The sequence below is a fragment of the Desulfotomaculum sp. genome (assembly GCF_982386235.1).
Genome location: NZ_CEVWQM010000013.1, coordinates 1 through 57,671 on the forward strand (window position 1 = coordinate 1; position 57,671 = coordinate 57,671).

A 57,671-nucleotide genomic window follows, 5' to 3' on the forward strand; every position below is an offset into this window, starting at 1 on the left:
ATATTTTTACTTGCCCTTCTTCACGCCATGCAGTTCAATGCCCAGGAGTTCTTTAATGTCCATGACAACAGGTGTTACCTGTTCCGAGAGTGTCTCCAGTTTCACCAATAATTCTTGAATCTTGGCTACTTTAGCTTCTGCTACTTGAATGGTAGCCTTTGCGTTCCAGCGTAGAAAAAAGGAATTTTGCATCATTTTTATCTGGTGCTTTAGGGACATGATTTCAGCTTCACAAAGTTGTTTTAATTCTTCAACTTCCTTAAACATAAAGAAACACCTTCCTTTTTTTCCATGATATTGGATAATGTAGAAAAAGGTGATGTAATTGGAAAAAGAAATTCCAAAAGAGTTAACAAAAATTTATAAAACAAAAATCTTTAGTGCAGTTACCTAATATACTTTTAAAAAGCCAAAAGAAAAGGGGTGACTTTTTGGCTAGAAAAAGAAAACGTAACAGTAAAGGAAATAAGATAAATCCTCGGGTTATTAAAAAAAGGGACTTACTTTTACATAAGTCCTCTGCGGTCCCAAACCTTGACTTTAATCATTCCATTTCTTTGCAAGAAGGCCTTGCCCCAGATATCATATTGCCCACGAATAAAAAGCGCATCAAGAAACCCTGCAATCGATTTGTTTCTGAAAGTTGCATCACAAATTCCCTAAGCCATGCAGTAACAACTTTTTGTAAAAAGCAGACCTTTGTAAATACCGATCCAGCCTGGCCTGGTCCAGTTCCCGATATTATTGGAGAAAAACCCAAGAGTCGCAGGATGATAAAAACGGGGGTGCCCTTTGTTGACCAAAGTTGTATTACCAATAATCTTTCCCTGCCAGATAATCAAAGTATGGCTTTTGCCCCAGAAGTACCGGCTAAGCAATATAGCTATATCGAACGGCCAAATTCCCCGGATATTTTAGGTCCCACCTATAAAAAACCAAGGCGCAAAAAATCAGATGCGGTTCCCTTTGTACCCAAAAGCTGTACGATTGATATTGAACAGGCCCCTTTTCTGGTAAAGAATAGTGAAAATTACGGAAATTTTAGGTGTGAATGGAATAAAGCAAATTCTGATACCCTCGCTAAAGTCTGTGAAGAAACAAAAATATGTAAAATAGGTTGGTTGCCCCTAGTCGTGGTTGTTTTGCTTATGTTTATATCTATTTTTATGTTTTTAAAGTAAAAAGAAATTATGCTCAATAACTCCAGTGTTAGGATTGATCCATAATTTTTACATGGGATAGCAACATAGAATTCTGCCGATACTGCATGTAGAAGAAGTTATATTTAAAAATTCGCCAAATTTGAACCAGTATACAAAAAAATGCCTCTCATATACTAGTAGTAAAGGAAGGGGTGATAGCGGGGATGAGTCAATGTCTTTCCATTGGAGCCACCCAGCATATTGACTTATTGAGAGATAAGCTTGGTAAAGAATTTCAATTTAATGAGGATAACAATCTAATCGTAAAGCTTACCGAAAAACCAGCCGGTAATATCACCTTTTTATCCTGTGATTTCAATGGAACCATATGCTGTGGCGGGCCACTGGAAGATCAGGAGTTGTTTAGACATTTTGTAGCAGACATCATTTCTGACCTAATTCTAAACCACTGGGAAAAGGCAATTATTTTGGACATTATCCGGGAAAGTTATTTTTTCTTTAATGAAGATGAGAAAAAAACAATTTTCCAGTATTCCCAGGATTATGCCAATGGATTAAAGGTATTTCCGGGCCGCATGGAACGTTTGGATAGAAAGAATTTTATTATTAAGAGATTGGTAGAGTTTTTGGAACAAAATAACAGCCTGGTCATTGATGGTTTTGTAAGATTTCGCCTGAAAGATTATATTAACGAGATAAAGGAGACGGTTGATCAGGCTGTTGATGATTTTCTGATGGAAAGGGAATATAAAGAATTTATTCAGCTTCTCAAGTATTTCGTAGAAATCCAAGATACCAAGGTGGATGTTGTGAATGTTTTATTAAACAGAAAAGGTACCTACCAACTTCTTGATCAAAAACATGAACCAATTGATAGTGAATTTTTAGAGGGTTTTATTCTTGATGTTATGGACAATGAAATTAATTATGAAGACCTACTTATCAGTGCCCTTATTACCATCGCTCCTAATAAAATAGTATTTCATTGTGGAAGCCATCTAAAACCCCAAACTACGATCGATACGATCAAACATGTTTTCGAGGGCAGGGTAAATGAATGTACCGGCTGTAAATTATGCCAAAACCAGCAGCAATAAAACCGTCAACAGGCGGTTTTTTTGCTTAGATCAACACATTTGATGGTACCATGGATAAATAAAAATTCAATCAATAATTTGGCAGAAAATTTATTATAAAATGTATTGTTATAAAGTGTAGGATACGTTAGGTACTTTAAAGGAGAAATTTGGTTAACAAAATTTGTCGAAATCAAGAGGAGTAATTTGATTCTTATAGAAAGGTATAACTGGAAAACAATTCAACACATTAAAAAAGTAACAATGAAGGATGAACAAAGAAATGAAAAGAACCATACTGACCATCGTGCTAATTTTTGCCTTTATGAACGCTGCCTATGCCAGTATTCAGACTCCGTCCAGTTTAATCGATTATAACCAGCATGATTTAGGAAGCACCATTAACTTTGAGGGCAATCCGGCCGTATTTTTAAAAACACTGTCCAATAAATTTAAGTCAGAACAGCCCAAAGGCTCTAGAACTTTGATCTTTAGCGATTTCCCTGAATACATTGATAAGCCGGGCATCTCATACCAGGATAACATTTATCCCTTTAAAAATAATGGCAGGTTCAGGGTCTTTGATTACCATGTTAATAGTTCTACAAAGCCTCTGTATTTTTCGATTTTATTAACGAATAAAAATGATCACCCTGTGACCGTGCAAATTGAAAAAATGGCGGTTGCCGGGCCTTCTATGAATTATATGGCTGCAGGAAAAGATGCGGTGCAGTCATGGCTTAATTCAAGTGTAGATAAAACCCTGGTAATAGGACCTTGGCAAACTGTATTTTTGGCCGAACCCGTTTGCCTAAAGAAGGATCAATTGGTGAACTTTATCTACGACGCAACGGCCAGTGACACAGTACAGGTCTCCACTGTAACAAGATCGGATGAAAAAGCTTCGCTCAAGGGCCTGCCCATATTAGTCAAAAAAACCGCCCCAGGTGAGAAAGCACCCACTATTTTACGGGGGACTTTTGATACAGCCGATTACTATCACACTTATGTAATTGGCTTGGATGGACGGGCTTATACCGCAGTTGGCGTAGCGGGAAAGGCGGACTACTTACAAGGCTATTCCGCAGTGGATCGTAAGAAAGTAGTGAACTATGGGAACTATGGCGTTTTGTATCACACAAGCTTTAAATTAATTCCGTACTTACAGTCGCCTGGGGCAATTGTGATTAATTCCCGAGGTGGTGGTTTCGGTACCGCTGCTAGTATTAAAATTAATGGGAAGTTGGTTAAGCCAGGATTTATTGGTCCCACAGAGACTACAGCCATTGGCCTGAATACTGTAAAACAAGGAATTCTTGTTTACAAGGAAGATATCAAGAATAGTGATGAGATTACAATAAATTGGATGCCAGCAGGTGGAACGAACTTGCCTGTGAATTTTATCGTGCAACCTTATCAAGCTGTGACAACGATGGAAAATGAGTAATCTGTAAATCTATTGCACCTTACCGAGCGTTTTGATATAGTTATGTCGTTAATTGACGAATGGAGGTCATGTAAGGTGCAGTGGTGGTCAATGATTTTAATTCCTATTATTGGTGCCTTTATTGGTTGGGTTACCAATCTAATTGCCGTTAAGGCTATATTTAAACCCTATGAGCCGATTCATATTATAGGTTCCTTTTCAATTCAAGGGGTTGTTCCCAAAAGAAGGCAGGAGTTGGCCAGAAGCATCGGCGAAGTGGTGGAGAAGGAACTACTGAATGTAACGGACCTGATCAACCAAATGAAATCCCCGGAGGTTCTTGGTCGGATTGTTGACACTGCCAGTGAGTCCATCCGTAATATGGTGGTAGATAAGATACCTGTTTGGGTCCCCGTCACCATTCGAACCGTTATCTTGGAAATGATGGGGGACATGCTGCATAAACAAATGCCCCAGGTAATCGAGCAAATAGTGGATCAGGCCGGAGGAAGTGTGGCAGAAAAGGTTAAAATTGCCCAACTGGTTGAAGATAGAATGAATGCTTATGATATTCGGCATTTGGAGAAAATAATATTAGACGTTGCCTCCCGGGAACTAAAACATATCGAAATCATTGGTGGTGTTTTGGGTTTCGTTATTGGTCTTGTGCAGGTTGCGGTGGTTTATCTGTCTGCTTGACATTTGTGCTCAGTAAATCTATAATTAACCCGTAAATAGTATGTGCTGTGATAAGGAAAAGTAGGACAGTATGTTCGCCCAGAGAGGAAGACCCAGGCTGCAAGTACTTCCCGATACCTCTGTCTGAAAGACCACCTTGGAGCTGTTTGCTGAACCTTAGTAAGCAAACCGGTTTGACACCGTTATCATCCTTTGAGGTGGGAGTCTATGACTCCAACCAGGGTGGAACCGCGGAGATAACCCCGTCCCTGAGTAATCAGAGACGGGGTTTTTTATATTTACTACCGAAAGGAGAAACACCATGATAAAAGTAACACTTAAGGACGGTTCCGTCAGAGAGTATCCCGTAGGAAGTACAGTAATGGGAGTTGCTAAAAGTATCAGCCAAGGGCTGGCCAGGGAGGTCTTGGCCGGTAAGGTTAATGGCAAGGTTGTGGATGTTGACCATCCCCTAAATGAAGACGCCGCCTTAGAACTATTGACCTTTAATGATGAAGAGGGAAGAAATGTCTATCGGCATAGTACTGCCCACGTATTGGCCCAGGCTGTGAAAAGATTATTTCCCAATGCCAAACTGGCCATTGGCCCGGCCATTCAAGATGGCTACTACTATGACTTTGATGTAGAGCAACCCTTTACCCCGGCCCAGGTAGAGCAGATTGAAGAAGAAATGAATCGCATCATTAAAGAAGATATTCCTTTCCAAAGGGCAGAGTTGTCCCGGGAAGAAGCTCTGGAGCATTTCAAGAAACAGGGTGAAATTTATAAGGTAGAGCTAATTACGGACCTGCCAGAGGATGCTGTGATCTCCTGCTATCATCAGGGCGATTTTAATGATCTATGTGCCGGACCACATGTTCCTTCCACCGGTAAATTAAAAAGCCTTAAGTTAATGAGTATTGCCGGAGCCTATTGGCGGGGCAGTGAGAAAAACAAAATGCTGCAGCGTATCTATGGCACCTCCTTCCCTAAAAAGACATTATTGGATGAGCATCTGTTCCGCATAGAGGAAGCGAAGCGGCGTGACCATAGAAAGTTAGGTCAAGAACTGGATCTGTTTAGTATCCAGGAGGAGGGTCCAGGGTTCCCCTTTTTCCATCCGAAGGGCATGGTTTTACGCAATGAGCTGGAAAATTTCTGGCGTCTGGAACATAAAAGACGTGGCTATCAGGAAATTCGTACGCCCATTATCTTAAATCGCGGTCTTTGGGAACAGTCTGGACACTGGGCCCATTACAAGGAAAATATGTATTTTACCAAGATTGACGAAGGGGATTATGCCGTTAAGCCCATGAACTGTCCGGGTAGTATTCTGGTATACAAAGCTAGAATGCACAGTTATCGCGATCTTCCCCTGCGCTGGGGTGAACTGGGTCTGGTACACCGCCATGAGCTGTCCGGTGCTTTGCACGGACTGATGCGGGTGCGTTGCTTTACCCAGGATGATGCGCACATCTTCCTGCTGCCCAGTCAGATTAAGGAGGAAATCATCGGGGTCATCGATCTGTTTGATTACTTCTATAATACCTTTGGTTTAAACTATCATGTGGAGTTATCGACTCGCCCCGAGAAATCCATGGGTTCCGATGAAATGTGGGAAACAGCAACAAACTCCCTGCGGGATGCTCTGGAAGCTAAGAAAATGGATTACAAAGTAAATGAGGGTGACGGGGCATTTTATGGTCCTAAGATTGACTTCCATCTAACCGACAGCCTGGGCAGAACCTGGCAGTGTGGTACCATTCAGTTGGACTTCCAAATGCCGGAAAAATTTGATCTTAACTATGTTGGTGAAGATGGTCAAAAGCACCGCCCGGTCATGATTCATAGGGTTGTTTTCGGCAGCATTGAACGTTTTATCGGCATCCTCACGGAGCACTTTGCAGGAGCCTTCCCGGTTTGGTTGGCCCCGATACAGGTTAAAGTATTGCCAATTACCGACAAGCACCATGAATATGCCAGGGAATTGGTCAAGAAACTAGATGCTCTGGATGTTCGGGTGGAACTGGATGCCAGGAATGAAAAAATTAATTATAAGGTTCGAGAAGCCCAGACCCAAAAAATCCCCTATATGCTGGTCATCGGAGATCGGGAAATGGAGCAGGGAACGGTGGCCCTGCGGCAGCGCGGCAAGGGAGATGTTGGGGCCGTAGCCGTTGATGAATTTATTAAAAAGATTGTGGAGGACATCCATACCAGGGCTATTTTCTAACACGATCAGAAAGAATAAGATTTTAAGGATGATCGTATAAGAAAAGCTAAGGCTCGCTTGTGCCCTTAGGGTGCGCTATAGGCTGGCGCACCCTTAAGGGCATAAACGAACCAAGCTTTTCTAATTATCAAAGGGAAAGCCTTGACTCCATAGGCAGGCTATGGTACAATTTCATCTGTTGAACTCAATATATTTAGCAAGTAGAGGCATCCCGCTTCTCACCTTACAACGATGGTTCGTAGGGTCATCTAACACAAATTTATTTTATAGTTGTGTCTATAAGCGGGTGTTTATCACCCGCTTTTTGTTTTTGTTTTAACTTAAAATCTGGAGGTGAATATATATTTCCAAACAAGAGCAACGCATTAATGAGGAAATCAGAGCACGTGAAGTACGGGTAGTAGACGCTGACAACAACCAACTGGGCATTATGCCTGTAAAAGAAGCCCTGCGTTTGGCAGAGGAAAAACAGTTGGATTTGGTGGAGGTTGCTGCCCAGGCCAAACCGCCGGTTTGCCGTATTATGGATTATGGTAAATTCAAATATGAGCAAAGCAAGCGGGATAAGGAAACAAAGAAAAAGCAGCGGATTATTCAGATTAAAGAGGTTAAGCTGCGGCCCCGCATTGAAGATCATGACTATTCAGTAAAATCTAAGAACGCTGAACGCTTTCTGAAAGATGGCGATAAAGTCAAGGTTACGATTATGTTCCGGGGCAGAGAAATTGTTCATACCGAACTGGGAAGAATTCTGCTGGAACGTTTGGCCAAAGACCTTAAGGATATTTGCATTGTGGAAAGACACGCTAAACTTGAAGGTAAAAATATGATTATGATCTTAGCACCAAAAATTGAGAAGCAGGATTAGAAAGGAGTTGCCCTAAATGCCTAAAATTAAAACCCACCGTGGGGCTGCTAAGAGATTTAAGAAAACTGCCACTGGAAAAATTCGTGGTTGGCACGCTTTTAAAAGCCACATTCTTGGTAAAAAGTCCGCCAAACGTAAGCGTAATCTGCGCAAGTCTTCTATCGTTCATGAATCCGATGCAGTTCAACTTAGAAGACTGCTGCCCTATTAATAGTTGATTTTTTAAGTAAAAGGAGGTAATCATCATGCCACGGGCTAAAAGCAGTGTGGTTTCTCGTAATAGACACAGAAAGGTTTTAAAACTGGCCAAAGGTTATAGAGGTTCCCGCAGTAAGTTGTTCAGGGTAGCCAACCAGGCGGTTATGAAAGCTTTATCTTATGCCTACAGAGACCGTCGTCAGAAAAAACGTGACTTCCGTAAGCTATGGATTGCTCGTATCAACGCGGCAACCCGCATGAATGGTCTGTCCTACAGCCGTTTCATCGCTGGCCTGAAAAAAGCCGATGTAGAAGTGAACCGTAAAATGCTGGCTGACTTGGCAGTAAACGATGCCAAGGCCTTCGGCCAACTGGTTGAGCTTGCTAAGTCCAAGCTAGCCTAAGCTTGCCCCAAAACCCAATTGTGATATAAACTAAGGCATGGTCTTTGGACCATGCCTTTGCTGTATAAAACCAAGACGGTGGAGATCCAATGATTACATCTAGCCAAAATTCACGGGTAAAGTACGTAAAAAAACTATCCCAACGTAATTTCCGTCAAAAAGAAAGAAAGTTTAGCGTGGAAGGCATTCGCTTTGTTGAAGAGGCCCTGGCGAGCAATTGGCAAATGGAGTATTTGCTTTATACGGATCAGGGAGTGCAGGGGGAACGAGGGAAAGGGTTGCTGAAGCAGGCCAGGGACAAGGGAGTAGAAACCCTTGAGGTATCTGAAAGTATCATGGGAGAGTTGACCGATACAGAAACTCCCCAGGGGGTGCTGGCAGTGCTTTGGCAACCGGATTATGCCTTGGGGGATGTGGTTAAGAGGGGGCAGCAGCCACTGGTGGTGATTGTGGACGGGGTGCAGGACCCGGGAAACCTAGGTACCATTATCCGTTCCTCAGATGCTGCGGCAGCCAACGGGGTTGTTTTGTTGAAGGGGACGGTGGATTTATACAACCCTAAAACACTGCGTTCCACCATGGGTTCCTTGTTCCACCTGCCAGTGGTGCAAGCAGAGGATGCAGAGGGGGCTTTGGCTTATCTAACCTCCCTGGGGGTCACTTTACTGGTGGGTGAGCCGGTGGGTGGCATACCAATCTTTCAGGCAAATCTTCAGGGACCGGTGGGCCTTGTGGTGGGCAATGAAGGGTCTGGGCCCAGGGAAGCTATCCTTGACCATAAGCATCAGAAAGTAACCATACCCATGCCGGGTCATGCCGAATCCTTAAATGTAGCCACCGCCACCGCCATCATGCTTTATGAAGCGGTAAGGCAAAGGTATAAAATTCAGTAAACTTTCTTGTTTTGCTTAGAGCCATATGGTATAATCAGTGTCGAAAGGTCCCCAAAAAAGGATGAAAGGTTGTGGTTGCGTGTTGCTAACCGCCGAATTTTTTTGGAGCCTGTTCGAAGCAACCGGTTCGGTTACAGCATATATTAATTATCGCCGGCTGGTTCTACACTAATATACTACTGCTATGACGGGGAAAAGTATGTAGATTTTTCTTTACAGGGAGAAAGGGTCATGACTGGAAGCCCTTTTAAAGAAAAACTCCGGAAAGTTCACCCCTGAGCTGCGGTCTGAACGTATTACATACTAGTAGGTTGCGCCGGTACTTCTACCGTTATCAGAAGCGGATAAATATTATTTTATCCTCTAAGAGGTTCTTTTCTAGAACAATTTGGGTGGTACCACGGAGATGATCCGTCCCTTTTATTAGGGGCGGTTTTTTATTTTATCTATTTTTACAGGAGGAGCATCATGGAGCAAAAATTAAGAAATTTATCCCAGGAGGCATTGACGGCCCTGGGGGCTGCCCATACCCCAGAGGAACTAAATGATATTCGTGTTAAGTACCTTGGTAAAAAAGGGGAAGTAACACAAGTTTTACGGGGTATGGGTGCTTTATCTGCAGAAGAAAGGCCGAAGCTAGGACAGGTGGCCAATGAAGTAAGGGTGGCCATTGAAAAAGCCCTGGAAGAAAGAAATAACCAGGTTAAGGAAGCACAAAAGGAAAAAATGCTGGCTGCTGAAACCATCGACATTACCTTGCCAGGCAATCGGTTTGGCCTGGGCAGGTTGCACCCCCTAACCCAAGTCATGCAGGAAATAGAAAATATTTTTATGGGCCTGGGCTTCAAAATTGCTGAAGGGCCTGAAATAGAACTGGATTATTACAACTTTGAAGCGTTAAATTTACCCAAGGACCATCCGGCCAGGGATATGCAAGACACCTTCTTCATTAATCCGGAGGTTCTCTTAAGAACACATACCTCTCCGGTACAGGCCAGAACAATGGAAAAAATGGTGCCCCAGGTGCCCATTAAAATTATTTGCCCTGGCCGTGTCTATCGGCGGGATGATGATGCCACCCACTCCCCCATGTTTCACCAGGTAGAGGGTTTGGTCGTTGATCAGCATATTACCTTTGCGGATCTTAAAGGTATCTTAGCTACCTTTGCTAAGCAAATGTTTGGACCAGAAACCAAGACCCGGCTGCGTCCCAGTTATTTTCCCTTTACCGAGCCCAGTGCAGAGGTGGATATCTCTTGCTTCAATTGTAAGGGCAGCGGCTGCAGGGTTTGTAAGGGAAGTGGCTGGCTGGAAATTCTTGGCTCAGGCATGGTGCACCCCAGGGTCTTAGAGATGTCCGGCTACAATCCCGAGGAAGTGACAGGTTTTGCCTTTGGCATGGGGGTTGAGCGAATTGCCATGTTGAAGTACGGCATCGACGATCTCCGGTTGTTATTTGATAACGATTTGCGATTTCTGGCACAATTTTAGATTCGGGAGGTTTTAAGATACATGCGAGTTTCATACCAGTGGCTTAAAGATTATGTTGACATCCAGATTTCACCCCGGGAATTGGCAGATAAACTAACCCTATCTGGCCTGGCGGTTGATGTGGTGGAAGAACTGGGTGCTGAAATTGAAAATGTTGTTACCGGGCGAATTGAAAAAATAGAAAGACACCCCAATGCGGATAAGCTGGTGGTTTGCCAGGTGGACGTTGGTCAGGGGGAAGCCTTGCAAATTGTTACCGGTGCCACCAACGTAGGGGACGGCCATATCATTCCAGTTGCCTTGGAAGGGGCCAAATTGGCGAAGGGATTGCAGATTAAACGTTCTAAACTTAGAGGTGTGGAGTCCAGAGGGATGCTCTGTTCCGGCCAAGAACTAGGGATGGAAAGCAAACTCATGTCTTCGGACATGGCCAATGGCATTTTGATTTTGCCGGAGGATGTAACGATCGGTTTGGATGCGAAAGAGGTTTTAGGTTTATATGATTCCGTGCTGGAATTAGACCTCACCCCTAACCGAGGCGATGCCCTGAGCATGATCGGTGTTGCCCGTGATGTGGCAGCCCTATTAAATACTGAACTGAAAATTCCGGTGCCCAAGGTAGAAGAAAACCAAGAAAATATAAATGACCTGGCGAAAATTGAGATCGAAGATCCTGATTTGTGCCGCCGTTACGTTGGCCGTGTGATTAAAGGCATCAAGGTGGGAGCCTCACCCATTTGGCTGCAAAATCGACTGAGAGCAGCCGGCGTGAGACCCATTAGCAATGTGGTGGATGTAACCAACTATGTGATGTTGGAAATGGGTCAACCACTGCATGCCTTTGACTATGATAAACTGGCTAACCACCACATTATTGTTCGGCGAGCTAAAGAGAATGAAAAAATTGTCTCCCTGGACGGTGTTGAGCGTACCTTAAATCCAGAGATGCTGGCCATTACCGACGCAAGTGGTCCGGTGGCAGTGGCTGGGGTAATGGGAGGTCTGGACAGTGAGGTTACAGATGCCACAGTAAACCTGCTCATTGAGTCTGCTTATTTTCACCCCATTAATGTAAGGCGCACTTCCAAAGCCCTGGGACTGCGTTCGGAATCCTCAGTACGGTTTGAAAAGGGCATCGATGTTAACGGTTGCCGCAGGGTTGCAGACAGGGCAGTGCAATTAATTCAACAATTGGCCGGGGGATCAATTGTTGCCGGTACCATTGACCAATTCCCCAATCCCATCGCCGAAAAAACGATCTTGCTAAGACCCAGCCGGGTCAATTGGGTGTTGGGAGTGGAAATTCCCAAACAAGAGATTTTTAGAATCATGGAAAGTTTGCAATTTAGGGTGCAAGAGCAGGGGGATGACTTACTGGTTACGGTTCCTACCTTCAGGCCGGATATTTTTGGTGAGTGGGATTTAATCGAAGAAGTAGCTAGAATGCATGGTTTTAATCAGATTCCTGAGACCTTGCCCTTTGGCGCCTCCACCCAGGGGGTACGTACACCGGAACAGCAAATGAACTGGGACATCCGCAACATTATGATTTCCTGCGGTTTCTATGAAGTTGTTACCTATAGCTTTGTTCATCCCAGGGTCTTTGATTTAATGAATTTACCCCAGGATAGTAAATTTAGAAATGCTATGAAATTGCAGAATCCCCTTAGTGAAGAACAATCTGTGATGAGGACAGTGTTGGTTCCCAGTCTGTTGGAGGCACTGCAGAAAAATCTTAATCGACGGGCTCAAAGTGGAGCCATCTTTGAAATTTCACGGGTGTTTTATCCCCAGGAAGGGCAGCCTCTGCCCGAAGAGGTACCTGTACTGGCGGCAGTGGCCTATGGGAATACGCAAAAAATTTGGAATCAACCCGCTCGCCCCATGGATTTCTTCTTCATGAAGGGTGTAGTGGAACAATTATTGGAAGGCCTGGGAGTTCAAAATATTACCTTTAGCCGCCATCAAGACCCCAGCTTCCATCCCGGACGTTGTGCCAAGATTGAAGCGAATGGTCAAATATTAGGGGTAGTGGGAGAACTCCACCCCAATGTAATCGAAAACTATGAATTACCGGGTAGGGCTGTGGCTATGAAGCTGGATTTACAGGCTCTGGCCCAAACCAACCGACCGGTAAAACAATATCACGGTTTACCTAAATTTCCCATAGTAGAACGTGACTTGGCTGTTTTGGTGCAGCAGGAAGTTTTAGCTGCCGATATGCTAGCCATTATTCAAAAGGCAGCCGGAAGCTTACTGCAAGAAACAGAAATCTTTGATATCTATCAAGGTAGTCAGGTGCCCGAGGGCTATAAGAGTGTAGCCTTCGCCATGAAGTTCCAAGCCCTGGACAGAACCTTAACGGACGAGGAAATCAACGATAAAATGCAGCGGATTATCAAATCACTGGCTGCTCAGACCGGAGCAGAACTAAGAAAATAAGACCCTCATAAAAGGGAGTGTCGCTTGCGACACTCCCTTTTGGGACAATTTGTCCCTGAGACCAAAGGCCCACATCCTACGGTCATTTTTTCTATTTATTATGCAAAATGCAAAAAGCTGAAGGGATTTGCTAGAAAACAGCGAATAAACAATCAGCAAAGGTAATAGGGGGGTCAAAAATGTCTAAGCAGCCAAGCAAGGTGGAGGTAGAAATATTTGGTGAGTACTACACCTTAAAAGGGCATGAATCCCCAGAATATATGCAAACTGTCGCCAAATTAGTGAACAAAAAGATGATGGAGGTAAGTCACAGAAACCCTGTACTTTCTCCCAATAAAGTAGCTGTATTGACGGTTGTTAATCTGGTCGATGAACTTCTAAAGCTTCAGGAACAGTATGACAACCTCTTGCAAATGATGGATCCGGAAAAAGCAAACCTTAGTAACTCATGACCAGATCATGAGTTTTATTTTTGGCCTAAGATTTGGGGAATAGTATAAGTGGACCAAATATGGTAATAGCAAAGAAACGGAGCGTTTTTATGCAAAACATAGAAATCGCCTGGATTTTTACTGAGCTGGCTGACCTGTTGGAAATTCAGGGGGAGGATTTTTATAAAATAAGGGCCTACCGTCGGGTGGCGGAGGCAATGGCAAGTTTGGAGGAACCTATTGAGGAAATACATCGCCGAAGATTATTAACGAAAATTCCCGGCGTGGGTAAGGTCATAGAAGAAAAAATTAAGGAAATACTTAAAACAGGTAAATTAAAGAAACACCAAGAGTTATTACGGGCAATTCCCCGGGGGGTTTTGGAAATAAAACAATTGCCGGGGATCGGTTCTAACCGAGCCAGAATCCTTTATCAGGAACTGGGTATAACTGATTTAGAGGGACTAAAACAGGCAGTTGAAAACCGACAGGTACGTAAACTAAAGGGCTTCAGCGCAAAGCTAGAGTGGGATATTTTAAACGGCATTGAGATGGTTCGCAACCGGCAGGGTAGAATCCGCCTTTCGGTGTCCAGGGAGCTAGCGGCAGAGTTAATTGATTTTCTCAAAAAAATACCTGGCACCCTTGGGGTGGAGATGGCTGGCAGCACCAGACGTTGGCAGGAAACAGTTGGCGATCTGGATCTTGTGGCCGCTGCGGAAGACCCGGCACCATTATTGACAGCCCTTGCCAGCCACCCGAGGATGAAAGAAGTAATTGAACGGCAAAGCAATCGCATTCGTTTGTCCACTTGGTGGGGGCTTTCGGTGGATTTGCAGGTGGTATCGCCAAAGGAATTTATTTTTACATTGCATCGCAGTACTGGGTCCAAGGACCACTATGCCAGGTTACAGGAAATTGCAGACAGTATTGGGCTGCAGCTTAATCATCATGGCCTTCGTACCGAACAGGGGGATTTCCTGGGGATTAACAATGAGGAAGATCTTTATCAGGCCCTGGGTATGAAGTATATTCCGCCAGAACTTAGAAAGGGCTCCGGCGAAGTGGAGGCAGCCCTTAAGGGAAGTCTGCCATCCTTGATCGAGGTTTCCGATATCAAGGGAGATCTTCATATACATACCAATTGGAGCGATTCTGCTCTGGAGATAGCGGATATCATAAAAAGGTGTCGAGAAAAGGGGTATTCCTATGCTGCCATTACAGACCACTCACAGTCTTTAAAAATTGCCAATGGACTTGACCCCACTAGACTGGCACAGCAGCACCAGATTATTCGGGAACAAAATAAAAAACGAGAGGATTTTACCCTGCTCACCGGCGTGGAAATGGATATTTTACCAAATGGTGAATTGGACTACCCAGACGAAATCCTGGAGCAAATGGATGTGGTTATTGGTTCTATTCACACTGGTTTTAGACAGAGCAAAAAGGAAATTACCCGCCGCATCAGCAAAGCCATGGAAAATGAGCAGGTGGATATCATTGCTCATATGACAGGCCGGCTGATAGGCAGAAGGGAGCCCTATGACGTAGATGTGGAGGAACTGTTAGAAACTGCTGCCAAGACCCAAACCATTTTAGAAATCAATTCTGCGCCGGATCGATTGGATATCAACGAGGTTTATGCCAAGCAGGCCAAGGATTTAGGAGTTAAACTAAGCATTAATACAGATGCCCATGATCTTATGCGTCTGGATGACATGGTCTATGGCGTAGCCGTGGCCCGCAGGGCTGGGCTGGAGCCACAGGATGTCATTAATACCTTAAACTTAGAAGATTTGCGAAAGGTGCTGCATTAAATGCAACCGTTGCCAAGAGAATTTTATGCCAGGGATACTACCCTGGTAGCAAAGGAACTATTGGGAACCCTATTGGTTCACCGCAGCCCGGAAGGGGTTACGGTGGGCAGAATTGTGGAAACGGAGGCCTACCTGCAGGGGGACCCGGCCTGCCACGGTTTCCGGGGTATGACACCCCGGAACAGTGCGATATTTGGCCCGCCGGGTCATGCCTATGTTTACTTCACGTACGGTATGCATTATTGTTTTAATGTTGTTGCTGCTGCCGAAGGGGTGGGGGAAGCGGTGCTTATTCGGGCCTTGGAACCCCTGGAGGGGTTGGAACGGATGAGGCAACGCAGGGGCAGAGACAGGCTCCATGAATTATGCGGCGGACCGGCCAGGTTGGTCCAGGCCTTTGGTATTACCAAAGAGCACAATAAAGTGGACCTTACCACAGGCCCTTTATTTATCGCGGACTCCCCGGAGCCACCACCGGATATCTATATCACCACACGCATAGGCATTAAGGAAGGGGCAGACCTGCCGCTGCGCTTTTATATTCGGGGAAGTAAGTTTATTTCGAAGAAATAGCTAAAGGCCAAAAAGAGAGGAGTAGGTGTATTTGAAATTACAAGAGATTTATAATCTTATTCTTAAAATGGGGATTGATCATGACCCACGGGGTATCGAAGTGGTACAAAAGCAATTGGCTAAAGAAAAGAAAAAAATTGATGAATTAAAAGAAGACGAAAGAAAAGAAATTGATCAAGATCGGATCTTTAACCCATATTCCGATACCAGGGTCCTTTTTGGTGAGTTGGACCGGGAAGTCAAGCGAATTTTAGTTGGCATCGACATGGAAGTGGGAGAGGTCATACTGGCTGATAGGCTGGCAGAAAAGGGTAAAAAAATCGACCTGATTATGGCCCACCACCCGGAGGGAAAGGCCATGGCCGGTCTATATGATGTTATGCATTTACAGGAAGACTTGCTGGCCCAATTAGGAGTGCCGGTGAATGTGGCCGAAGGAATTATGGCTGGCCGTATTGGCGAAGTTCGCCGAGGTCTGATGCCCGTTAACCACAATCGAGCCGTAGATGCGGCAAGATTACTGGATATACCCTTAATGTGCTGCCATACACCGGCGGACAACATGGTTACGGAGTATGTGCAAAAGAAAATTGATGAAAATAACTGTGAAACCCTGGGTGACATTGTCAAGGTCTTAAAGGAGATTCCCGAATATGCTGCAGCGGTTAAAACCGGAGCAGGACCCACCATTGTGGTAGGTTCCAGGAAACGCAGTGCCGGTAAAGTATTTGTGGACATGACCGGCGGCACCAGTGGCTCCGAGGATGCCTATAGTAAACTGTCCGTTGCCGGTGTCGGCACCCTGGTGGTTATGCATATCAGCGAAAAGCATCGTAAAGAAGCAGAGAAAAACCACGTTAACGTCATTATTGCAGGTCATATGGCCAGCGATTCCCTGGGCATGAATCTGATATTAGATATGATTGAGCAGCGGGGTGTGGAGATACTAACCTGTTCAGGACTAATCCGTGTTAAGCGTTCATAGGCGATCGTTGCAAATCACGGATGAAAATACAGGAGGCCAGGGCCCTCGCCAAAGATACTGAAAGCGGGTGGCTGACCGCTATTTAATAGGAGGAACATCAATGACCCAAGGACCTGAGCTGCTGGCCCCGGCAGGAAGCTGGGAGGCTCTGGTGGCTGCCGTACAAAATGGTGCAGATGCAGTATATTTAGGTGGTAAATTGTTTAACGCCAGGCACTCTGCAAACAATTTTGATAATCAAGAAATGGCCCGGGCGGTGGAATATGCCCATGTTCGCGGGGTCAAAATCCATGTTACTGTAAATATTCTATTGGCCAACCACGAACTGGAGGAAGCCCTGGGCTTCCTTCATTTCCTGCATAATACGGGCGTGGATGCTGTCATCGTCCAAGATTTGGGCTTGGCCAGGCTGGCAAGGGAAGTCATACCCGAACTTTCCCTGCATTCCAGTACCCAAATGACCGTACATAATTTACCCGGGGTACAACTAATGCAGCAAAGCGGCTTTGACCGCATTGTTTTGGCCCGGGAAATGGAGTTAGAGGAAATTGCTAAGATAAAAAAAGAAACCGGAGCTGACCTGGAGGTTTTTGTCCACGGGGCCCTCTGTGTCTGCTACTCTGGTCAATGCTTAATGTCCAGTATGATTGGCGGTCGCAGCGGCAACCGTGGCAAATGTGCTCAACCCTGCAGGCTGCAATACCAGTTGGTAGATGAGCGGGGCAGGAACTTGGCAGACCCCTCTAAGATTGGAGAGTACCTGCTGAGTCCCCGGGATATCAATACCAGTGAATTGATTCCCCAGCTAATTGCCGCAGGCATTAATTCCTTTAAAATAGAAGGCCGTATGAAGCGCCCGGAATATGTGGCCACTGTGATCCGCACCTACCGCAACCTGATTGATCGTGCCCTTGAGGATGCAGACACTTATCAGATTAAGGAAAAAGAGGCCAGGGATTTGGCCCAGATCTTTAACCGTGACTTCAGTCCCGGCTACTTCTTAGGCAACCCGGGCATCGATTTAATGAGTTACAAACGTCCCAACAACCGCGGTGTACGTCTGGGGAGAGTCAAGGGTTTTAACAAGAAACACAACACAGTAGAAGTACTTTTAGAAGAACCCCTGCGCTTAGGGGATGGTGTGGAAGTATGGGTCACGGAGGGTGGCCGCAGCGGTGTGGAAGTAAATAATATTCTAGTTAACGGCAAACAGATTGAGGCTGCCCAGGCAGGTACCCTGGTGGGATTAGCGATACCGGGGAAGATACATATCGGTGATCGTGTTTTTAAAACCCATGACGCTGAGCTTATGGAAAGTGCCAGGGAGACCTTTACCTCCACGAGAGAAACACGAAAAATTCCCTTGCATTTTTCAATTAGAGCCAGGGTCAATGAACCCATGCACCTAAGTGTACTGGACAATCAAGGCTTTGCCTCGGAGGGCTACAGTGACGAAGCCTGTCAGGAGGCCATCAAACGTCCCTTGACCAGGGAGTTTTTGTTGGAGCAGCTTGACCGTTTAGGAAATACTCCCTTCGCCTTAGGGGAGCTAGAGGTAGATCTGGCGGAAAGCGTTATGCTGCCCATGCGTGAGATCAACGAACTGCGCCGCAGGGTATTAACGGATCTGGAACAAAAAAGAGCAAAGGCCCAGCGTCGTCCCGGTGTGGCAGAGCACCTCTTTCGGGAACGCCTGGGGGGCGCCCTGAAAGTTCTGAAACAAACAGAACCTCCGAAACCCAGTCCGCTGCTGGCTGTCAATGTTACGGATCTCACCTCGCTGGAAGCTGCTGTCAGCTATGGAGCGAATATCGTCTATTTTGGCGGGGAGAGCTATCGCTCCAAGGGTGTTATTACCGAAAGGGATATCAAGGCTGGTTTGGAATTTTGCCACAAAAATGGGGTAGCACTGTTCTTAAATTCTCCCCGTATCCTGCATGATCATGATTTAAAAAGGTTCACTGCCCTGCTGGAGCGAGTTTCGGAATTGCCCCTGGCTGGAATTTTGGTGGGTAATCTTGGTTTGTTAAAGATTATTAAAGAATATACCAACAAACCTGTGATCGGAGATTTTACGCTCAATGGCTTTAATTCAGCAGCGATCCATTACTACCGGGAACAAGGGGTTCAAAGGTTAACACTGTCTCCGGAGTTAACCATGAAACAGGTCCAGGAGATAGCTAAAACAACCCCTTTACCCCTGGAGGTTTTAGTACAGGGGGCTTTGCCCCTGATGAATACCCGTCACTGCCCAGTTGGCAGTGTATTAGGTGGCCTAACCTTGTCCAATAAATGTTCCGGTCCCTGTAATCGTCAGAGATGTGGTTTAAAGGATCGGCTGGGTTTAATATTTCCCCTGGAGGTAGATCCGTACTGCCGGATGCATCTGTTTAATGCCAAGGATTTGTGTGTCATTGAGGATGTATTTACTCTCCTGTCAGCGGGAGTGTCTGTGCTACGCATCGAGGCCAAGAAAGAAGATCACGGCTACGTGGCCAGAACGGTAAACCATTACCACAAGGCCATCGAGCGGTTTAAACATGGTCTGAAAGATGAACGCAAAGACAAGGAAGCGAAGGAAGATTTGGAGCATCTTAGTCAAGCGGGCATTACCAAAGGTCATTATTTTAGAGGAGTCATTTAATTAAGGAGTTTACTGGATGGAACGAACAATTAAGCGGTTGGAATTTAATAAGGTCCTAGAACGATTAGCTGCCCATGCCCAATCCGAACTTGGCAAACAGAAGGTTGAAGAATTAGTTCCCAGTACAAATATTTTGGATATTAAGCGTTGGCAGGCGGAAACCAGTGAAGGCCGAGAACTTTTAAGGCTAGAACCTCTGGCTGAGCTAAGCGGCTGGCATGATATTAGGCAAGCTTTAATCAGGGCTTCCCGCTTTGCTGTACTTTCAGCCGAGGAGTTATTTGCCGTGGGTGAGACTTTGGCAGCTTCACGGCATATTAAGAAGTTCTTTAGTGAGAGAATGGACATCTATCCTCTTTTGTCAGAGTTGGCAGAAGGCTTGACCAACCAAGCTCAACTGGAGAAGGATATTCTAACCTCCATATTACCAGGTGGGGAAATTGCGGATGATGCATCGCCGGAGTTATTGCAGCTTCGTCGTGGTATCCAACGCTCCCAAAACAAGGTCAGGGAACGGATGGAAAACCTTATTCGGGCCAGTGAAAATCAAAAATACCTGCAAGATCCCATTATCACCATCCGAGGTGATCGTTATGTGGTGCCGGTAAAGCAAGAATATCGCAATCAAATACCCGGCATTGTGCATGACCAATCCGCCAGTGGTGCGACCCTTTTTGTGGAGCCAATGGCGGTGGTAGAAGCCAACAACCAGGTGCGTCAGTTGATGGCTGCAGAAAAACAAGAAATACTTAGGATTTTAAGTCAGCTTTCCCAGGCTGTCAGTGCGGTGCATGAGGATATTTCCATTGCCTTAGGTGCCTTAGGGGAACTGGATTTTATCCTGGCTAAGGCCCGTTACAGCCTCAAACTAAATGCTTGGAGCCCCAAGATTGTGGATGGCACGGTTATTGATATCATCAAGGGTCGGCACCCTTTGCTGCCTGGTGATGCGGTACCGGCTACCATCTCTTTAGGGAAGCATTTTAAAACCCTGGTCATTACCGGACCGAATACCGGTGGTAAAACAGTGACGTTAAAGACCGTGGGTTTATTTACCCTCATGACCCAGGCTGGTCTGCATATACCGGCAGAGGCAGGTACTGAGATGGGTATTTTTAACCAGGTCTTTGCTGATATTGGGGATGAACAAAGTATCGAACAGTCCCTAAGTACTTTTTCCTCCCACATGACGAATCTAGTCCGGATTTTAGAGCAAGCCGGAGAGGGCTCGCTGGTGCTGATGGATGAGTTGGGTGCCGGCACGGATCCCACCGAAGGGGCGGCTCTGGCCAGGGCAATTTTGGAGGAACTGCATCGACGGGGTGCCTGTACCGTGGCCACCACTCATTATAGTGAACTGAAGAATTATGCCTATACAACCCCGGGGGTAGAAAATGCCAGCGTGGAATTTGATGTGGAAACCCTACGGCCCACCTACCGTTTATTGATTGGTCGTCCCGGCCGCAGCAATGCTTTTGAAATATCTGCCCGGCTGGGACTGAGGCAGGGGATTATTGAAAGTGCCAGAAATTTTCTCACCACGGAGCAGGTAGAGGTGGCTGAGTTAATCTCCAAGCTGGAAAAAACCCAACAGGTGGCTGAAAAGGAACGGGAAGAAGCCACTGCTTTGAGAAGGGAAAGCGAGCAACTTAAAGAGAGATACCGTGCCTTGGAGCAAGAACTGAGGGCAAAGAAAGAGACCATCCTGGAAAAGGCCCATGAAGAGGCCAGCCGCTTGGTTCGCCAGTCTCGGTTGGAGGCTGAAGAAACGGTGAAGGAGCTGAGGTCACGCTTAGCCGAGGCGGGGGCCAAGAACCGGGAAGAAGCAATCCACCAGGCCCGCAGTAAGCTGCAGCAGGTGACAAACAAAGTGGCGTCCAAGGCTCCGCAGCGTACCGGAAGCGGCGAGATACCCAAGGAGGTTAAACCAGGCGAGGAAGTCTTTCTGCCTAAGTACAACCAAAAGGCCTATGTGGTTGGTGTGTCTGGCAGCAATGTCCAGGTACAGGTGGGTATCATGAAGCTGGTTGTACCTCTTAGAGAATTGCGCAAGGTAAAGGAAGTTACCGTTACCTCCGGTCAAAGCAAAGTAGGCCAGGTATTGATGGATAAGGCCCAACATATTGGAACCAGCCTTGACCTCAGGGGCATGACTGCCGATGAAGCAATGTTGGATATTGAAAAATACCTGGACGACGCCTTCCTAGCCGGTCTAAGTTCCGTTATACTGATCCACGGCAAAGGAACCGGCGCCCTGCGGGCAGCCGTCCAAAGAGAATTAAAAAACCACCCCAGAGTTAAGTCCTTCCGACTTGGCGAAACCGGCGAAGGCGGTAGCGGTGCGACGGTGGTTACACTTAAATAAAAGGGACAAGGGACAAATGACCTGTCCCTTTGTTCTTTTATAAACAATACCTTGAATGTAGCTTACAAAAGAATGAAATTAGCGGGAAAATTATTTCAATACAAAGGCTTCTTACTATAATAGAAATTAAAACAAGATGCGGTTGGTTATCAGTCATCCCTTTTTAGTTTAGACCGGGAACCATATTCACAAAGGCTAACTGATGAAGGATAAAAAGCTGAAGGCGGATGGCTGGCGGCTGATCGCTAAAACAGGGGTGATGTGAGCGTGAATGAATTATTACTGGCCAGGTGGCAATTTGGTATAACAACAATTTACCACTTTCTATTTGTACCTTTGACTCTGGGACTTTCCGTGCTGGTGGCCATTATGCAAACCATGTATGTTCGCACGGGCGATGAAACCTATAAGAAGATGACAAAGTTTTGGGGGAAACTTTTTCTCATCAACTTTGCCATGGGTGTAGTCACAGGCATCGTTCAGGAATTTCATTTTGGTATGAACTGGTCAGAGTATTCTCGGTTTGTGGGTGATATTTTTGGTGCACCGTTGGCCATTGAGGCACTGTTAGCCTTCTTTCTGGAATCTACCTTTATCGGCATTTGGATTTTTGGCTGGGATAAGCTTCCTAAGAAACTTCATGCCCTAAGTATTTGGGTGGTGGCCATTGGCAGTAGTATATCGGCCCTGTGGATTTTAATTGCCAACTCCTTTATGCAGGCACCGGTGGGTTATGCCCTGCGTAATGGCAGAGCGGAGATGACCGATTTCTTGGCCTTAATTACCAATCCCCATATTTTTTACCAGTATCCTCATACTGTTTTAGGTGGCTATGTCACCGGAGCATTTTTTGTCATGGGGATCAGTGCCTATTATTTATTGAAGAAAAGGGATTTAGAGATTTTTCGCCGCTCTTTCAAAATTGGCTTAATATTTGGCCTGATCAGCGTGTTTTTGGTAACCACCGTCGGTCACATGCAGGGACAATATTTGGTCAAAACCCAACCCATGAAGATGGCCGCAGCAGAGGCCCACTGGGAAACCGCTGACCCGGCACCCTTCGTAGCGGTGGCGGTGGTGGATGAGAAAAACCAAACGAATTCCTTTGAAATCGCCGTTCCTAAAATGTTAAGTTTTATGTCTTATAATACCTTTAGCGGCGAGGTCAAGGGGTTAAAGGAATTGCAAGCAGAGGCAGAGGTTCAGTACGGACCGGGCAATTACATACCGCCGGTTACCCCCATCTTTTGGAGTTTTCGTATTATGGTTGGGGCTGGTACTCTGATGGTCTTTGTTGCCTTAGTAAGCTTATATTTCTGGCGGCGGGGAACCCTGGAGTCTAAACCAATGGTTTTAAAGGCACTGCTTTGGTCCATTCCCTTACCCTACCTGGCTAACTCCACCGGCTGGTATATGACCGAGGCAGGCCGTCAACCCTGGGTTGTCTATGGATTGCAAAAGGTAGAAAATGGAGTGTCATCATCCGTCTCTGCCGGGGAAATTCTCATCACCTTAATTGGTTTTACGTTAATTTATGGAGTCTTAGCCCTGGCGGCCCTGTATCTGATTGTGAAATTCATCAAGCAAGGACCTGAACAACCTGTTCAGACTAAATTAGATATAACCGATAAGGGGGTGTCCCTATGGACCTAAATATCCTATGGTTTATTCTAGTTACAGTCTTATTTATCGGTTTCTTCTTTCTAGAGGGCTTTGATTACGGGGTGGGCATCCTGTTACCCTTTCTAGGAAAGAACGATGACGAAAGACGAATTGTCATTAACAGCATCGGTCCGGTTTGGGATGGCAATGAAGTTTGGTTGCTTACAGCCGGCGGAGCTTCCTTTGCAGCCTTTCCCAACTGGTATGCTACTTTATTCAGTGGTTTTTATTTAGCCTTATTTTTAATTCTGGTAGCCCTGATTCTAAGGGGTGTGGCCTTTGAATTTCGCAGCAGCGACACCAATCCGGTCTGGCGAAAATTTTGGGATTGGATGATCTTTTTGGGCAGTATTGTTTCAGCACTGTTATGGGGCGTAGCGATTACTAATTTACTGCAGGGTGTTCCCATTGATGGTAAAATGCAGTATGTCGGTAGTTTCTTTGACTTACTCAGCCCCTACACCCTAGTGGGCGGGCTAACAACTTTGCTGATATTTACACTGCATGGTGCCCTTTTTCTCTCTCTTAAAACAAGTGGCCAGGTTCGGCAGCGGGCACATGCCGCAGCCGTTAAAGTAGGTCTATCCGCTATTCCTGTGCTATTGGGGCTGGCGGTCCTGACCCATTATAAAACCGATCTTTTTGCCAAGCCAGGTGCCAGCAGTGCATTCCTATTGTCGGCCCTATTTATGGTGGCGGCATTGCTGGTCCTGCGTAAAGGAAGAGAGGGTTGGGCCTTTATCTTTAACGGTTTGACCATTGTTTTCTTTACAATTTCAATGTTTTGGGGACTGTTTCCCAGGGTCATGGTTTCCAGTCTGGACCCGGCCTGGAGTCTAACCATTTATAATGCTTCCTCCAGCCCCTATACCTTAAAAATAATGGCGATCATCGCCCTCACCATGGTTCCCATTGTCTTAATCTACCAAGGCTGGACCTATTGGGTATTTCGGGAAAGAGTGACCAAGAGTCATTTGCATTATTAGCCGTCAGCCGAGAGGGCCATGGGTCTGGCATTAAAATCTAAAATAGCGAGAAAGGTCCGGCTTCCTGTCTTTGGACAGGAGGCCGGACCTTTTTCTAAGTTTTGAGAGATTAACCCGCATTATAAGGGAAACTTGCAGTTATTCTTCATCTTGTAAAGCGTCATAACCTTCCTCGCCTGTGCGTATTTTGATGACATTTTCTACATCGTAAATGAAGATTTTTCCGTCACCGACATGGCCTGTATATAGCGCCTCCTTGACCCTGTCGACAAAGGTTTCCGTTGGAATCTTGCACACGACGATGTCAACCTGTACCTTGGGTAAGAGTTTTGTTTTGACCGGTGCGCCGCGGTAGTATTCCGTGTGTCCCTTCTGCATGCCGCAACCGAGGACATTTGTCACCGTCAGGCCGGTAATGCCCATTTTTTCCAAGGAGGCTTGGAGCGTTGGGAATTGATACGGGTTTATGATAATTGTAACCTTCGTCATTTTCGCACCGGGGTGCGCTTTATTCACCACAGGGATAGCAACCTCCGGTGCAACCGGGGCGGACGCGGACACATGCGTTTTAACAGAAGAGATCGCAGCAAGACCATGTTCCGTTTCCAGAAGGGGTGTCGTAATGGCAAAATCAGAATACGCCGATTCTCCATGCTGTGTCACATCGAGTCCCTGCGCTTCTTCCTGTGCAGAAACTCGAAGTACTTTCAGCATCGCCTTAATCCCATATAATATAACGATTGTCCCTAGGGCGGCAACCGCTATCGATATCAGCATGGCTAACAACTGTGCCGCAATCAGCTTGGTTTCACCAAATATCAAACCGTTATCCACTAAGGCTGCATTCACTTTTTCGCTTGCAAATAATCCGGTTGCAATGCCGCCCCAGATACCACCGATCCCATGGCATCCGAAGGCATCCAATGAATCGTCATAGCCAAGCTTGGGTTTTATGAAATTCATTGAAAAGAAGCATAAGGGGCTTGCAATCGCTCCGATGATGAAGGAAGCCCAAATCGGTACGAAGCCTGCACCCGGCGTAATTGCTACTAAACCTACAATAGCGCCGGTTGCCGCTCCCAGCAAACTCGGTTTGTCGCTTTTGATTTTTTCAATCAACATCCATGAGAGCAATGCCGCCGCGGCTGAAGTATTTGTTGTAATCAGAGCATGTACTGCCAGTTCGCCGCTTCCCAGTGCGCTGCCGGCATTAAAGCCGAACCAGCCGATCCAGAGGATGGAAGCGCCGATAAATACCAATGGTATATTATTAGGCCCGCCGGATGTTATGCCATAACTGTTTCTCTTCCCAAGGAGCATGGCCGCCACAAGTCCAGATACACCGGAACTGATGTGAACAACATTTCCTCCCGCAAAATCAATAGCGCCCAGACCCTTGATAAAGCCGCCAACGCCCCAGACCATATGAGCCAGAGGATAGTATACAAGGATGAGCCATAGGCCAATAAAAGAGAATAATGCTGAAAATTTCATTCTTTCCACCAACGATCCTGTAATGATTGCTGCTGTGATAATGGAAAACATCATTTGAAAAGCAGCAAAAAGAGTATGCGGGATGGTTTCTGCATAATCTGGGTTTGGCGCACTGGTAATCCCATGAAAGAAGGCCCAGTTCAAATCGCCGATCAAGCCGCCCGTATCCTTTCCGAATGAAAGGGAATACCCAATGGCCACCCAAAGAACGGATGCCAGGCCGCAAATGAAGAAAGAGGACATAATCGTGTTTAAAACATTTTTGCGCTTGACCATTCCACCATAAAACAGTGCCAGACCGGGTGTCATAAAAAATACCAGTACCGTTGAAATGAGGATAAAAGTGATATCCCCTGTGTTCATGTCTCCCATCATCAATCCCTCCATTAAATTGAGCATAAAAGAATGGGCGTGCATTTTATTCCGACATTCTCAGATGCCTGCGAATAAAACACACGCCCTTGTGCATCGTAAAACGATTGCGAGTAAAAATCAGTTTACGCTGTAAAGTATATCCGCATAGGTCGGGAACGGCCAATGCTTTTTGGCAATCAGCGTTTCCAGCTCGTCGACCACCAACCGCAGCTCCGACATGGCTCCAAATACGCTGCCCCGGTAGAATTTCGCAAGGTTCAGCGCATCGCTTTCGGATTTTGTTTCCAACGCGGCGGTTTCCAGAAGCTCCAGCTTTTTAAGCAGACAGAGGGACAGCGTGGAAATCTTGCCGAGCAGGTGTTCCTCCAAGGTGCAGTCATATGCGCCGCACGCTTTCTTATGGCAAAGAAGCTGTGCCAGTTCAGCCTGATAGCCGACACAGGCAGGGATAATCTCCTTTTTCACCATGTCGGCCATGGCCAGCGCTTCGATGTGCAGTGTTTTGCAGTAGCCCTCCAGCAGAATCTCATACCGCGCATGGATTTCGGTTTCAGTAAAGACCTGATGGCGGGTGAAAACCTCCACGCTCTTTGGTGCTGTGAAAGCCGGCAACGCCTCTACGGTGGTTTTCAGGTTGGACAAGCCGCGTCTCGCCGCTTCTTGTACCCATTCAGCAGCGTAGTTGTTGCCGTTGAAGATGATGCGCTTGTGTTCCCGGATGGTCTGCTGAATCAGTGTGGTAAGCTCCTCTTTGAAATTCTCCGCCCTTTCCAGGTTATCCGCAAATTTCCGCAGCACCTCGGCTACGGCGGTATTGAGTACAATGTTCGGCCCGGCAATGGAAAAGGTGGAGCCCAGCATACGGAACTCAAATTTGTTGCCGGTAAAAGCAAAGGGTGAAGTGCGGTTGCGGTCGGTGGTGTCCTTCGGGAAGTGGGGCAGCACGGTTGCGCCGATTTCCATCTCCAGCTTCTGTCTGCCTTGATAAGCTGCGCCGGTTTCAATCGCTTCCAGAATCTCGGTTAGCTCGTCGCCTAAGAAAACGGATACGATAGCGGGCGGCGCTTCATTGGCACCCAGCCGATGGTCATTTCCGGCACCGGCCACCGATACCCGCAGCAAATCCTGATATTCGTCCACTGCCTTAACGATCGCAACGAGGAAGAGCAAAAACTGTGCGTTCTCATAGGGTGTTTCACCCGGTTCCAGTAAGTTTGTGCCTGCATCGGTGGAGATTGACCAGTTGTTGTGTTTGCCGCTGCCATTGACCCCGGCAAAGGGCTTCTCATGGAGCAGGCAGGCAAGGCCGTGCTGGTTGGCGATGCTTTTCAAGAGTTCCATGGTTAACTGGTTGTGGTCGGTAGCGATGTTGGTGGTGCTGAAAACCGGAGCCAGTTCATGCTGGGCCGGGGCCACTTCGTTGTGCTTGGTCTTGGCCAACACCCCCAGCTGCCATAGTTCCTCCTCCAGATGCCGCATAAAGGCGGCTACCCGGGGCTTGAGACTGCCGAAATAGTGGTCCTCCAGCTCCTGACCCTTGGGGGGCCTTGCGCCGAACAGGGTTCGACCGGTGTACACCAAATCGGAGCGCTTTAAGTAAACCTCTTTATCAATGAGGAAGTATTCCTGCTCCGGGCCAACCGTTGTAATCACCCGCCGCACCTCTGTGTTGCCAAACAGCCGAAGAATACGCAGTGCCTGCTTGTCGAGGGCCTCCATAGAGCGAAGCAGCGGTGTTTTTTTGTCCAGGGCCTCGCCGCTGTAGGAGCAGAAGGCGGTAGGGATGCAGAGTGTCCCGTCTTTGATAAAGGCGTAGGAGGTGGTGTCCCAAACGGTATAGCCTCTGGCCTCAAAGGTTGCGCGCAAGCCACCCGAGGGGAAGCTGGAAGCGTCCGGTTCGCCGCGTACAAGCTCCTTGCCCGAAAATTCCATGATCACCCGCCCATCCTTCGCAGGGGTGATAAAGCTGTCATGTTTTTCGGCCGTGATGCCGGTCATGGGCTGGAACCAATGGGTGAAATGGGTGGCACCCTTTTCCACAGCCCAATTCTTCATAGCGTTGGCCACCACATTGGCGATATCCAGCTCCAAATGAGTACCTTGGGCAATGGTCTTTTTTAATGCCTTGTAGGTATCCTTGGGTAATCTGGACTGCATGACCGTGTCGTTAAACACCATACTGCCAAACAGATTCGGAATGTCCTTCACAACAATTCCCCCTTACAATCATTCAATCCCGGCGGTCTTACATCCGACAGCCAATATCATTTTTGAAACAAAAAAAACAAAGGCGCCGGGGACCTTTCGTCCCCAACGCCTTTGTTGGTTGTGCTTATGATATTCGCCTGAGAGCAGTTTGTCAATAACATTTTCGAAAATTTGCGGGAAGCCGATTTCCCGCCTGCAATAAACCCCGTTTTTATCCGACAATTCTATGGAATAGGGTTTGGGCTGGATGCAAAAATAAACTTTAAAACAGGTATTGACAGAGGGGTGATTTAGTTGTACGCTGTTTACTGAACAAAGGCGTTCATTGGATCATGCGTTAAGCAGATAAAAAACTGGGTCGCTCCGGTTTTGACTGCTTGCATGATGTAATGAGCGCCTTTTTGTATGTTTTAGGGGGTCTTAGTTTGAAAGAAGGTCAAGTGAGAATACCGTCCGGCTGTGCCATATCCGGGCTGATTGATAAAACCGGCAAGCGTATGAGCGGCGAGGCGATTATTCGGTCCATTTCGGTTATGCGTGACCGCAGCAACGGCTTGGGTGGCGGCTTTGCGGCTTACGGCATCTACCCTGAATACAAGGATTATTATGCGTTGCATATTTTTTACGAGCATACCGCAGCTAAAAAAAGCTGTGAGGAATTTTTAGAGCGGCATTTTGATATCATCAACCTGTCCAAAATCCCCACGAGAAGAATGAAGGAAATCACGGATGAACCGCTCATCTGGCGCTATTTTGTAACGCCGCTGCCCACAAAACTGGCCGAAAGCCAGCTTGACGAGCGGGAGTTTGTGGCCCGGTGCGTGTTCCGGGTCAACACAACAATTAACGGAGCGTATATCTTTTCCGGCGGCAAGAACATGGGCGTATTCAAAGGGGTGGGGTACCCCGAGGATGTGGGCAGGTTCTATCGTCTGGAGGAATACGAGGGCTACTGCTTTACGGCGCACGGCCGTTATCCCACCAACACGCCGGGCTGGTGGGGCGGTGCGCACCCCTTTGCGTTGCTGGATTATGCGGTGGTGCATAACGGCGAGATTTCCTCTTACGATGCCAACCGCCGCGCCATTGAAATGTACGGCTACAAATGCACGTTGCAAACTGACACCGAGGTTATTACCTATATCGTGGACTATCTGCACCGGAGGAAAGGCCTTGCCTTTGACGAGATTGCCTCGGTGATCGCCGCACCCTTCTGGCAGACCATCGAAGCGATGCCGCCGGAGGAGCGGGAAACCAGCGAATATCTGCGCAATGTCTTTGCGGCGCAACTGATTACCGGCCCATTCTCCATCCTTGTGGGCTTCGAAGGCGGCCTAATGGCGCTGAACGACCGCCTCAAGCTGCGCAGTATGGTGGTTGGTGAAAAGGACGACATCGTCTACGTCGCAAGCGAGGAAGCGGCGATCCGCATGATCGAACCAAATTTGGCGAAGGTATGGTCGCCGGGCGGCGGTCAACCTGTGCTTGTTCGTGTGAAGGGAGGTGAGCGGTAATGGCGATTAACTTTCTCTATCCAGATTACGAAGTGGTTCGGGATTTCGAGCGGTGCATGGTGTGCCGAGTCTGTGAGCGCCAGTGTGCCAATGGGGCACATACCTTTTTGCCGGAGGCAAACAAAATGGCCTGTGACGATGCCAAATGTGTCAACTGCCATCGCTGCGTGTCCCTCTGTCCCACCCGGGCACTCAAAATTGTAAAAAGCGATCACACCTATAAGGAAAATGCCAACTGGAGCGGCAAGACGATCAAGGAGCTTTACCGTCAGGCGGGCAGCGGGGGTGTGCTGCTTTCCAGCATGGGCAATCCGGAAAATTACCCGGTTTATTTTGATAAAATCCTGCTCAACGCCTCACAGGTGACCAATCCCTCCATCGACCCGCTGCGTGAGCCGATGGAAACCAAGGTATTCCTTGGCGCAAAGCCGCAACAGATTCAGCGGGACCCCAAGGGCCGGATTGTGAACAACCTTGCCCCTCATCTCACCCTTTCGATGCCGGTGATGTTTTCCGCTATGAGTTACGGTTCGATCAGCTATAACGCCCATGAAAGTCTGGCGAGGGCGGCGGAGCAACTCGGTATCCTTTACAACACTGGCGAGGGCGGACTGCATGAGGATTTTTACCGTTTTGGCAATAATACCATTGTGCAGGTTGCGTCGGGACGTTTTGGCGTTCACCCCGATTACCTAAACAGCGGCGCAGCCATCGAGATCAAGATGGGGCAGGGGGCGAAGCCGGGGATCGGCGGACATCTGCCGGGGAGCAAGATTGTGGGCGACGTATCCCGCACCCGCATGATCCCCGAGGGCGGCGACGCAATTTCTCCCGCACCCCACCACGACATCTACTCCATTGAGGATTTACGCCAACTGGTGTTTTCACTCAAGGAAGTGACCAACTATCAAAAGCCGGTAATCGTCAAGATTGCGGCGGTGCATAATGTATCGGCCATCGCCAGCGGCATCGCCAGAAGCGGTGCCGACATCATCGCCATTGACGGCTTTCGCGGCGGTACGGGAGCCGCACCTACGCGCATCCGGGACCATGTAGGTATCCCCATCGAACTGGCGCTGGCCAGCGTTGACAAGCGTCTGCGCGACGAGGGCATTCGGGACCATGTGTCGCTGGTGGTGGGCGGCAGTATCCGCAGCAGCGCCGACATTGTAAAGGCGATTGCCCTGGGTGCGGACGCCGTTTATATCGCAACGGCGGCGCTTTTAGCCCTCGGCTGTCATCTGTGCCGGAGCTGTCATACGGGTAAGTGCAACTGGGGCATTGCCACCCAGGTGCCGGAGTTGGTCAAACGGCTGAATCCGCAAGCCGGATCTAAGCGCCTGGTAAATCTCCTGACCGCCTGGCGGCACGAAATCAAGGAGATGATGGGCGGCATGGGAATTAATTCCATCGAGAGCTTGCGGGGCAATCGGCTCATGCTGCGCGGGGTGGGACTGACCGAAAAGGAGCTCAAACTATTGGGCATCAAGTATGCGGGAGAGTAGAGGTGTAGGCGTATGGATATATCCGCTGCAAACATGGATTTCAAGCAACTGAACGAGCAAATCAAAACTGCCGCCGCCAACGTTTGTATCAGCCATTGCTGCGGGCAGCGTTTTATCGGCAGAGGCTTTAAGGATAAGACCATTATCCTTCACGGTACGCCGGGCAATGCCTTGGGGGCCTATCTGGACGGAGCCACCATTGAGGTGCGGGGTAACGCCCAGGATGCGGTGGGTGATACGATGAACAATGGTAAAATCATTGTCCACGGCAACGCCGGGGACGCCTTAGGATATGCGATGCGGGGCGGCAGTATCTTTGTTCGGGACGATGCCGGATATCGCACCGGCATCCATATGAAGCAGTATCAGGACAGAAAGCCGGTCATCGTAGTGGGCGGCAAAGTCGGCAGCTTTCTCGGCGAGTATCTGGCGGGAGGTTTGATTGTGGTGCTGGGGATCGGCACGGAGGACATCCCTGTGGGCAACTTCACCGGCACGGGTATGCATGGAGGGCGCATTTTCATCCGCACAAATAAGGAACTTACCGGATTACCGGTGCAGGTTACAGCTGAAATCGCCGGGCCGGAGGAGATGAGCGAAATCCTGCCGCTGCTGTCTGAGTTTTGCTCTCTTTTTGGCGTGGCTGCCGATGACCTGATAAAAGATAGCTATTATGTTTTAAAACCAAACGCAAAAAATCCGTATCAGCAGCTTTATACCGCAAATTAAAGGAGGGGAAACAACGTGAATGCTACCGCGGGTGAGGTATTGCAGTTTGTCAAAGAAAATGACGTAAAATTTATTCGGCTGTCCTTCTGCGATCCCTTTGGAACACAAAAAAACATTGCGATTATGCCGGGTCAATTGCCGGGTGCCTTTGAACATGGCATATCCTTTGACGCACATGCGATCAAGGGCTTTAGAGATGTGACAAAATCCGATCTGCTCCTGTTCCCCGACCCGGCCACCCTTACGGTGCTGCCATGGCGACCGGGCCCCGGCCGAGTTGTGCGCTTTTATTGCGACATTAAAAACCCGGACGGCTCTGACTTTAACCACGACAGCCGCTATCTGCTGAAAAGAGTGATCCAGCGGTACGAGCGGTTAGGTTATGTCTGTAAGATCGGTGCAGAGTGCGAATTCTATCTCTTTAAGACCGATGATAACGGTGACCCCACCGAGATCACGCTGGATAAGGGCGGCTACCTTGACATCGCTCCCCTTGATAAAGGTGAAAATATCCGGCGCGAGATTTGCCTGTGCCTTGAGGAAATGGGTATGGTTCCCGAAGCATCCCATCACGAGCAGGGTCCGGGACAAAATGAAATCGACTTCAAATTCAGTGATGCCCTTACAGCGGCGGATAATTTGCTGATCTTTAAATCGGTGGTAAAAGCAATTGCCGCACGAAACGGTCTGTTTGCTTCCTTTATGCCCAAACCTTTGCCGCAATCAGCCGGCAGCGGACTGCATGTCAACCTCTCCATCGCACAAAATGGGCTGAACCTGTTCAAAAATACGGCCCAAGGTCACTCCAACATTGCCGAGAGTTTTATGGCGGGTGTTTTGGCAAAAACGCCGGAAATCACCTTGTTTCTCAACCCACTCTGCAATTCCTACGAGCGGTTCGGCAGCTTTGAAGCACCCAAATATGTTTCGTGGTCGCATCAAAACCGCTCGCAGCTTGTACGGATTCCCGCAGCTACGGGAGAACGTATGCGCATGGAACTGCGATCGCCCGACCCCGCCGTCAACCCGTATCTCGCCTTCGCTTTGATTATGGCAGCGGGCCTGGCGGGCATTGAAGCAAGCCTTGCATTACCGCCGGCTGTTGATGTCGACCTGTATACAGCGGCTGAGAGCATTACGAAAAACATGGCCCTGCTCCCGGACAGCCTGGAAAAAGCCATTGCCCTTGCGGAAAGCAGCAGCCTGGTTCGGGAAGTCGTCGGTGAGACGCTGCTCGGTGAATATCTTGCCTTTAAGAAGGCAGAGGCCGCTGCGTTTGCTCGGGAAGCCAATAAGGAGGCATTTTACCGGGATCGATATTTCAACGTTATATAGCGGTCCAATCCGATCAAGAAAGGCGGTGGCTCAATGGATAACGCTCTAATTGTTTCTTCCTCTGAAAAAAGCATCACCTTTTTCACGGAAATGTTACGCGCCGCCTCCATTGGGCAGATTGTGGTTCTGGGAACCTGCGGCGAAGCAAGGCGGCTTCTTTTGGAGCGGGATTTTGATTTGGTGCTGATTAACGCGCCGCTTCGCGACGAATCGGGAGAGAGCCTTGCCGGACATATTGCGTCCAAAGGTGTCAGCCAGGTGATTCTCGTGGTGAAAAGTGAATTCTTCGAAGAGGTATCTGCGCTCACCGAGCAGACAGGGGTTCTAACCGTTGCCAAGCCGATGAACAGAACATTGTTTTGGGCGGCTCTTAGGCTGGCCAAATCAGTGGGTTTGAGATTGAAATCCATGCAGTCTGAGAACAGCAAGCTGAAGCAGAAAATTGAGGATATACGCATTGTCGATCGCGCCAAGTGTATTCTGATTTCGCATCTCAGCATGAGCGAGCAGGAAGCCCATCGCTATATTGAAAAGCAGGCCATGGATATGCGTACCACCAGGAGAGCGGTGGCGGAAGGGATCCTCAAAACATACGAAAATTAGCGAAAAACCGCAGGGGGAAGGCACCGTTTTGGGGTTAGTGCCCCGGGGAAGCAGCGGAATTTGAAGGAGAAAACAAAATGAGCGGAATTTACTTAATTTTAGAAAACGGCACAGTCTTTGCCGGGGAGAGCTTCGGCGCAGAGGGCGAAGTGACGGGTGAAATTGTTTTTACTACCGGCATGACCGGCTATTTGGAAACCCTTACCGATCCAAGCTACCATGGCCAAATTGTCCTCCAGACCTTTCCCCTCATTGGGAATTACGGTGTCATCCCCTCTGATTTTGAAAGCGTCTCTGGCGGCCCAAAGGCCTATATCGTAAAAACGCCGTGCCAAGTTCCCTCCAATTTCCGCAGCGAGGGCAATCTTGGCACTTTTTTAAAGGACAAAGGGATCGTCGGGCTTTACGGCATCGACACCAGGGCACTCACCAGGATCATCCGGGAGCAGGGCGTGATGAATGGCAAAATCACCGCCGCTCCGCCCGGCGAGATTCCGCCGGAGGAAATACGCGCCTACAAAATCCAGAATGCTGTGCCAAGTGTTTCCTGCACAGTGCCGGCACTTTACAAGGCGGACCAAACAAAATATACGGTTGCTTTGTTTGATTTCGGATTCAAGGAGAACATCAAGCGGGAGCTTCTAAAACGCAACTGTACTGTGTGGGTTCTCCCCTATCATACACCGCCCGAGGAGGTAATCCGGCTGGCCCCGGATGGGATCATACTTAGCAACGGTCCCGGCGACCCTGCCGAAAACATCGCCATACTTGAAAACCTAAAGGTGCTGCTGCAGACGGGTATTCCCATTTTTGGCATCTGTCTCGGTCATCAGCTGCTTGCCCTAGCCAGCGGTTTTCAGACCTATAAGTTGAAATACGGACATCGCGGAGCCAACCAGCCGGTGAAGAATCTGAAAACGGGGCGGATTTACATCAGCAGCCAAAACCACGGCTACGCTGTCAGCCGAGAGAGTGTTGACACAGGCGTTGCCGAGCCGTGGTTTGTCAATGTCAACGACCGAACCTGCGAGGGGTTATGGTATCAGCAGATTCCGGCATTCTCGGTGCAGTTCCATCCCGAGGGGTGCGGGGGGCCGCAGGACACGGTCTTCCTGTTTGATTTATTCATAGAAAAGTTGGAGGGCAAAAAATATGCCGCTGGATAAAAGCATCAACAAGGTTTTGGTAATCGGCTCAGGGCCGATTGTTATTGGGCAGGCGGCAGAATTTGATTATGCAGGTACCCAGGCTTGCCGTGTTTTGCGGGAAGACGGTATTGAAATCGTACTGGTCAATTCCAACCCCGCCACCATTATGACCGATAAAAACATCGCTGACAAAATCTATATTGAGCCTCTGACCCTGACCACCCTCAAGCGCATCATCGAAAAGGAACGTCCCGACAGCATTTTATCGGGTCTGGGCGGCCAGACGGGCTTAACCCTCTGTATGCAGCTTGCCCGGGACGGTTTTCTCGACAAAATGAAGATGCGGCTGCTCGGCAGCTCGCCGGAAACCATCGACAAAGCGGAGGATCGTCAGGTTTTCAAGGAAACGATGCAGAAAATCGGGCAACCGGTGGTGCCCTCCGTCATCGCCACCGAGCTTGGTACGGCCCTTGCCTTTGCGGATGAAATCGGCTATCCGGTCATTGTGCGCCCCGCCTTTACTTTAGGGGGGAGCGGCGGCGGAATTGCCCAGACAAGGGCGGAGCTGGCGGAAATTGCCGGGGGCGGGTTGGCTCTGTCGCCCATCCGTCAGATACTGGTGGAAAAATCCATTGCCGGCTGGAAGGAAATCGAGTTTGAGGTCATGCGGGACAAAGCGGGCAATGCCATTACCGTCTGCTCCATGGAGAACTTTGATCCGGTGGGGGTCCATACCGGCGACAGCATCGTCATTGCGCCCGCCGTCACGCTGGCCGACAGAGAGTATCAAATGCTGCGCACGGCGGCGCTGGAGATCATTCAGGCGCTCGGCGTGGAGGGAGGCTGCAACTGCCAGTTTGCGCTGCACCCGCACAGCTTTGAGTATGCCGTCATTGAGGTCAATCCGCGGGTATCCCGTTCCTCGGCACTGGCCAGCAAGGCGACAGGCTACCCCATCGCCAAGGTGGCAACCAAAATCGCCATCGGCTATCGGCTGGACGAGATCATCAATGCCGTTACCGGCAACACCTTCGCCGCCTTCGAGCCGACCTTGGACTATGTGGCGGTTAAGCTCCCCAGATGGCCCTTTGATAAATTTGTCTACGCCAAAAAGGACTTGGGCACCCAGATGAAGGCCACCGGTGAGGTAATGGCCATGGCCGATACCTTTGAGGAAGCACTGCTCAAAGCGGTGCGCGGTGCAGAGCTTGGACTGAACAACTTGGAACTGCCTCGACTGGCGGGAAAGACCGACAAGGAGATCGGGGAACTCCTGCATCGGGTCACCGATCAGCGGCTGTTTGTGTTGTATGAGGCTCTTCGGCGGGGAATCGGCATAGACGAGGTGCATTTGATTACCAAAGTAGACCGCTGGTTCTTGCACGGACTGAAAAACATTGTGGAAATGGATGCTCCGTCCAAACCGCTCAGCTATAAAATGGTGGATACCTGCGGCGGCGAATTTGCCGCTAAAACGCCCTATTTCTATTCTGTTCAAAAGGCTGCGGAGAACGAGGCACTGCCCTTTATCAATCGGTCGGCAAGGCCCCGGGTCGTGGTACTGGGCAGCGGTCCCATCCGCATTGGACAAGGCATCGAATTTGACTATGCCTGTGTCCATTGTGTGTGGACGCTGAAAAAGCTGGGCTATGAGGTTGTTGTCATCAACAACAACCCCGAGACGGTGTCCACCGACTTTGACACCGGCGACCGGCTTTATTTTGAACCTCTGTGCATTGAGGATGTGATGAACATCATCCAAATCGAAAGGCCGGTGGGTGTGGTGGTGGCATTTGGCGGCGGTACGGCCATCAAGCTGACCAAAAGGCTGCACCAGTGCGGTGTCCCCATCATCGGCACCTCCGCCGACAGCATCGACCTTTGCGAAGATCGGGGGCGGTTTGACGCACTGCTGGAGGAACTTGCGATACCCCGTCCCCGGGGGTTTGGCGTGACCAGCGAAGCGGCGGCCCTGGAGGCTGCGGCGAGGCTGGGCTTCCCCGTGCTGTTGCGCCCGTCTTATGTGCTGGGCGGGCAGAACATGATCATCGCCTTTGAGCCTGCCGACATTCGGGAATACATGGCGATCATCCTGCGGCAACAGCAGGAAAACCCCGTGCTGATTGACAAATACCTGTCGGGCAGGGAGATTGAGGTGGATGCCATCTGCGACGGTGTGGATGTCCTCATCCCCGGCATCATGGAGCATATCGAGCGCACCGGCATCCATTCCGGGGACAGCATTGCCGTTTACCCAGCTTTGCATATTGAGGATGAACTGGCCGGACGGATTTTCCAGGTGACCCAAAAGCTCTGCTTGGCGCTGCGAGTAAAGGGGCTGGTCAACATCCAGTATGTGCTGTATCAGGACGAAATCCATGTGATTGAGGTAAACCCGAGGGCTTCGCGGACGGTGCCTTATATCAGCAAGGTGACCGGCGTGCCCATGTGTGAACTGGCTATCCGCGTCAGCTTGGGCGAAACCTTGGCCGCCCTGGGATATTCGTCCGGGATTGCGAAAATCCCGCCCTATGTCGCGGTGAAGGTGCCGGTGTTCTCCTTTGAAAAGCTCACCGATGTGGATACCCAGTTGGGTCCGGAGATGAAATCCACAGGCGAGGTGCTGGGTCTGGGCAAAAACTTGAAGGAAGCACTGTACAAAGGACTGTTGGCGGCGGGCTACCGGTTGGAAAAGCGCGGCGGTGTGCTGATTACCGTGCGGGATAGTGACAAGCCGGAAATCGCCGTGCTTGCTGAAAAACTGTGTGCAGGCGGCTTTACGCTCTACGCCACCGAAGGCACGGCGCGGTATCTGAGCGGCCATGGCTTGGCCGTCCAAAGGGTCGGGAAAATCCACGAGGGTGTTCCGAACAACACGGCGGCGCTGTTGGAGAGCGGCAAGGTCAGCTATGTCATTTCCACTTCCGCAAAGGGCAGAAACCCGGCCGACGACGATGTGAAAATCCGCCGCAAGGCGTGTGCCCTGGGCATTCCGTGCCTAACCTCCGTAGATACGGCGGGCGCGCTGGCCGACAGCTTGCTTTCCGGGTACAGCGAAATCAATACCGAATTGATCGACATTAACCGGCTGAGGAGTGAGCGTATGGAACTGAAATTCACCAAAATGCAGGGCTGCGGCAACGACTATATTTATATCAACTGCTTTGACCAGGCCGCCACCGGCGGCGTGGCTATTAATTCGCCGGAATCGCTGTCGGTGCTGCTTTCCGACCGACACTTTGGCGTGGGAGGTGACGGCATCGTGCTGATGCTGCCTTCCGACGTGGCCGACGCGAAGATGCGCATGTTCAATCTAGACGGCAGCGAAGGTAAAATGTGTGGCAATGCGATCCGCTGCATGGCCAAGTACCTGTACGATAATGCCCAGGTCCGCAAGCCGGAGATGACGATTGAAACCCTCTCCGGTGTCAAACACCTGACCCTTTACACCAAAAACGGCTTTGTATCCTCAGTGCGGGTGGATATGGGCAAGGCGGAACTGAACCCCGCAAAAATCCCCGTGAAGCTTCCCGGTGACCGCATCGTGGCGACGGAAGCGGCAATCGACGGCAGGAAATACGCCATCACCTGTATCTCCATGGGCAATCCGCATTGTGTTGTGTTTTGCGAGGCTGTGGATGGCTTGCGGCTTTCCCAAATCGGCCCGCTGTTTGAGACGGCCCCCCTCTTCCCTGACCGGGTGAATACCGAATTTGTGGAGGTGATTGATCGAAATCACCTCAAAATGCGGGTATGGGAGCGCGGCAGCGGCGAAACTCTGGCCTGCGGCACCGGCGCCTGTGCGTCGACCGTGGCGGCGGTGCTGAACGGGCATTGCGACAAAGACACCGACATCATCGTACGACTGCTCGGCGGAGAGCTTACCGTGCGCTACACAGATGATGCGGTGTTGATGACCGGCGAATGCAAAAAAGTGTTTGATGGGACGGTAGAAATATAAGCGAAATAAGGAGGGTGATTATGAACATCAATCAAAATTACCTAAATTTAGAGGACAGTTATCTGTTTTCGCTGGTCGCTAAAAAGGTGAATGAATATAAGGCGCAGCACCCCGAAAAGGAAGTCATCCGCTTGGGTATCGGCGACGTGACACGCCCCCTGGTGCCGGCGGTGGTGGCGGCCATGGGCACCGCCGTGCTGGAGATGGGGGATGCCGCCACTTTTCGCGGCTACGGCGAGGAACAGGGCTGCGCCTTTTTGCGGCAGGCTCTTTGCGGATATTACGCAGGAAAAGGCGTGGCTCTTGCCGACAGCGAGGTCTTTATCAGCGATGGTGCCAAGAGCGACCTTGGCAATATCTTGGACATTTTCGGCACGGATAACACCGTGCTGATCCCCGATCCAGTGTATCCGGTCTATGTGGATACCAACAGGATGGCCGGGCGGCAGATTGTTTTTGTCAACGGAAACACGGAAAACCACTTCCTGCCTATGCCTGATCGCCAAGTAAAGGCAGATATTATCTATCTCTGCTCCCCGAACAATCCCACCGGCGCGGTTTACAGCAAGGAGCAGTTGGCAAACTGGGTGACCTATGCCCTGGAGCAAAATGCGGTCATTCTGTTTGACAGTGCCTACGAAATCTTTGTGCAAGATGAAAAATTGCCCACCAGCATCTATCAGATTGAAGGGGCAAAGAAGTGCGCCATTGAATTTTGCTCCCTTTCCAAGACAGCGGGCTTTACCGGGGTGCGGTGCGGCTATACCGTGGTGCCTCACGACTTGGTTCGCCATAACACGTCCTTGAACAAGCTATGGCTGCGGCGGCAGACCACCAAATTCAACGGCGTGCCCTATATTGTGCAGCGGGGTGCGGCGGCGGTTTTTTCCAGTGAAGGATTTGCGCAAATCAAAGAAAACATCGCCTATTATTTGCACAACGCCCAGCTGATTGCCGACACACTCCGCAAACTTGATATTTGGTTTGTCGGAGGAGAAAACTCGCCCTATATTTGGCTAAAATGTCCGAGCGGCTTGTCATCGTGGGATTTCTTTGACCATCTTCTGACCAATGCGGGTATCGTGGGCACACCGGGGGTCGGGTTTGGCGCACAGGGCGAAGGTTTTTTCCGGCTCACTGCCTTTGGCGATAGAGAGAATGTTCAAAAAGCGATGACAAAGCTGTGCAGCCTATCATAGGAGTCCCCTCTTGACCAAACAGGCGCGTTGGGGAGCCTGAAAAATAAGCAAAACAGGGCCTTTCGGTCTTGCAAAACACGCTGTTCCAAGGTAACATGACAGCGGAGGGAGCATTGCCCGCCCGCCTATAAAAGGTTTTAGCTTATAGCACACGGCACTTGGCTGATGGCTGGTTAAGAGGTGTAGAAGGCCCATGATTGACAAAAGACTTTTAAAAGAGGCCAGCAAAACCCGCTTTTATCTAGTACTGACCATCGGGTTAGGGATGGTTACTGGTTTAATCGTGGTTTGGCAAGCGAAGGTGCTGGCCAGTATCGTTAGTCAAGTATTTATTAATCAATATCAGCTGGCCCAAGTACAAACCTTACTGATCATTTTGTTGGGCTTAATTTTTATCAGAGCATTGCTGGCTTGGTATAGCGAAATCAATGCCCACCGGGTGGCTGCCAGGATCAAAGCTGAGTTGCGCCAGCGGCTGCTGGAACAGCTTTTTCAGCTTGGTCCGGTCCAGGTCAGGGGAGAAAGAACCGGCGAATTAACGAATCTACTGGTGGAAGGTATTGAAGCACTGGAAGACTACTTTGCCGGCTATATACCTCAACTGGCGCTGGCCGTGGCAGTGCCCCTGACGGTGCTGCTATTTGTGTTGCCCATTGATCGAACTTCCGGTTTAATCCTTCTTCTGACTGCCCCTTTAATACCTTTGTTTATGATCTTGATTGGCCAATGGGCCGATCATTTAACGAAACGCCAATGGCATGTTTTAAGCCGCATGAGTGCACACTTTTTGGATGTTTTGCAGGGTTTGACCACATTGAAACTTTTTGGCCGGAGCAAAGATCAAATCCAAGTTATTGGCAGGATCAGTGCGGAGTTTCGCCAGACCACCATGGGAGTACTGAGGGTGGCCTTCCTTTCTGCTTTGGTGTTGGAGTTACTGGCCACCATCAGTACCGCCTTGGTGGCAGTTGGGCTGGGATTAAATCTGATCTATGATCGTATTACCTTTGAAAAGGCCTTTTTTCTATTATTACTGGCCCCTGAATTTTATTGGCCCTTACGGTTGTTAGGAGCAAAATTTCATGCGGGCATGAACGGTGTGCAGGCCGCCAATCGTATCTTTGAAATACTTGACCAGCCTGTTCAGACAAGCACGGCAAAGGTTCAAGGGGCTAACCTCAATCAGCAAAAGATTCACCTTTCCTTTGAGAATGTTCACTTCTCCTATGATCAAACCGCAGAAATAGTAAAGGGGGTATCCTTCAATTTAGGCCCTGGCCAGAAGGTTGCCCTGGTGGGACCCAGCGGCGCAGGGAAATCCACCCTAGCTAATTTATTAATGGGTTATATTCAACCCACCAAGGGCTTGATTCAGGTTAATGGTCTACCCTTGGAGAGTTTAGCTGGCCATGAATGGCGTCAGCTCGTTGCCCTAGTACCCCAAACACCCTATCTTTTTTATGGTACCGTAGCAGAAAATATCTTGTTCGGCAGGCCCGGAGCAACTGAAGCAGAAGTAAGGGCTGCTGCCCACAGGGCTGGTGCCCAGGAATTCATTGAAAAGTTGCCCCAGGGCTATGACACACCCGTTGGTGAACAGGGTCTAAAGCTTAGCGGGGGACAGGCACAACGTTTGGCCATAGCCAGAGCCTTTTTGAAAAATGCACCTGTCTTGGTCTTGGATGAAGCCACGGCCGGGTTAGACCTGTCCACCGAATTGGCTGTGCAGGGAGCGATGAAGCGTCTGATGGAAGGAAGAACGGTGTTCATCATTGCCCATCGGTTAGCGACGATTTATGACGCTAACCATATTTTGGTTTTAAATGAGGGCAGGATTGTGGAAGAAGGCCGGCATCAAAAACTACTGGAGCAGAAAAAGCTTTATTACGACTTGGTGAGGGCCTATAGGGGGTGTCAGGAATGAGTCCCCTGCGGCAATTGTTTTTGCTGGTGCTGCCCCATTGGCGGCCTATGCTGCTGGCTGTTCTATTGGGTTTTTTTACGGTAGCCAGCAATATCGGACTGCTTACTACTTCAGCGTACTTAATCACCAGAGCGGCCCTGCATCCCCCGGTACTGGATTTAATGGTGGCCATTGTTGGGGTGCGGTTTTTTGGCATTGCCAGAGCCGTTTTTCGCTACCTGGAAAGGTATTTTTCCCACGACGTGACCTTCCGCATCCTGAGCAGTATGCGAGTATGGTTTTATAGAAAGGTAGAACCCCTGGCACCCAGCCGTCTAATGGACTACCATAGCGGGGATTTGTTAAGCAGAATTGTCACCGATGTGGAAACGCTCAAAAACTTCTATCTGCGTGTTCTTTCACCGCCCTTGGTGGCTCTTTTGACTCTTATGGTCAGCTGTTATTTTTTAGCCTGGTTTGATGTAAGAATGTCTTTCCTCCTACTGTTATTTTTTCTCATGGCTGGGCTGGTGGCACCTTTATTAATTGGCTGGTGGAGCCGCCCTTGGGGCAAGGAAATTGTGCAGTCCAAGTCAAACCTAAACGCACTGCTAGTGGACAGCATCCAGGGGATGGCTGATATTGAGGCCTTTGGTCAACGGAGCAGGCAACTTAAGAAAGTGGCCAAGGAAACGGCCAAGTTGTTAAAACTGCAAGGAAGTATAGCTAAAATCAATGGGTTAGCCAATTCCTTAACGGGCCTGTGCATGAATCTGGCCATGTGGAGCATTTTGGTACTGGCCATCCTAAAGACGGAACAGGGAGAACTGGCGGGGATTGATATCGCCATGCTGGCCCTGGTGGCCCTGAGCAGTTTTGAAGCAGTGACTCCCTTACCGCTAATTTTGCCATTCCTCCAAGAAAGTTTGGCCGCTGCCCAAAGATTGCTTGCTATCACTGGCCCGGCAGGTCCTAATTCGCATAACCGGCAAGAAAATACTTCACCCCAGGGGTATGACATACAGGTTTCCCAGCTCGGTTTTCGCTATGCTGCAGATAGTCCCTGGGTATTGCGAAATGTTAGTTTTACAGTTCCCCAGGGGAAGAAAGTGGCTATTATTGGACCCAGTGGCTCGGGTAAGAGCACCTTGGTCAATCTGCTGCTGGGCTTTTTCGATTACCAGGAGGGCAGCTTAAAGCTTGGCGGCAGAGAAATTAGGGACTACCAGCAAGAAAAACTGCTGGAGCAGCTGGCAGTTGTGACCCAGCGTACCCATTTGTTTAACACCACGATCAGGGAAAATTTATTATTGGCGCGGCCGGACGCCAGCCGGGAAGAGCTGGTTCGTGCTGCCCGGAAGGCCAAAATTCACGATTTTATCCTATCTTTGCCCGAAGGTTATGAAACCTATATCGGAGAAGGTGGTTTTAAACTATCAGGGGGACAGAGACAGCGTCTGGCCATTGCCAGAGCTATTTTAAAGAATGCGCCAATTCTGATACTGGATGAGGTGGCTACCGGCATAGACCCGCTGGCTGAGCAGGAGATCATGCAGGACCTCTACCAACTAATGCAGGAAAAAACGACACTGGTCATTACTCACAATTTAATGGGGTTAGAGCAAATGGATGAGGTGATTGTCCTTGTAGAAGGCAAAGTGGTGGAAAGGGGTAATCTATTTTAATATTTAGCAAACAATTCTTGAAATATCAACTATTTTAAAGAAATAAGCAGGGATAATGTTGCATTCAAGACCTAAACACCTCAAATGCGGTATGTGGTATTACCACTTAGATTGAAGCTCTGCTGACTTAGAGTTATGATAGGATCATGCTTCTTCATAATTACAGATGAGGTGTTAACTATGATAACCATGATCGAAGGACCTTAAAGGCATTTTCAAATCTATTCAATAATAAAAAAAGGAAGGTTTTGAAGATGCAGTCGGGAGAGCAGCAATTGTCGTTAGCAAAAATACAGTTTTTTGGCCGCATGGAAGGTTATAGTTTAGAGGCATTACGTAAGGATATTATTTCAGGCATTATTGTTGGTGTTGTGGCTATTCCCCTAGCCTTGGCCTTTGCCATTGCCTCAGGGGTAAAGCCGGAGTATGGTATTTATACATCGATCATTGCCGGAGCACTGGTGGGTATTTTTGGTGGCTCACGGGTGCAAATTGCCGGTCCCACAGGGGCCTTTGTACCGGTATTGCTTTCGATCGTGATGTTGTACGGCTTTGAGAATTTACTGTTGGCTGGTTTGTTATCAGGTATTATGCTTATCTTCATGGGTATTACTCGGATGGGAACCTTGATTAAATTTATTCCGAGGCCAGTAACAGTTGGTTTTACTGCGGGCATCGCAGTGATTATTTTTACCGGACAAATTGATACTTTCCTTGGGTTACAGGGGGTTGTCAAGCATGAGTATTTTCTGCAAAATATTTCCGAACTAGCTAGGTATATACACACCACCCAACTGCCTAGTATTGTTGTAGCAATGGTTTGTCTTTCTTTTTTGCTTATTACACAAAGGTATTTTCCCAGTATCCCCGGTCCATTGGTGGGCTTGCTGGCATCTACCCTGGTGGCATCACTTTTTTTTAATGGTGCAGTTGATACCATTGGCTCAAAATTTGGAGCAATTCCAGCGGCTTTACCTGAATTTCATCTGCCCCAGCTTAAACTGGATGCAGTAGTGAATATGATGGGGCCAGCCTTTACCATCGCCATGTTAGGCAGTATCGAGTCACTGCTGTCTTGCATGGTGGCAGATGAAATGATTGGCAGTAAGCACGATAGCAATAGGGAGTTAATTGGCCAGGGCATTGCCAATGTAATTACACCTTTATTTGGTGGTATTGCTGCCACCGGTGCCATTGCCCGTACCGCCACCAATATTAGAAGTGGGGGCACAAGCCCCGTATCTGCTGTGGTTCATTCTTTGACAGTGCTCTTTTTAATTCTTGCGTTAGCACCCATGGTTTCTAAAATACCCTTAGCCAGCATGGCTCCCATCTTAATGCTGGTGGCCTGGAATATGAGTGGTTTGCATGAAATTAAACATTTATTAAGAACCACCAAAAGTGATGCGGCAGTTCTTTTTGCCACCTTTTTGTTAACCGTGTTTTTGAATTTGACCATCGCCGTGGGATTTGGTCTGTTGCTGGCAGTGGCGTTATTTATCAACCGCATGAGTGATACCATGTCCGTGCAAAAGGTTTTACCGGATCATAGCGCTAATGAAAAGGTAACCTCCGATGTGGTTACCCCGATCCATGATTGCCCGCAAATCGGTATTTTTACCATCAATGGCGCGCTTTTCTTTGGTGCAGTGGAAACCTTTGAAAAAACCCTCACCAATTGTTTAGCCGCTAAACCGAAGGTATTAATCCTCAGAATGGGCAATGTTTTCGTAATGGATGCAACGGCGCAAGTGGCTTTAGAGCATATCGTGGATCATTTTCAGAAACAAAAAGGGACCATCCTGATATCTGGCTTAAAAGCACAGCCGGAAAAGGTTTTAAGAAATTCCGGTTTGTTTGATAAGATTGGTCAAAGCCATTTCTTTGGAGGCACAGGTCTCGCCATATCGTACGCTTTAACCAAAATAAATTACTATAAATGCATGGGCTGTACCCACAACGCCTTCTACGAATGCTCTAAACTATCCAATAAAAGGGTCAGCTAATAAAACAAGCAGTTATTACGGAATGTAATAACTGCTCTTTTTTAGCATTCAGGAAACATAGCTGACGGCTGAAAAAGCCCAAGGGCCACGGCGCATGGGCCAGGAATATTTTTCAGGATATTAATAGCAATTAGTTCGGTGATATAAGAAGGTTATTTCACTTAATTAGCCAATTACTTTATGAGACATAATTTTACATGAAAGGATGATTTAAGATTCGCCGTTTAACCAATCTCCAAAGGACTTTTGCAGCCCTTTGCTGCGCTGGTTTGCTTGCTTTTTTTAGCTTGCCCCCGGATGCCAAGGCATCAAATGAAGCAAATATTGTAATTGACAACACCCCGGTTGTGATTCCCGCTGGTGACCAACCTGCCGCTTTAATAAATGGCAGAACCTTTGTGCCTTTAAGGGTGATTAGTGAGAACCTTGGCACCACGGTTCAGTGGCTGCCAGGATCTAGACAGGTGGTCATACTCACGGACAAAGCAACTTCTACGGTTGTTCCCGAGCGGTCTGCGGATAAAGCAAAAGCCATTGAAATTATTGTGGATGGTAAAGTTTTAAAGGTATCGGAGGCAGAAGGCTTACCCTTTCTCACCGACAAAAATCGCACCATGGTACCCTTTCGGGTTATTGGGGAAGCCTTGGGATGTGAAGTTCAATGGCAACAAAAAAGTAAAACAGTAGAAATAAAAAAACCTGCTTCCGTGGTTAAGCCACCCGTAGAAAAACCACCAGTGGAAAAACCACCCGCAGAAAAACCAGATAACAGTTATCCGGAACCTTCCCAGTCAGATATTGAAATGCTTAAGGAATTAGCTAGCTACCAAACAAATTTAAAAATGATGAATGGTAATGTGATTAATTCTAGAGATTTACTAAATACGGATACTGCCGTACTGAGTCCAGAACAACTAAAACAGCTTAAAACCTATCTGGATCAGATAAAAAAATATGGTTCAACCATTAAGCTTCCAGATGGTACAAAGATAAACACCGCAGAACTATCCATTTTAGGCCCCTCCATCGCCACTGCAAAGCAACTGAAGTCTTGGATTGCTGAAGAAACTCCGAGAATGCAAGCTAAAATGGCGCAGCTTAATCGTGAGTTTGTACCCATCCCTGATTTGGCCGAGCTTTATATCAAGATCGGTGAGGAGTATGGTGTCCGTGGGGATTTAGCCTTTTGTCAGGCAGCTAAGGAAACCCATTACTGGCAGTTTACCGGAGATGTTCAACCCTGGCAAAACAACTACTGTGGCCTAGGAGCCACTGGCAGTCCCTGTACCGGGCAGGAATCCTTCAATGGTGCAGACCCAGCATTTATCCGCTTTGAAGCAGGTGTTCATGGGGCGATCTTTGTCTCCCCAGAGGCCGGGGTAGAGGCGCATATCCAACACTTATATGTCTATGCCACCAAGAAACCGCTGCCCGAGGGTAAGGTCTTGGTAGACCCCAGGTATAGTTTAGTAACCAAGGGCATTGCTCCTACCTGGCAAGGTCTTAACGCCCGTTGGGCTGTACCAGGTACGACCTATGGCCAAAGTATTATCCATGATTATTGGGAAGCAGCCTTAAAAAAATAAAGTATTCGAAAAGCCAATATTTATGATAGCATAAAAGAGTCCCGCAGAAAGGCAGTCCGTCATAAGACAGTATAAAAGCTTAAACTGTTAATGGCACTGCCAAGTAAAATGTCTGAAACAAGCGTATCGTTCACAAGGAGCGATACACTTGTTTTTTACTTTTTCTGTCCGAATAAGTAGATAGAGGGAGGGATAAAAATGGCTTCAAGCGAGGAGTTTACAAAATATGTTGCGGAGCAGCTTAGTGGTGCCGGGACAATTACCTATAAAAAAATGTTTGGGGAATATGGGCTTTACTGCAACGGAAAGTTTTTTGCTTCTGTCTGTGATAATCAGCTTTTTGTCAAAATTACTGATAAGGGTCGAGAAGTATTACGAAATCCAGAAATGGCTTCCCCCTATGAAGGAGCAAAACCGAGCTTTCTAATTACAGAGCTTGAGGATAAAGAACTTCTTTGCAGGTTGGCAACCGCAACCTGTAAGGCATTACCCGAACCAAGACCGAAAAAGAGGATAGACAAAAATAAGGAGGACAATTAAATGAACAGAATAACGGTTGTATGTTTAGGTGTACAGAACATGGAGAGATCCATTCGCTTTTATAAAGATGGATTGGGTTTTCAGACAAAAGAAACTCGCTATGATCCTCCCGTAATCTTTTTTGATACATCTGGCGGATTAAAATTAGAACTTTATCCACTTGATTTATTAGCTAAAGATATTGATGATAACAACCCACCTGCAATTCGCACTGGATTTTCAGGCATTACACTTGCTCACAATGTAAAAAGCAAGGATGAAGTACAGCGAATCATTGATTTAGCAAGAAAAGCTGGAGCGAAAATTGCTAAGGAGCCGCAGGAAGTTTTTTGGGGTGGGTATCACGCATATTTTTCTGATCCGGATGGTTATTATTGGGAAGTCGCATATGGTCCAGAGTTTAGATTTGATGAAAATGATATGTTGATTCTATAATTGAGATTAACAAAGTAATGGCAGTAAAAAGCATTACTTTGAAATCGTAAATAATTTTTCGGAAAAGTTGGATCGAGGTTAAAATAGAAAATATGGCAAACTTTACCGCCGCATAAGCGGAAAAAGAAAAAGCCGTTATTCGGCGGAGGGTAACTGTGCCATAAAAATATATTACCATTGAACAGCGGTTTTGAGGAAATCAAAGCCGTTGTTCTCTATTTTAAGAGGGCTTGGTTGGGAAAAGGTACAGGATTTGCGAAAAAACAAGCGTAGGCCGACACGCACAGGCAAGACCAATCTATTTTCGGGGTAAGCGAGACTTTTTTATACCTGAATGACTACACCACAGGCCAAGCGTTTCCCGGCATTGCCTGCTGGTTGAGTGCGATAATCGTCTGGGTTTTGATGAATAATTACCGACTTTCCGACAACCTGGGAAACTGAAAATTTATTGGTGAAGAAACACATCTTGGCATAGCCATTATTGGAAAATAATACGGGAAAATCCCCAGCATGGTTACCGTGAGGCTGATTTGTGGGATTCCAATGCCCACCTGCAGCCTGAAAGGGGTCGCTGGGATTGCCGACTTGACAGGAGCCACATTGGTGAATGTGAAAACCATGGGGACCAATGGGGTCATTACCGTTTTGAGCCGGTTGATAAGGGGGGAGGCACCAAACCTCTGCGGTAACCCAAGTGCCACCTGGAACAGCTTGAAAATACACCATTCCCCTTATTTCAGGTGCCAGTGGTCCGCCATAAATATAGGCGCAGGCATTCATAACATTATTCATCGTTGCACAGCCTTTCACACATGTATTATTTGCTAATTAGTCTATGCAATGACTTAGATGTTTGACCTTATGCATTTTGGAAAATTCGCTGTTTTTCGATATAAAAAAACCCCACTGGTATCCTTGGCGGACGAATACCAGTGGGGTTTTTTATTAGTTCCAGGCAAAATCTTGCCAATTATGATCCTTTACTCTGGCTGCTTTTTCATAGGTATTTTTAATATTTTTTTCTATAGCACCAGTGGTTCCTGGCAACCAGTTTTCACCATTATTTTGGGCAGGTTCTCTGCCATTCGATTCACCCTGATTACCCCCATTTCCTTGATTGCCCTGATTTTCTTGGTTATTCTCTTCGTCAGGGGTTTCAGGAAGAATTAATTTATATTTTTCTGCAGCGGCAGGGTCTATACCATTTTCTGTATGCAGCGTACAAGTGGTTGTTGGTGCCCTTAGGGCAAAGTCCGCCACTCCTGCGGGAACAGAGTAGGGTGTTTTAACAACAACCTTTGTAATACGATCAATACAGTAGTCATTTGGCAACAAACCAGTGGTTGCGCAGACATCCATGACCTGATGCAAATTATCCACTTCGGTGGGTACTGTTCCCTGGGCAAACATATCCGAAACCAAATGGTCAGAGGGAGTATGGGGCCCAGGTAAAAGTCCGGATTTACTGTCCACAGTTGCCGTTACGATACCAGAAGGTTTTGTAAAAGAGCGTACCGGCACATCAGCCAGGGCCTTATTCATAACCTCACGCCAAATCATGGCTGGATAAATACCACCAAAGGCCTGGGGCATTTTTTGCGGCAAATCATGACCCACCCACACAGCTCCAACTAACTCAGGAGTATAACCAACAAACCAAATATCTTTTCCCTCATCGGTGGTACCGGTTTTACCTGCCACCGGTCTGGCACCAAGATTGGCCCGGCTGCCGGTACCGGATCGAACAGCAGAAACCATCATGTCTGTAACCAGATAGGCAGTGGTGGGCTTCATGGCTTGACTACGTTCTGGTTTGAATTCATCCAAAATGGTTCCATCAAAACGCTCAACTTTGATAATCGCATGGGGTTTGACGTAAATACCCTGGTTGGCAAAGGCACCGTAGGCACCTGCCATATCCAGTGGCACAACCCCATTGCTAACCCCACCCAAGGCCATAGCAAGACCGTCCCGGTTAGCATCCAGGGTCGTTATGCCTAGCCCCTGGGCAAACTTGACAGATTGCTGAATGCCAACGGTATTTAAGAGTTTAACTGCTGCAATATTTACTGAACTGGTTAGAGCTTGTCGCAGGGTAATTAGGCCTCGGAAGCCACCGCCTGAGTTTTTTGGACTGTAGCTGCCAAAGGAGGTTGGGATATCATCAACAATGGAAGCAGGACCCATACCTTTATATTCAATGGCCGGCCCATAGGCCACAATAGGCTTAATGGAAGACCCAGGTTGACGACCAATCTTACTGCCATTGTCCAAAACTTGATATTGGGTGGCCCTGTTGAGGGACCTTTGATAGGTATGCTCCCGTCCACCCACAATGGCCCTTAAATAACCTGTGCCTGGTTCCATAAATACCGCAGCACCCTGGGGTTGTGGCAGACCGTTTTTATCTGCCGGGTAATTAGGAAAGTTATTGGCATTGGCCAAGGCCATTTCTGCCATCTTTTGTATTTTAGGATCGAGGGTGGTATATACTTTTAAACCACCTTTGTAAACCATGTCTGGTCCGTAATTTTGAATCAATTTTTCTGTCACGTAGTCGATAAAGTAAGGATAAGGATATTTCGCTGCTTGCATTTTAGTGCTATCAGGCAGTGACTTAGATTCCGCCGTTTGACGATGGTCCTCTGTAATCTTACCTGTATCTTTCATTCTTTGCAGAACAATATTACGGCGGTTTAAGGTTAAGTCATAATCCTTTTGGTGCTTTTCTTCAAGTTGTTTTATATCTTGTTCGGAAGACTTACTGTCATCCAGGTTGTCCACTGATTTTCCTGAGTCAAGATAACGTGAATAGGATGAAGGTGCCTGGGGCAGACCTGCTAAGAAGGCAGCCTCTTCCAACGTAATATCATCCGTTTTTAGATCCTTACCAAGGTATGTTTGGGCTGCGGACTGAATACCATAGGCTCCTTGACCAAAATATATTTTATTGAGATACATTTCAAATATTTCATCTTTGGTAAAATGTCTTTCCATTTGCAGCGTTAGTACGACTTCCTGCATTTTTCTTTTGAAACTTTGCTCCGGAGATAAGTAAGATAGTTTAACTAACTGCATGGTAATTGTACTAAACCCTTCGCGAATTCCACCGGCAGCTACGTTTCTAAACAAAGCTCGACCAAAACTTCGAAAGTTTATACCATGATGATCATAGAAACGATCGTCTTCTATGGCCAAAACAGCATCCTTTACGGATGTAGGTACTTCATCAAGTTTTATCGGTTCTCGGTTCTCTGTACCTATCCTAGTTGCCAGATTCCCATCTTTATCGTAGATAGAGGTGGGGACCATATTTTCAAGGGCTTGGGGGTTAAAGGCAGGCATGTCTGACATTGCATAGGCAAAATAGCTTAGTGATGCAATGCCGCCAATAATAAGGCATAAGAGTGTTATTAGTAAAATTAAGCGTCCGGGTCTAAGTCTCCGGCTTTTTCGCTTAGCCAAAAAAAATGACCTCCTTTGAGAAAAATAAAGGGCTATGATAACAGAATTATAACATACATAGGGAAAGATATTGTAGATTATTTTGATTTCTTGCCACCTAATGTTAGCTTTGGTATAATTAATAGGATTTGTTTAAATTATAATATGTTTTACGTAGGGGAAACAATTTTTAGACAGGTGAGTTCATAAGATGAGTAAAAGCCTAAATTGTTAAACGAGTCTTACAATATTTTTTATTAAAAAATATACAGGCTAACACCTTTTATTTCACCTCCACATATAGATTAATGTGGGGGTGAAAGCATTGTTTAAGAGAAAAAGACAAGTATCCGGTAAAATAGTTATCTTGCTTGTTATTCTATGTCTTCCAGCTATAATTTTCTATGTGGACCGTCTACTTCAACCAACCCTTTTTACCATTGCCAGAGTAAAAGCGATCCATATGGCAACGGAAATAATGAATCAAGCCGTCATGGATAATTTAGCCAGCCAACAACTAAGTTATCAGGATTTAATTCAAATTCACAAGGATGAACAGGGAAAAATTGTTCTCGTACAGGCGGATACAATTAGGATTAACAGAGTTTCCAATGAAATAACCCTAATGATACAAGATTCCCTGAAAAAAATGGATAGTGAAAGCATTCATATTCCCCTGGGCCAACTATTGGGAATTCATTTGTTGGCTGCCCTTGGCCCGGATTTTAATGTAAAAATGATTCCTCTGGGTATTGTGCGGGTAGACGTTATCGATAAGTTTGAAGGGGCTGGCATTAATCAAACCAGGCATTTAATATGGTTGGATCTCAGCTCGGAATTCCAAATTGCGATACCATTATATAAAGAGGTATTTAAGGTTAGTACCAAGGTGCCTTTAGCCCAAAATATCATCGTCGGAGATGTACCACCTGCCCTGATAACGACACAGGGGGGGATTTTGGGAAGATAGGCTCATAGCTATCTCGGGAGTGAACAAAATGCCAGCTGTACTAAAAATTACTTCAGCAATGATTATCTGGGGGAGTTTGGGGGTTTTTGTAAGGCATATTCATTTGCCTTCGTTAGAAGCAGCCTTTTATCGAGCAGTGATTGCTACGCTGGTGCTATCGTTAGTATTTATTGTTATTAAAAACAAAAACCTGCAAAGCATCCGTAAGAACCTGCCAATATTAGCCTTGTCTGGCGTTGCCATTGGTTTTAATTGGATCATGTTGTTCCAAGCCTACCGTTATACCACAATCTCCAATGCAACCTTAACCTATTATTTAGCACCGGTTTTGATTGTTTTAATATCACCCATCGTACTGAAGGAGAAACTGTCAGTTACTAAGATCCTATCCGTATTCGGTGGTATGGCGGGTTTGTTTCTTATTTTAAGCCAGCAAGCAAACCATGCGAATACAATGTATAATCATAGCTTGGGAATTACCTACGGGCTAATTGCCGCCGTATTTTATGCCGGGATTGTATTGTTAAACAAACGCATGAAGGATATTGATGGCTTTCAAATGACCTTTGTGCAATTGGCAACTGCAGCCCTGGTATTACTGCCTGTGGTTGCTGCAAGGAATAATTTTCAGATGGTCCAGGGGGATATCAAATATGTTCTGATTTTAGGTGTAGTACATACCGGTTTGGCTTATTTGCTTTATTTTTCGGGCCTAAAGGATATGAAGGCACAAAATGCTGCCTTACTTAGTTACCTAGACCCTATCTCTGCGGTGCTTTTCAGCACACTTTTATTAAATGAACCAATGGGATTATGGCAGGCTGTTGGTGGATTGTTAATTCTCGGGTCTGCTGTTTTTGGTACCAGGGAGCCAAAGCAAGAAGTAGTGACAACCGGATAAATGAGTTGTTAATTTTTTGCTTAGTGGCCATGAGCCATGGGCTTTGGACTTTATAATGAAACGGATGTTATTTTCAGGGTGGCGATTGGCCAACTAACTATGATATGATTGTTATAAAAGTAACAAGCAATGAGAAGGAGTCAGGGTATGAGCAAAAATCTAAGGTCCACAGACACGTTTAATTTTTCCTGTCATGAGGGACTGGCTTGTTTTAAACAATGCTGTAAAGATATCAATATCTTTTTAACACCTTATGACGTATTACGTTTAAAGCAATGTTTAGGAATGGATTCTGAGGAATTTCTAGAAAAACATACCCATGTTCTGAGTGCCCCTGGGTCAGGTTTTCCGGTGGTTATTCTTAAAATGAGGGAGGACAACCTGGTTTGCCCCTTTATTACCGATTATGGTTGCCAGGTCTATAAAGCCCGCCCTTGGTCCTGTCGGATGGCACCAGTGGAAGTAAGGGGCAAGGACCTATATGGTATAGCCTTTGAAAAATCCCGCTGTCACGGATTAAATGAAAGCAAACAGTGGACGGTGCAGGAATGGATGGAAAATCAGGGGTTGTTTGACTATGTCGAACCAGAAAAATTATTTGAACAAATTCCCCTTAAAATAAGATTAACCGGGGACAAGGCTTTCGATCAAGCGATTATGGCCATAATTTTTATGGGCTGTTACAATTTAGACCAGTTTCGGAGAATACTGCGGGACAATCCCGAATTAATTGGAAGTTCTCAGGCAGACTCTTTAACCGATGACCTTTCATTAATGAAGTTAGCCTTTAGGCGGTTACCGGAATTGATTAACGAGCGTAAAAAACTGGAAGTGATAAAGTCAATTCTTGAAAAACAAGAAAGGGTTCATTTTTCTTAGTACGATCATCCCTAAAAGCTTATAATTCTGATAGTGAAATGAAAAGGGAATGCCGCAATAGTAAGCGGCATTCCCTTTTTGAATGTACGAATCATTCGCTTTGCTAATCTGCCCCACAATGGAACAGTGATAATATCTGGAACGCTTATTGCTGAATCAAGGCATAAAATAGAACAAATTATCACGAATGATTCCACTTTATATTTGGCACGCAAATTGCAATATATATCAGTTAATTCTGATAATTAAGGAAGATGATAACCCGACTTGCTGTCGGGTTATCATAAAACTAGTTTCTAATGATGATCCTCAGAGGGAATCCTATCCGGCAGGCCTTCTGGTTTCCGGTAAACACCACGGGGCACATAGTGGGTATGCAGGAGTTTGTGTGACTTTTCGCCCAGTGGTTCTACTAAAAACTCTTCATAGACGGCCTTAATGGCGGGGTTTTCGTGGGATTTACGAATAGGTAGTTCTTCATCAGCCTTATAGATGCCGGCGATACGCTTGAGGCGTACTTCGAGGTTCGTGGGGATGGGTTGCCCGCCACCACCGATACAACCGCCGGGACAGCACATAATTTCGATGAAATGATAGTCAGCTTCGCCGGCACGTATCTTATCCAAAAGTTTACGTGCGTTACCTAAAGTATGGGCAACTGCAACTTTAACATCTAGGTCGCCAACTTTGAGGGTAGCTTCCTTAATACCTTCCATACCACGTACCGGAGTTAGATTTATATTAGGCATCGCTTCCTTGGTAAGAACTTCGTATACGGTACGGACTGCAGCTTCCATTACGCCGCCAGTGGCACCAAAGATAACTGCTGCACCTGTGGAAAGACCCATCGGAGCATCGTATTCTTCTTCGGCGAGACTTTCCCAATCAACACCGATCTCACGAAGCATACGGCCAAGCTCACGGGTGGTAAGGACAACATCAACATCTTGGTAACCGCTATCCTTGAGTTCGTCACGTCCTGCCTCAAACTTTTTAGCGGTACAGGGCATAATGGATACACTATAGATCGTGGCAGGGTCAATACCCTTTTTCTCAGCATAGAAGGATTTTGCCAAAGCACCAAACATCTGCTGAGGTGATTTACAGGTTGAAAGGTGTGCTAACAGGTCAGGATAATACATTTCGATGTATTTGATCCAACCGGGACTGCAAGAAGTAATCATGGGCAGTACGCCGCCTTCAGTCACACGCTTAATAAATTCATTACCTTCTTCGATGATGGTAAGGTCTGCAGTAAAGTCAGTATCCATAACACTGTCAAAGCCTAAACGACGCAGGGCCGCCACCAGTTTACCAGTGCTGACGGTACCAGGTTCCATACCAAATTCTTCGGCGATAGCTACCCGAACGGCTGGGGCAGTTTGAACAACCACATGCTTAGTGGAGTCATCCAAGGCACGCCATACTTTTCCGGTATCATCCACTTCGGTAATGGCGCCGGTGGGGCAAACCAAGGTGCATTGGCCGCACATGGCACAGTTTACATCATTTAGTCCCTGGTTAAAGGGAGGGGCTACGATGGTTTCAAAACCACGGTTAATGGTACTGATGCATTTAATTCCCTGTACCTTTTCACAGACGGCCACACAGCGGCGGCATAGGATACATTTTCTTGGGTCGCGCACGATGGATGGTGAGGAGTTATCAATATCATCTTTTTTGTGGCTTTGGGCCGGTCTTACAAAGCGTACCTCTTTAAGTCCCATTGCTTCGGAAAGAGCTTGTAACTCACAGTTATTGTTGCGCAGGCAGGTATTGCACTCCTGTGGGTGGTTGGACTGAATTAGCTCCAGTGTCATTTTGCGTGAAGCCCTAACGACGGCGGAATTAGTTTTTACAACCATTCCCTCTGTCACTGGGGTAACACAGGCAGCCTGGAGGGCCCGGGCACCTTGAACTTCTACCACGCAAATACGACAGGCTCCGATGACATTAATTTCTTTCATATAGCAAAGGGTGGGTATATTAATGCCGATTTTTTTGGCGGCATCGAGAATCGTTGAACCCTGTTCAACTTCAAGTTTTACATTGTCAATAGTTAGTGTTACGGTTGCCATGCCTTTTCCCTCCTATCCTCTAGGATTTTAGGCCTTTGCGGGGCATTTTGCAAACGCCAGCCGGGCAGGTTTTATCCTTAATATGTGCCTCAAACTCATCACGGAAATAACGCAAAGTACTAAGAATGGGGTTTGGTGCAGTTTGGCCTAATCCGCATAGGGCAGAAGCCTTGACAGAATTAGCCAGTTCAACTAATAAATCTAAATCTTCTTCCTTGCCTAGACCCTTGGTAATGCGCTCGAGTATTTCTAGCATTCTTTTGGTACCAATACGGCAAGGGGTACATTTGCCGCAAGACTCATCTTGGGTAAAACCAAGATAAAATTTAGCCAAGTCGACCATACAGGTTTCTTCATCAACGATAATCATGCCGCCGGAACCTACGATGGAACCTAGGGCTGCTAAGTTTTCATAATCAATGGGGGTATCCAGGTAAGCTGCAGGGATACAGCCGCCGGAAGGTCCTCCGGTTTGAGCTGCTTTGAAAGCTTTTCCATCCGGAACGCCGCCACCAATATCCTCAACCATTTCACGCAGGGTCAGGCCCAAGGGAATTTCCACTAAGCCAGTATTGGTAATTTTGCCTGCCAAGGTAAATACTTTGGTACCTTTACTCTTTTCGGTACCCATGGAGGCATACCATTCAGCACCATTTACGATAATGGGGCAAATGCTGGCCCAGGATTCTACGTTATTAATGATGGTAGGTTTATTAAAGAGACCAGAGACAGCGGGGAAGGGAGGACGTGGACGTGGTTCACCACGACGACCTTCGATGGAAGCTAGCAGGGCAGTCTCTTCGCCGCAGACAAAGGCTCCGGCACCCACACG

43 protein-coding genes, 1 pseudogene and 3 other annotated features (1 of these 47 running past the window's edge) are annotated in these 57,671 nt (G+C 47.5%); of the genes and pseudogenes, 36 read left to right on the forward strand and 8 right to left on the reverse strand.

Annotated features, from left to right (window positions below; all coding sequences use genetic code 11):
- Positions 1 to 6: 6 nt before the first annotated feature.
- The gene (locus tag AC1U9Z_RS09220; protein WP_479957180.1) at positions 7 to 267 is read right to left on the reverse strand and encodes a hypothetical protein; all 261 of its coding nucleotides are present in this window, start codon (positions 265 to 267) and stop codon (positions 7 to 9) included.
- 164 nt (positions 268 to 431) lie between these two features.
- On the opposite strand from AC1U9Z_RS09220, the gene AC1U9Z_RS09225 reads away from it, so the two are divergent.
- From AC1U9Z_RS09225 to cydB, 19 genes are all read left to right on the forward strand, one after another.
- Complete coding sequence (locus AC1U9Z_RS09225) at positions 432 to 1,181, forward strand: hypothetical protein (protein ID WP_479957182.1); 750 nt, start codon at positions 432 to 434, stop codon at positions 1,179 to 1,181.
- A gap of 185 nt (positions 1,182 to 1,366) precedes the next feature.
- A complete protein-coding gene (gene ytxC / locus AC1U9Z_RS09230) occupies positions 1,367 to 2,260 on the forward strand; it encodes a putative sporulation protein YtxC (protein WP_333529484.1) in 894 nt (297 codons plus the stop codon).
- A 262-nt stretch (positions 2,261 to 2,522) separates the two neighbouring features.
- Entirely contained in the window at positions 2,523 to 3,686 is a 1,164-nt protein-coding gene (locus AC1U9Z_RS09235; protein WP_479957186.1) for a hypothetical protein, read from the forward strand.
- A gap of 75 nt (positions 3,687 to 3,761) precedes the next feature.
- Positions 3,762 to 4,364, forward strand: a complete 603-nt coding sequence (locus tag AC1U9Z_RS09240) for a DUF445 domain-containing protein (protein WP_479957188.1) — start codon at positions 3,762 to 3,764, stop codon at positions 4,362 to 4,364.
- Between the two features lie 38 nt (positions 4,365 to 4,402).
- Positions 4,403 to 4,617: a binding site (T-box leader), on the forward strand.
- Between the two features lie 48 nt (positions 4,618 to 4,665).
- The gene (gene thrS, locus AC1U9Z_RS09245; protein ID WP_479957190.1) at positions 4,666 to 6,576 is read left to right on the forward strand and encodes a threonine--tRNA ligase; all 1,911 of its coding nucleotides are present in this window, start codon (positions 4,666 to 4,668) and stop codon (positions 6,574 to 6,576) included.
- Positions 6,577 to 6,768: 192 nt separating this feature from the next.
- Positions 6,769 to 6,891, forward strand: a sequence feature (ribosomal protein L20 leader region).
- A gap of 22 nt (positions 6,892 to 6,913) precedes the next feature.
- Positions 6,914 to 7,444 carry a translation initiation factor IF-3 gene (gene infC / locus AC1U9Z_RS09250; protein ID WP_333529528.1) on the forward strand — a complete coding sequence of 177 codons (531 nt, stop codon included), beginning with the start codon at positions 6,914 to 6,916 and terminating at the stop codon, positions 7,442 to 7,444.
- A gap of 16 nt (positions 7,445 to 7,460) precedes the next feature.
- Positions 7,461 to 7,655, forward strand: coding sequence for a 50S ribosomal protein L35 (gene rpmI, locus AC1U9Z_RS09255; RefSeq protein WP_479957192.1), 195 nt, complete (start codon positions 7,461 to 7,463; stop codon positions 7,653 to 7,655).
- Between the two features lie 34 nt (positions 7,656 to 7,689).
- Positions 7,690 to 8,046, forward strand: a complete 357-nt coding sequence (gene rplT / locus AC1U9Z_RS09260; RefSeq protein ID WP_333529489.1) for a 50S ribosomal protein L20 — start codon at positions 7,690 to 7,692, stop codon at positions 8,044 to 8,046.
- A gap of 89 nt (positions 8,047 to 8,135) precedes the next feature.
- Positions 8,136 to 8,939 carry a TrmH family RNA methyltransferase gene (locus tag AC1U9Z_RS09265; protein WP_333529490.1) on the forward strand — a complete coding sequence of 268 codons (804 nt, stop codon included), beginning with the start codon at positions 8,136 to 8,138 and terminating at the stop codon, positions 8,937 to 8,939.
- 175 nt (positions 8,940 to 9,114) lie between these two features.
- Positions 9,115 to 9,361, forward strand: a binding site (T-box leader).
- A 46-nt stretch (positions 9,362 to 9,407) separates the two neighbouring features.
- On the forward strand, positions 9,408 to 10,430 hold the full coding sequence (pheS, locus tag AC1U9Z_RS09270) for a phenylalanine--tRNA ligase subunit alpha (protein WP_479957195.1): 1,023 nt from the start codon (positions 9,408 to 9,410) through the stop codon (positions 10,428 to 10,430).
- A gap of 21 nt (positions 10,431 to 10,451) precedes the next feature.
- Positions 10,452 to 12,872: a phenylalanine--tRNA ligase subunit beta gene (gene pheT, locus AC1U9Z_RS09275; RefSeq protein ID WP_479957197.1), complete on the forward strand. Its 2,421-nt coding sequence runs from the start codon at positions 10,452 to 10,454 to the stop codon at positions 12,870 to 12,872.
- Positions 12,873 to 13,051: 179 nt separating this feature from the next.
- A complete protein-coding gene (zapA, locus tag AC1U9Z_RS09280; protein WP_333529493.1) occupies positions 13,052 to 13,324 on the forward strand; it encodes a cell division protein ZapA in 273 nt (90 codons plus the stop codon).
- Positions 13,325 to 13,413: 89 nt separating this feature from the next.
- The gene (gene polX, locus AC1U9Z_RS09285; RefSeq protein WP_479957200.1) at positions 13,414 to 15,123 is read left to right on the forward strand and encodes a DNA polymerase/3'-5' exonuclease PolX; all 1,710 of its coding nucleotides are present in this window, start codon (positions 13,414 to 13,416) and stop codon (positions 15,121 to 15,123) included.
- The gene (locus AC1U9Z_RS09290; RefSeq protein WP_479957202.1) at positions 15,124 to 15,696 is read left to right on the forward strand and encodes a DNA-3-methyladenine glycosylase; all 573 of its coding nucleotides are present in this window, start codon (positions 15,124 to 15,126) and stop codon (positions 15,694 to 15,696) included. It abuts the gene before it with no gap.
- A gap of 31 nt (positions 15,697 to 15,727) precedes the next feature.
- Positions 15,728 to 16,681, forward strand: coding sequence for an NGG1p interacting factor NIF3 (locus AC1U9Z_RS09295; protein ID WP_333529496.1), 954 nt, complete (start codon positions 15,728 to 15,730; stop codon positions 16,679 to 16,681).
- 100 nt (positions 16,682 to 16,781) lie between these two features.
- Positions 16,782 to 19,325, forward strand: coding sequence for a U32 family peptidase (locus tag AC1U9Z_RS09300; protein WP_479957204.1), 2,544 nt, complete (start codon positions 16,782 to 16,784; stop codon positions 19,323 to 19,325).
- A 16-nt stretch (positions 19,326 to 19,341) separates the two neighbouring features.
- Positions 19,342 to 21,690 (forward strand): endonuclease MutS2, encoded by a 2,349-nt coding sequence (locus AC1U9Z_RS09305; RefSeq protein WP_479957206.1) that lies wholly within the window; start codon positions 19,342 to 19,344, stop codon positions 21,688 to 21,690.
- A 267-nt stretch (positions 21,691 to 21,957) separates the two neighbouring features.
- The gene (locus AC1U9Z_RS09310; protein WP_479957208.1) at positions 21,958 to 23,343 is read left to right on the forward strand and encodes a cytochrome ubiquinol oxidase subunit I; all 1,386 of its coding nucleotides are present in this window, start codon (positions 21,958 to 21,960) and stop codon (positions 23,341 to 23,343) included.
- On the forward strand, positions 23,334 to 24,338 hold the full coding sequence (gene cydB, locus AC1U9Z_RS09315) for a cytochrome d ubiquinol oxidase subunit II (RefSeq protein ID WP_479957211.1): 1,005 nt from the start codon (positions 23,334 to 23,336) through the stop codon (positions 24,336 to 24,338). The genes AC1U9Z_RS09310 and cydB overlap by 10 nt, the downstream gene beginning before the upstream one ends.
- Positions 24,339 to 24,476: 138 nt before the next feature.
- On the opposite strand, the gene AC1U9Z_RS09320 is transcribed toward cydB, so the two are convergent.
- From AC1U9Z_RS09320 to AC1U9Z_RS09330, 3 genes and pseudogenes are all read right to left on the reverse strand, one after another.
- Positions 24,477 to 24,827 (reverse strand): P-II family nitrogen regulator, encoded by a 351-nt coding sequence (locus tag AC1U9Z_RS09320; protein WP_479957268.1) that lies wholly within the window; start codon positions 24,825 to 24,827, stop codon positions 24,477 to 24,479.
- 138 nt (positions 24,828 to 24,965) lie between these two features.
- Positions 24,966 to 26,204: pseudogene (locus tag AC1U9Z_RS09325) on the reverse strand (ammonium transporter); the annotation flags it as partial.
- 120 nt (positions 26,205 to 26,324) lie between these two features.
- A complete protein-coding gene (locus tag AC1U9Z_RS09330; protein WP_479957212.1) occupies positions 26,325 to 28,415 on the reverse strand; it encodes a glutamine synthetase III family protein in 2,091 nt (696 codons plus the stop codon).
- Positions 28,416 to 28,804: 389 nt separating this feature from the next.
- Between AC1U9Z_RS09330 and AC1U9Z_RS09335 the strand changes: the two genes are divergently transcribed.
- From AC1U9Z_RS09335 to AC1U9Z_RS09400, 14 genes are all read left to right on the forward strand, one after another.
- A complete protein-coding gene (locus tag AC1U9Z_RS09335) occupies positions 28,805 to 29,929 on the forward strand; it encodes a class II glutamine amidotransferase (RefSeq protein ID WP_479957269.1) in 1,125 nt (374 codons plus the stop codon).
- The gene (locus AC1U9Z_RS09340) at positions 29,929 to 31,434 is read left to right on the forward strand and encodes a glutamate synthase-related protein (protein WP_479957214.1); all 1,506 of its coding nucleotides are present in this window, start codon (positions 29,929 to 29,931) and stop codon (positions 31,432 to 31,434) included. Before AC1U9Z_RS09335 ends, AC1U9Z_RS09340 begins: the two co-directional genes overlap by 1 nt.
- A gap of 12 nt (positions 31,435 to 31,446) precedes the next feature.
- On the forward strand, positions 31,447 to 32,163 hold the full coding sequence (locus tag AC1U9Z_RS09345) for a GltB/FmdC/FwdC-like GXGXG domain-containing protein (RefSeq protein WP_479957216.1): 717 nt from the start codon (positions 31,447 to 31,449) through the stop codon (positions 32,161 to 32,163).
- Positions 32,164 to 32,178: 15 nt separating this feature from the next.
- Positions 32,179 to 33,498 (forward strand): glutamine synthetase family protein, encoded by a 1,320-nt coding sequence (locus tag AC1U9Z_RS09350; protein WP_479957218.1) that lies wholly within the window; start codon positions 32,179 to 32,181, stop codon positions 33,496 to 33,498.
- 33 nt (positions 33,499 to 33,531) lie between these two features.
- Complete coding sequence (locus AC1U9Z_RS09355) at positions 33,532 to 34,101, forward strand: ANTAR domain-containing response regulator (protein ID WP_479957220.1); 570 nt, start codon at positions 33,532 to 33,534, stop codon at positions 34,099 to 34,101.
- Between the two features lie 77 nt (positions 34,102 to 34,178).
- On the forward strand, positions 34,179 to 35,267 hold the full coding sequence (locus tag AC1U9Z_RS09360) for a carbamoyl phosphate synthase small subunit (RefSeq protein ID WP_479957223.1): 1,089 nt from the start codon (positions 34,179 to 34,181) through the stop codon (positions 35,265 to 35,267).
- A complete protein-coding gene (carB, locus tag AC1U9Z_RS09365; protein WP_479957225.1) occupies positions 35,254 to 39,210 on the forward strand; it encodes a carbamoyl-phosphate synthase large subunit in 3,957 nt (1,318 codons plus the stop codon). Before AC1U9Z_RS09360 ends, carB begins: the two co-directional genes overlap by 14 nt.
- Positions 39,211 to 39,230: 20 nt before the next feature.
- Positions 39,231 to 40,409 (forward strand): LL-diaminopimelate aminotransferase, encoded by a 1,179-nt coding sequence (locus AC1U9Z_RS09370; RefSeq protein ID WP_479957227.1) that lies wholly within the window; start codon positions 39,231 to 39,233, stop codon positions 40,407 to 40,409.
- A 193-nt stretch (positions 40,410 to 40,602) separates the two neighbouring features.
- On the forward strand, positions 40,603 to 42,333 hold the full coding sequence (gene cydD / locus AC1U9Z_RS09375) for a thiol reductant ABC exporter subunit CydD (protein ID WP_479957230.1): 1,731 nt from the start codon (positions 40,603 to 40,605) through the stop codon (positions 42,331 to 42,333).
- Positions 42,330 to 43,997 (forward strand): thiol reductant ABC exporter subunit CydC, encoded by a 1,668-nt coding sequence (cydC, locus tag AC1U9Z_RS09380; protein ID WP_479957233.1) that lies wholly within the window; start codon positions 42,330 to 42,332, stop codon positions 43,995 to 43,997. Before cydD ends, cydC begins: the two co-directional genes overlap by 4 nt.
- A 275-nt stretch (positions 43,998 to 44,272) precedes the next feature.
- The gene (locus AC1U9Z_RS09385; RefSeq protein WP_479957236.1) at positions 44,273 to 46,003 is read left to right on the forward strand and encodes a SulP family inorganic anion transporter; all 1,731 of its coding nucleotides are present in this window, start codon (positions 44,273 to 44,275) and stop codon (positions 46,001 to 46,003) included.
- 269 nt (positions 46,004 to 46,272) lie between these two features.
- Complete coding sequence (locus AC1U9Z_RS09390) at positions 46,273 to 47,589, forward strand: stalk domain-containing protein (RefSeq protein ID WP_479957238.1); 1,317 nt, start codon at positions 46,273 to 46,275, stop codon at positions 47,587 to 47,589.
- Between the two features lie 198 nt (positions 47,590 to 47,787).
- A complete protein-coding gene (locus AC1U9Z_RS09395) occupies positions 47,788 to 48,129 on the forward strand; it encodes a TfoX/Sxy family protein (RefSeq protein ID WP_333529514.1) in 342 nt (113 codons plus the stop codon).
- A complete protein-coding gene (locus AC1U9Z_RS09400) occupies positions 48,130 to 48,564 on the forward strand; it encodes a VOC family protein (protein WP_333529515.1) in 435 nt (144 codons plus the stop codon).
- A gap of 324 nt (positions 48,565 to 48,888) precedes the next feature.
- Here the strand turns inward: AC1U9Z_RS09400 and AC1U9Z_RS09405 are convergent, their stop codons facing one another.
- Together AC1U9Z_RS09405 and AC1U9Z_RS09410 are read right to left on the reverse strand one after the other, a co-directional pair.
- Positions 48,889 to 49,359, reverse strand: coding sequence for a superoxide dismutase family protein (locus AC1U9Z_RS09405; RefSeq protein ID WP_333529516.1), 471 nt, complete (start codon positions 49,357 to 49,359; stop codon positions 48,889 to 48,891).
- A gap of 153 nt (positions 49,360 to 49,512) precedes the next feature.
- Positions 49,513 to 52,032, reverse strand: coding sequence for a transglycosylase domain-containing protein (locus tag AC1U9Z_RS09410; protein ID WP_479957241.1), 2,520 nt, complete (start codon positions 52,030 to 52,032; stop codon positions 49,513 to 49,515).
- Positions 52,033 to 52,327: 295 nt separating this feature from the next.
- Here AC1U9Z_RS09410 and yunB point away from each other — a divergent pair, with 295 nt between their 5' ends.
- The 3 genes from yunB to AC1U9Z_RS09425 all read left to right on the forward strand — a co-directional run bounded on the left by yunB (position 52,328) and on the right by AC1U9Z_RS09425 (position 54,761).
- Positions 52,328 to 52,981, forward strand: coding sequence for a sporulation protein YunB (gene yunB / locus AC1U9Z_RS09415; RefSeq protein WP_479957244.1), 654 nt, complete (start codon positions 52,328 to 52,330; stop codon positions 52,979 to 52,981).
- A gap of 28 nt (positions 52,982 to 53,009) precedes the next feature.
- Positions 53,010 to 53,882 carry a DMT family transporter gene (locus tag AC1U9Z_RS09420; RefSeq protein WP_479957245.1) on the forward strand — a complete coding sequence of 291 codons (873 nt, stop codon included), beginning with the start codon at positions 53,010 to 53,012 and terminating at the stop codon, positions 53,880 to 53,882.
- 147 nt (positions 53,883 to 54,029) lie between these two features.
- The gene (locus AC1U9Z_RS09425; RefSeq protein WP_479957246.1) at positions 54,030 to 54,761 is read left to right on the forward strand and encodes a YkgJ family cysteine cluster protein; all 732 of its coding nucleotides are present in this window, start codon (positions 54,030 to 54,032) and stop codon (positions 54,759 to 54,761) included.
- 296 nt (positions 54,762 to 55,057) lie between these two features.
- Here AC1U9Z_RS09425 and AC1U9Z_RS09430 read toward each other — a convergent pair whose 3' ends face one another.
- Together AC1U9Z_RS09430 and AC1U9Z_RS09435 are read right to left on the reverse strand one after the other, a co-directional pair.
- Complete coding sequence (locus AC1U9Z_RS09430) at positions 55,058 to 56,839, reverse strand: NADH-dependent [FeFe] hydrogenase, group A6 (protein WP_333529521.1); 1,782 nt, start codon at positions 56,837 to 56,839, stop codon at positions 55,058 to 55,060.
- Between the two features lie 19 nt (positions 56,840 to 56,858).
- Positions 56,859 to 57,671 carry the 3' portion of an NADH-ubiquinone oxidoreductase-F iron-sulfur binding region domain-containing protein gene (locus tag AC1U9Z_RS09435; protein ID WP_479957247.1) on the reverse strand. The gene runs 897 nt beyond the window's last position, so only the last 813 of its 1,710 coding nucleotides appear in the window; its start codon lies beyond the right edge, outside the window; it ends in the stop codon at positions 56,859 to 56,861.

Coding starts and splice junctions, on each gene's coding strand:
- AC1U9Z_RS09425 (WP_479957246.1), top strand. CDS start 54,030: ATGAGCAAAAATCTAAGGTCCACAGACACGTTTAATTTTTCCTGTCAT.
- AC1U9Z_RS09290 (WP_479957202.1), top strand. CDS start 15,124: ATGCAACCGTTGCCAAGAGAATTTTATGCCAGGGATACTACCCTGGTA.
- AC1U9Z_RS09360 (WP_479957223.1), top strand. CDS start 34,179: ATGAGCGGAATTTACTTAATTTTAGAAAACGGCACAGTCTTTGCCGGG.
- AC1U9Z_RS09335 (WP_479957269.1), top strand. CDS start 28,805: ATGAGCGCCTTTTTGTATGTTTTAGGGGGTCTTAGTTTGAAAGAAGGT.
- AC1U9Z_RS09320 (WP_479957268.1), bottom strand. CDS start 24,827: ATGACGAAGGTTACAATTATCATAAACCCGTATCAATTCCCAACGCTC.
- cydB (WP_479957211.1), top strand. CDS start 23,334: ATGGACCTAAATATCCTATGGTTTATTCTAGTTACAGTCTTATTTATC.
- AC1U9Z_RS09420 (WP_479957245.1), top strand. CDS start 53,010: ATGCCAGCTGTACTAAAAATTACTTCAGCAATGATTATCTGGGGGAGT.
- AC1U9Z_RS09400 (WP_333529515.1), top strand. CDS start 48,130: ATGAACAGAATAACGGTTGTATGTTTAGGTGTACAGAACATGGAGAGA.
- cydC (WP_479957233.1), top strand. CDS start 42,330: ATGAGTCCCCTGCGGCAATTGTTTTTGCTGGTGCTGCCCCATTGGCGG.
- rpmI (WP_479957192.1), top strand. CDS start 7,461: ATGCCTAAAATTAAAACCCACCGTGGGGCTGCTAAGAGATTTAAGAAA.
- thrS (WP_479957190.1), top strand. CDS start 4,666: ATGATAAAAGTAACACTTAAGGACGGTTCCGTCAGAGAGTATCCCGTA.
- AC1U9Z_RS09220 (WP_479957180.1), bottom strand. CDS start 267: ATGTTTAAGGAAGTTGAAGAATTAAAACAACTTTGTGAAGCTGAAATC.
- AC1U9Z_RS09370 (WP_479957227.1), top strand. CDS start 39,231: ATGAACATCAATCAAAATTACCTAAATTTAGAGGACAGTTATCTGTTT.
- AC1U9Z_RS09305 (WP_479957206.1), top strand. CDS start 19,342: ATGGAACGAACAATTAAGCGGTTGGAATTTAATAAGGTCCTAGAACGA.
- AC1U9Z_RS09235 (WP_479957186.1), top strand. CDS start 2,523: ATGAAAAGAACCATACTGACCATCGTGCTAATTTTTGCCTTTATGAAC.
- AC1U9Z_RS09405 (WP_333529516.1), bottom strand. CDS start 49,359: ATGAATAATGTTATGAATGCCTGCGCCTATATTTATGGCGGACCACTG.
- AC1U9Z_RS09265 (WP_333529490.1), top strand. CDS start 8,136: ATGATTACATCTAGCCAAAATTCACGGGTAAAGTACGTAAAAAAACTA.
- AC1U9Z_RS09355 (WP_479957220.1), top strand. CDS start 33,532: ATGGATAACGCTCTAATTGTTTCTTCCTCTGAAAAAAGCATCACCTTT.
- ytxC (WP_333529484.1), top strand. CDS start 1,367: ATGAGTCAATGTCTTTCCATTGGAGCCACCCAGCATATTGACTTATTG.
- AC1U9Z_RS09345 (WP_479957216.1), top strand. CDS start 31,447: ATGGATATATCCGCTGCAAACATGGATTTCAAGCAACTGAACGAGCAA.
- carB (WP_479957225.1), top strand. CDS start 35,254: ATGCCGCTGGATAAAAGCATCAACAAGGTTTTGGTAATCGGCTCAGGG.
- AC1U9Z_RS09300 (WP_479957204.1), top strand. CDS start 16,782: ATGACCCAAGGACCTGAGCTGCTGGCCCCGGCAGGAAGCTGGGAGGCT.
- pheT (WP_479957197.1), top strand. CDS start 10,452: ATGCGAGTTTCATACCAGTGGCTTAAAGATTATGTTGACATCCAGATT.
- AC1U9Z_RS09395 (WP_333529514.1), top strand. CDS start 47,788: ATGGCTTCAAGCGAGGAGTTTACAAAATATGTTGCGGAGCAGCTTAGT.
- AC1U9Z_RS09340 (WP_479957214.1), top strand. CDS start 29,929: ATGGCGATTAACTTTCTCTATCCAGATTACGAAGTGGTTCGGGATTTC.
- rplT (WP_333529489.1), top strand. CDS start 7,690: ATGCCACGGGCTAAAAGCAGTGTGGTTTCTCGTAATAGACACAGAAAG.
- AC1U9Z_RS09430 (WP_333529521.1), bottom strand. CDS start 56,839: ATGGCAACCGTAACACTAACTATTGACAATGTAAAACTTGAAGTTGAA.
- cydD (WP_479957230.1), top strand. CDS start 40,603: ATGATTGACAAAAGACTTTTAAAAGAGGCCAGCAAAACCCGCTTTTAT.
- polX (WP_479957200.1), top strand. CDS start 13,414: ATGCAAAACATAGAAATCGCCTGGATTTTTACTGAGCTGGCTGACCTG.
- zapA (WP_333529493.1), top strand. CDS start 13,052: ATGTCTAAGCAGCCAAGCAAGGTGGAGGTAGAAATATTTGGTGAGTAC.
- pheS (WP_479957195.1), top strand. CDS start 9,408: ATGGAGCAAAAATTAAGAAATTTATCCCAGGAGGCATTGACGGCCCTG.